This window comes from Agarivorans sp. Z349TD_8 (assembly GCF_050870825.2).
In the GTDB taxonomy this organism is placed as follows: Bacteria; Pseudomonadota; Gammaproteobacteria; order Enterobacterales; family Celerinatantimonadaceae; genus Agarivorans.
Map to the genome: position 1 here is coordinate 1,209,313 of NZ_CP194037.2, position 57,117 is coordinate 1,266,429.

55 protein-coding genes and 1 tRNA gene are annotated in these 57,117 nt (G+C 44.0%); 35 read left to right on the top strand and 21 right to left on the bottom strand.

Features of this window, described 5'->3' with window-relative positions; all coding sequences use genetic code 11:
- Positions 1-114: 114 nt before the first annotated feature.
- The 4 genes from ACRRS1_RS05405 to ACRRS1_RS05420 are packed head-to-tail and all read right to left on the bottom strand — an operon-like array spanning position 115 to position 3,807.
- Positions 115-1,470, bottom strand: a complete 1,356-nt coding sequence (locus ACRRS1_RS05405) for an AmpG family muropeptide MFS transporter (RefSeq protein ID WP_432454166.1) — start codon at positions 1,468-1,470, stop codon at positions 115-117.
- Between the two features lie 30 nt (positions 1,471-1,500).
- Positions 1,501-2,079 carry a peptidylprolyl isomerase gene (locus ACRRS1_RS05410; protein WP_432454165.1) on the bottom strand — a complete coding sequence of 193 codons (579 nt, stop codon included), beginning with the start codon at positions 2,077-2,079 and terminating at the stop codon, positions 1,501-1,503.
- Positions 2,076-2,645: a YajG family lipoprotein gene (locus ACRRS1_RS05415; protein ID WP_432454164.1), complete on the bottom strand. Its 570-nt coding sequence runs from the start codon at positions 2,643-2,645 to the stop codon at positions 2,076-2,078. The genes ACRRS1_RS05410 and ACRRS1_RS05415 overlap by 4 nt, the downstream gene beginning before the upstream one ends.
- A gap of 22 nt (positions 2,646-2,667) precedes the next feature.
- Positions 2,668-3,807, bottom strand: a complete 1,140-nt coding sequence (locus ACRRS1_RS05420) for a methyltransferase (RefSeq protein WP_432468237.1) — start codon at positions 3,805-3,807, stop codon at positions 2,668-2,670.
- A gap of 82 nt (positions 3,808-3,889) precedes the next feature.
- Here ACRRS1_RS05420 and ACRRS1_RS05425 point away from each other — a divergent pair, with 82 nt between their 5' ends.
- The 11 genes from ACRRS1_RS05425 (at position 3,890) to nqrM (ending at position 13,316) form a co-directional block, all read left to right on the top strand.
- Entirely contained in the window at positions 3,890-4,480 is a 591-nt protein-coding gene (locus ACRRS1_RS05425; RefSeq protein WP_432468236.1) for an alpha-ketoglutarate-dependent dioxygenase AlkB family protein, read from the top strand.
- A gap of 3 nt (positions 4,481-4,483) precedes the next feature.
- Positions 4,484-4,786: a BolA family protein gene (locus ACRRS1_RS05430; RefSeq protein ID WP_432468235.1), complete on the top strand. Its 303-nt coding sequence runs from the start codon at positions 4,484-4,486 to the stop codon at positions 4,784-4,786.
- A 55-nt stretch (positions 4,787-4,841) separates the two neighbouring features.
- Positions 4,842-5,912 carry a TRAP transporter substrate-binding protein gene (locus ACRRS1_RS05435; RefSeq protein WP_432454160.1) on the top strand — a complete coding sequence of 357 codons (1,071 nt, stop codon included), beginning with the start codon at positions 4,842-4,844 and terminating at the stop codon, positions 5,910-5,912.
- A gap of 296 nt (positions 5,913-6,208) precedes the next feature.
- Positions 6,209-7,549: a Na(+)-translocating NADH-quinone reductase subunit A gene (locus tag ACRRS1_RS05440; protein ID WP_432454159.1), complete on the top strand. Its 1,341-nt coding sequence runs from the start codon at positions 6,209-6,211 to the stop codon at positions 7,547-7,549.
- A gap of 2 nt (positions 7,550-7,551) precedes the next feature.
- Positions 7,552-8,763, top strand: a complete 1,212-nt coding sequence (locus ACRRS1_RS05445; RefSeq protein WP_432454158.1) for an NADH:ubiquinone reductase (Na(+)-transporting) subunit B — start codon at positions 7,552-7,554, stop codon at positions 8,761-8,763.
- Entirely contained in the window at positions 8,753-9,538 is a 786-nt protein-coding gene (locus ACRRS1_RS05450; protein WP_432454157.1) for a Na(+)-translocating NADH-quinone reductase subunit C, read from the top strand. The genes ACRRS1_RS05445 and ACRRS1_RS05450 overlap by 11 nt, the downstream gene beginning before the upstream one ends.
- Positions 9,531-10,163 carry an NADH:ubiquinone reductase (Na(+)-transporting) subunit D gene (locus ACRRS1_RS05455; protein ID WP_432454156.1) on the top strand — a complete coding sequence of 211 codons (633 nt, stop codon included), beginning with the start codon at positions 9,531-9,533 and terminating at the stop codon, positions 10,161-10,163. The genes ACRRS1_RS05450 and ACRRS1_RS05455 overlap by 8 nt, the downstream gene beginning before the upstream one ends.
- Positions 10,164-10,167: 4 nt before the next feature.
- Positions 10,168-10,776: an NADH:ubiquinone reductase (Na(+)-transporting) subunit E gene (nqrE, locus tag ACRRS1_RS05460; RefSeq protein ID WP_432454155.1), complete on the top strand. Its 609-nt coding sequence runs from the start codon at positions 10,168-10,170 to the stop codon at positions 10,774-10,776.
- 31 nt (positions 10,777-10,807) lie between these two features.
- Entirely contained in the window at positions 10,808-12,031 is a 1,224-nt protein-coding gene (gene nqrF, locus ACRRS1_RS05465; RefSeq protein WP_432454154.1) for an NADH:ubiquinone reductase (Na(+)-transporting) subunit F, read from the top strand.
- Positions 12,032-12,040: 9 nt separating this feature from the next.
- The gene (locus ACRRS1_RS05470) at positions 12,041-13,060 is read left to right on the top strand and encodes an FAD:protein FMN transferase (RefSeq protein WP_432468234.1); all 1,020 of its coding nucleotides are present in this window, start codon (positions 12,041-12,043) and stop codon (positions 13,058-13,060) included.
- Positions 13,061-13,079: 19 nt separating this feature from the next.
- Positions 13,080-13,316, top strand: coding sequence for a (Na+)-NQR maturation NqrM (gene nqrM / locus ACRRS1_RS05475; RefSeq protein WP_432454152.1), 237 nt, complete (start codon positions 13,080-13,082; stop codon positions 13,314-13,316).
- Between the two features lie 67 nt (positions 13,317-13,383).
- Here nqrM and ggt read toward each other — a convergent pair whose 3' ends face one another.
- From ggt to ACRRS1_RS05495, 4 genes are all read right to left on the bottom strand, one after another.
- On the bottom strand, positions 13,384-15,120 hold the full coding sequence (gene ggt, locus ACRRS1_RS05480; protein ID WP_432468232.1) for a gamma-glutamyltransferase: 1,737 nt from the start codon (positions 15,118-15,120) through the stop codon (positions 13,384-13,386).
- Between the two features lie 621 nt (positions 15,121-15,741).
- On the bottom strand, positions 15,742-16,536 hold the full coding sequence (locus ACRRS1_RS05485) for a DODA-type extradiol aromatic ring-opening family dioxygenase (protein WP_432458855.1): 795 nt from the start codon (positions 16,534-16,536) through the stop codon (positions 15,742-15,744).
- On the bottom strand, positions 16,533-17,483 hold the full coding sequence (locus ACRRS1_RS05490) for a glutathione S-transferase family protein (protein ID WP_432468231.1): 951 nt from the start codon (positions 17,481-17,483) through the stop codon (positions 16,533-16,535). The genes ACRRS1_RS05485 and ACRRS1_RS05490 overlap by 4 nt, the downstream gene beginning before the upstream one ends.
- A 32-nt stretch (positions 17,484-17,515) precedes the next feature.
- On the bottom strand, positions 17,516-17,968 hold the full coding sequence (locus ACRRS1_RS05495) for a DoxX family protein (protein WP_432454148.1): 453 nt from the start codon (positions 17,966-17,968) through the stop codon (positions 17,516-17,518).
- Between the two features lie 112 nt (positions 17,969-18,080).
- Here ACRRS1_RS05495 and ACRRS1_RS05500 point away from each other — a divergent pair, with 112 nt between their 5' ends.
- Both ACRRS1_RS05500 and yiaK read left to right on the top strand, forming a co-directional pair.
- Positions 18,081-18,983: a LysR substrate-binding domain-containing protein gene (locus ACRRS1_RS05500; protein ID WP_432468230.1), complete on the top strand. Its 903-nt coding sequence runs from the start codon at positions 18,081-18,083 to the stop codon at positions 18,981-18,983.
- 192 nt (positions 18,984-19,175) lie between these two features.
- A complete protein-coding gene (gene yiaK, locus ACRRS1_RS05505) occupies positions 19,176-20,177 on the top strand; it encodes a 3-dehydro-L-gulonate 2-dehydrogenase (RefSeq protein WP_432468229.1) in 1,002 nt (333 codons plus the stop codon).
- A gap of 184 nt (positions 20,178-20,361) precedes the next feature.
- Here yiaK and ACRRS1_RS05510 read toward each other — a convergent pair whose 3' ends face one another.
- The gene (locus tag ACRRS1_RS05510; RefSeq protein ID WP_432456200.1) at positions 20,362-21,237 is read right to left on the bottom strand and encodes a LysR substrate-binding domain-containing protein; all 876 of its coding nucleotides are present in this window, start codon (positions 21,235-21,237) and stop codon (positions 20,362-20,364) included.
- 194 nt (positions 21,238-21,431) lie between these two features.
- Between ACRRS1_RS05510 and ACRRS1_RS05515 the strand changes: the two genes are divergently transcribed.
- Together ACRRS1_RS05515 and fghA are read left to right on the top strand one after the other, a co-directional pair.
- On the top strand, positions 21,432-22,562 hold the full coding sequence (locus tag ACRRS1_RS05515; protein ID WP_432454145.1) for an S-(hydroxymethyl)glutathione dehydrogenase/class III alcohol dehydrogenase: 1,131 nt from the start codon (positions 21,432-21,434) through the stop codon (positions 22,560-22,562).
- Between the two features lie 94 nt (positions 22,563-22,656).
- Positions 22,657-23,496: an S-formylglutathione hydrolase gene (fghA, locus tag ACRRS1_RS05520; RefSeq protein WP_432454144.1), complete on the top strand. Its 840-nt coding sequence runs from the start codon at positions 22,657-22,659 to the stop codon at positions 23,494-23,496.
- A 143-nt stretch (positions 23,497-23,639) separates the two neighbouring features.
- On the opposite strand, the gene ACRRS1_RS05525 is transcribed toward fghA, so the two are convergent.
- Positions 23,640-25,094: an MFS transporter gene (locus ACRRS1_RS05525; RefSeq protein ID WP_432454143.1), complete on the bottom strand. Its 1,455-nt coding sequence runs from the start codon at positions 25,092-25,094 to the stop codon at positions 23,640-23,642.
- 109 nt (positions 25,095-25,203) lie between these two features.
- Between ACRRS1_RS05525 and ACRRS1_RS05530 the strand changes: the two genes are divergently transcribed.
- Positions 25,204-26,040, top strand: coding sequence for a helix-turn-helix domain-containing protein (locus ACRRS1_RS05530; protein ID WP_432454142.1), 837 nt, complete (start codon positions 25,204-25,206; stop codon positions 26,038-26,040).
- A gap of 26 nt (positions 26,041-26,066) precedes the next feature.
- Here ACRRS1_RS05530 and ACRRS1_RS05535 read toward each other — a convergent pair whose 3' ends face one another.
- Entirely contained in the window at positions 26,067-27,245 is a 1,179-nt protein-coding gene (locus ACRRS1_RS05535; protein WP_432454141.1) for an MFS transporter, read from the bottom strand.
- Positions 27,246-27,344: 99 nt separating this feature from the next.
- Here ACRRS1_RS05535 and ACRRS1_RS05540 point away from each other — a divergent pair, with 99 nt between their 5' ends.
- Both ACRRS1_RS05540 and ACRRS1_RS05545 read left to right on the top strand, forming a co-directional pair.
- Positions 27,345-28,262 (top strand): LysR family transcriptional regulator, encoded by a 918-nt coding sequence (locus ACRRS1_RS05540; RefSeq protein WP_432468228.1) that lies wholly within the window; start codon positions 27,345-27,347, stop codon positions 28,260-28,262.
- A gap of 709 nt (positions 28,263-28,971) precedes the next feature.
- Positions 28,972-29,991, top strand: a complete 1,020-nt coding sequence (locus ACRRS1_RS05545) for a lipase family protein (protein ID WP_432454139.1) — start codon at positions 28,972-28,974, stop codon at positions 29,989-29,991.
- A 26-nt stretch (positions 29,992-30,017) separates the two neighbouring features.
- On the opposite strand, the gene ACRRS1_RS05550 is transcribed toward ACRRS1_RS05545, so the two are convergent.
- The gene (locus ACRRS1_RS05550; RefSeq protein ID WP_432454138.1) at positions 30,018-31,508 is read right to left on the bottom strand and encodes a UxaA family hydrolase; all 1,491 of its coding nucleotides are present in this window, start codon (positions 31,506-31,508) and stop codon (positions 30,018-30,020) included.
- 308 nt (positions 31,509-31,816) lie between these two features.
- On the opposite strand from ACRRS1_RS05550, the gene ACRRS1_RS05555 reads away from it, so the two are divergent.
- From ACRRS1_RS05555 to ACRRS1_RS05575, 5 genes are all read left to right on the top strand, one after another.
- Complete coding sequence (locus ACRRS1_RS05555; RefSeq protein WP_432454137.1) at positions 31,817-33,253, top strand: tagaturonate reductase; 1,437 nt, start codon at positions 31,817-31,819, stop codon at positions 33,251-33,253.
- Between the two features lie 44 nt (positions 33,254-33,297).
- Entirely contained in the window at positions 33,298-34,290 is a 993-nt protein-coding gene (locus tag ACRRS1_RS05560; RefSeq protein WP_432454136.1) for a C4-dicarboxylate TRAP transporter substrate-binding protein, read from the top strand.
- Positions 34,291-34,341: 51 nt separating this feature from the next.
- Positions 34,342-34,872, top strand: a complete 531-nt coding sequence (locus ACRRS1_RS05565) for a TRAP transporter small permease (RefSeq protein WP_432468227.1) — start codon at positions 34,342-34,344, stop codon at positions 34,870-34,872.
- Positions 34,873-34,874: 2 nt separating this feature from the next.
- Complete coding sequence (locus ACRRS1_RS05570) at positions 34,875-36,161, top strand: TRAP transporter large permease (RefSeq protein WP_432454134.1); 1,287 nt, start codon at positions 34,875-34,877, stop codon at positions 36,159-36,161.
- A gap of 328 nt (positions 36,162-36,489) precedes the next feature.
- Entirely contained in the window at positions 36,490-37,122 is a 633-nt protein-coding gene (locus ACRRS1_RS05575; protein ID WP_432454133.1) for a bifunctional 4-hydroxy-2-oxoglutarate aldolase/2-dehydro-3-deoxy-phosphogluconate aldolase, read from the top strand.
- 84 nt (positions 37,123-37,206) lie between these two features.
- On the opposite strand, the gene ACRRS1_RS05580 is transcribed toward ACRRS1_RS05575, so the two are convergent.
- Positions 37,207-38,112: a GntR family transcriptional regulator gene (locus ACRRS1_RS05580; RefSeq protein WP_432458863.1), complete on the bottom strand. Its 906-nt coding sequence runs from the start codon at positions 38,110-38,112 to the stop codon at positions 37,207-37,209.
- Between the two features lie 133 nt (positions 38,113-38,245).
- Between ACRRS1_RS05580 and ACRRS1_RS05585 the strand changes: the two genes are divergently transcribed.
- Positions 38,246-39,265: a zinc-binding alcohol dehydrogenase family protein gene (locus ACRRS1_RS05585; RefSeq protein WP_432454131.1), complete on the top strand. Its 1,020-nt coding sequence runs from the start codon at positions 38,246-38,248 to the stop codon at positions 39,263-39,265.
- 134 nt (positions 39,266-39,399) lie between these two features.
- On the opposite strand, the gene ACRRS1_RS05590 is transcribed toward ACRRS1_RS05585, so the two are convergent.
- Positions 39,400-40,590 (bottom strand): class I SAM-dependent methyltransferase, encoded by a 1,191-nt coding sequence (locus ACRRS1_RS05590; protein WP_432454130.1) that lies wholly within the window; start codon positions 40,588-40,590, stop codon positions 39,400-39,402.
- 133 nt (positions 40,591-40,723) lie between these two features.
- Entirely contained in the window at positions 40,724-41,356 is a 633-nt protein-coding gene (locus ACRRS1_RS05595; protein ID WP_432454129.1) for a glutathione S-transferase family protein, read from the bottom strand.
- A 264-nt stretch (positions 41,357-41,620) separates the two neighbouring features.
- On the opposite strand from ACRRS1_RS05595, the gene ACRRS1_RS05600 reads away from it, so the two are divergent.
- Positions 41,621-42,559 carry a cation diffusion facilitator family transporter gene (locus tag ACRRS1_RS05600; protein ID WP_432454128.1) on the top strand — a complete coding sequence of 313 codons (939 nt, stop codon included), beginning with the start codon at positions 41,621-41,623 and terminating at the stop codon, positions 42,557-42,559.
- Between the two features lie 116 nt (positions 42,560-42,675).
- Here the strand turns inward: ACRRS1_RS05600 and ACRRS1_RS05605 are convergent, their stop codons facing one another.
- Both ACRRS1_RS05605 and ACRRS1_RS05610 read right to left on the bottom strand, forming a co-directional pair.
- Complete coding sequence (locus ACRRS1_RS05605) at positions 42,676-44,109, bottom strand: peptidoglycan DD-metalloendopeptidase family protein (protein ID WP_432454127.1); 1,434 nt, start codon at positions 44,107-44,109, stop codon at positions 42,676-42,678.
- Between the two features lie 81 nt (positions 44,110-44,190).
- The gene (locus ACRRS1_RS05610; protein ID WP_432454126.1) at positions 44,191-44,640 is read right to left on the bottom strand and encodes a Fur family transcriptional regulator; all 450 of its coding nucleotides are present in this window, start codon (positions 44,638-44,640) and stop codon (positions 44,191-44,193) included.
- A 361-nt stretch (positions 44,641-45,001) separates the two neighbouring features.
- On the opposite strand from ACRRS1_RS05610, the gene ACRRS1_RS05615 reads away from it, so the two are divergent.
- The 4 genes from ACRRS1_RS05615 (at position 45,002) to ACRRS1_RS05630 (ending at position 48,620) form a co-directional block, all read left to right on the top strand.
- On the top strand, positions 45,002-46,882 hold the full coding sequence (locus ACRRS1_RS05615; RefSeq protein ID WP_432454125.1) for a sensor domain-containing diguanylate cyclase: 1,881 nt from the start codon (positions 45,002-45,004) through the stop codon (positions 46,880-46,882).
- A 167-nt stretch (positions 46,883-47,049) separates the two neighbouring features.
- Entirely contained in the window at positions 47,050-47,586 is a 537-nt protein-coding gene (locus ACRRS1_RS05620) for a GrpB family protein (RefSeq protein WP_432458865.1), read from the top strand.
- A 93-nt stretch (positions 47,587-47,679) separates the two neighbouring features.
- Positions 47,680-48,288 (top strand): MarC family protein, encoded by a 609-nt coding sequence (locus ACRRS1_RS05625; RefSeq protein WP_432454123.1) that lies wholly within the window; start codon positions 47,680-47,682, stop codon positions 48,286-48,288.
- Positions 48,289-48,544: 256 nt separating this feature from the next.
- Positions 48,545-48,620, top strand: a tRNA-Phe gene (locus ACRRS1_RS05630).
- A 62-nt stretch (positions 48,621-48,682) separates the two neighbouring features.
- Here the strand turns inward: ACRRS1_RS05630 and ACRRS1_RS05635 are convergent.
- A complete protein-coding gene (locus ACRRS1_RS05635; RefSeq protein ID WP_432454122.1) occupies positions 48,683-49,246 on the bottom strand; it encodes a helix-turn-helix domain-containing protein in 564 nt (187 codons plus the stop codon).
- Between the two features lie 152 nt (positions 49,247-49,398).
- Between ACRRS1_RS05635 and ACRRS1_RS05640 the strand changes: the two genes are divergently transcribed.
- From ACRRS1_RS05640 to bfr (ACRRS1_RS05655), 4 genes are all read left to right on the top strand, one after another.
- The gene (locus ACRRS1_RS05640) at positions 49,399-50,586 is read left to right on the top strand and encodes a benzoate/H(+) symporter BenE family transporter (protein ID WP_432454121.1); all 1,188 of its coding nucleotides are present in this window, start codon (positions 49,399-49,401) and stop codon (positions 50,584-50,586) included.
- Positions 50,587-50,719: 133 nt separating this feature from the next.
- A complete protein-coding gene (mtgA, locus tag ACRRS1_RS05645) occupies positions 50,720-51,412 on the top strand; it encodes a monofunctional biosynthetic peptidoglycan transglycosylase (protein ID WP_432468226.1) in 693 nt (230 codons plus the stop codon).
- A 227-nt stretch (positions 51,413-51,639) separates the two neighbouring features.
- A complete protein-coding gene (bfr, locus tag ACRRS1_RS05650) occupies positions 51,640-52,119 on the top strand; it encodes a bacterioferritin (RefSeq protein ID WP_432454119.1) in 480 nt (159 codons plus the stop codon).
- Positions 52,119-52,586, top strand: a complete 468-nt coding sequence (gene bfr, locus ACRRS1_RS05655) for a bacterioferritin (protein WP_432454118.1) — start codon at positions 52,119-52,121, stop codon at positions 52,584-52,586. The genes bfr (ACRRS1_RS05650) and bfr (ACRRS1_RS05655) overlap by 1 nt, the downstream gene beginning before the upstream one ends.
- A 92-nt stretch (positions 52,587-52,678) precedes the next feature.
- Here bfr (ACRRS1_RS05655) and ACRRS1_RS05660 read toward each other — a convergent pair whose 3' ends face one another.
- Together ACRRS1_RS05660 and ACRRS1_RS05665 are read right to left on the bottom strand one after the other, a co-directional pair.
- Positions 52,679-53,380 (bottom strand): HAD family hydrolase, encoded by a 702-nt coding sequence (locus ACRRS1_RS05660; protein WP_432468224.1) that lies wholly within the window; start codon positions 53,378-53,380, stop codon positions 52,679-52,681.
- Positions 53,381-53,455: 75 nt separating this feature from the next.
- A complete protein-coding gene (locus tag ACRRS1_RS05665; RefSeq protein ID WP_432468223.1) occupies positions 53,456-54,823 on the bottom strand; it encodes a pullulanase-associated domain-containing protein in 1,368 nt (455 codons plus the stop codon).
- Between the two features lie 220 nt (positions 54,824-55,043).
- Between ACRRS1_RS05665 and ACRRS1_RS05670 the strand changes: the two genes are divergently transcribed.
- Complete coding sequence (locus tag ACRRS1_RS05670; RefSeq protein ID WP_432468222.1) at positions 55,044-56,087, top strand: NADP(H)-dependent aldo-keto reductase; 1,044 nt, start codon at positions 55,044-55,046, stop codon at positions 56,085-56,087.
- Between the two features lie 12 nt (positions 56,088-56,099).
- Positions 56,100-56,729: a uracil-DNA glycosylase family protein gene (locus ACRRS1_RS05675; protein ID WP_432454114.1), complete on the top strand. Its 630-nt coding sequence runs from the start codon at positions 56,100-56,102 to the stop codon at positions 56,727-56,729.
- On the opposite strand, the gene ACRRS1_RS05680 is transcribed toward ACRRS1_RS05675, so the two are convergent.
- Positions 56,722-57,030: a 4a-hydroxytetrahydrobiopterin dehydratase gene (locus tag ACRRS1_RS05680; protein WP_432454113.1), complete on the bottom strand. Its 309-nt coding sequence runs from the start codon at positions 57,028-57,030 to the stop codon at positions 56,722-56,724. The genes ACRRS1_RS05675 and ACRRS1_RS05680 overlap by 8 nt on opposite strands.
- Between the last annotated feature and the right edge of the window lie 87 nt (positions 57,031-57,117).

A 57,117-nucleotide genomic window follows, 5' to 3' on the forward strand; every position in this document is an offset into this window, starting at 1 on the left:
ACGAACTGTGTTATGTATCTTGTAATTAGAGCCACTAGTTACTGTTCTTCATACTTGGTTCTTGGCAGATTTATTCGGCGTAATAAGCTGATCATATTATTTATCAGATTGGTATTAGTGTTTGCTGTCGTGATTATCTTGCAATATCCGTCCAAAATAACCGCGTAGGCTAATCAGCATGATGAGGCTCGGCACGACCATTATAGCTGTGAGAACAAAGAACAGTGGCCAAGAGTTGAGCATATCGGCCAGCGAGCCACTGAAGGAGGCGAGGGTGGTTCGGCCTAGGTTACCTAAAGAGGCGAGCAGCGCATATTGAGTGGCTGAAAAAGCTTGGCCAGTTAATGTGGTTAAAAACGAGACAAAGGCGACGGTGGCAAAGGCACTGGTAAAGTTGTCGACGATGATGGTGGCCAAAAACAACTGCTCGTCTGGACCCGTAGAGGCTATCCAGGCAAACATTAAGTTGCTGCTTGCCATCGCAACGCCGCCTAACATGAGTCCTTTTATCACGCCAAAACGCACGTTGAAGGCACTACCGACTAAAGTAAATAATACCGTTGCCCCCCAACCAATGAGTTTAGAGTAATGACCAATTTGCTCATTACTAAAGCCAATTTCTCGATAGAAGGGGATCGACATGCGCCCTAAAAACGCTTCGCCAATTTTAAATAGAAAAACAAACATCAGTAGGGTGATCGCAACTCGCACGCCGTTGCGACGAAAGAAGTCGATAAACGGTTCGGCCACGGTCACCGTGAGCCACGCGACAATCGGTGAATGGGTACCAAGATACTGGGCGTGCCGTTGTTCCGCTTGTTGTTGCAGAGCATCCCGATCGGTGATGGGTTCTTTAACCAACAGGGTAAATAACATGAGCAACGCTACAATGCCACACATCCCTAAATAGACACCATTCCAACCAATAGCATCGGCGTTAATAAACGCTAAGTATCCGGGAAGTGAATATCCTGTCCACCAACCGATGACCGCCATGGCCGAGGCTTGGGGCAAGCGATGCGAATCGGCCTTGCTAAAACTATCGATGCGAAAGGCATCGATAGCGATGTCTTGGGTAGCAGAAGCCGTGGCGATACACAGGGCTAGCATCGATGTGACCATTAAACTATTGGCTGGGTTAAACTTTGCAATAGCAAAGGTGCATATCAAGACGATAGCTTGACAGCAAAAAATCCAACTTCGGCGTTGGCCAAGCCAGCGATGAAATAGTGGCAATTTAACTCGGTCGACTAAGGGCGCCCATAGAAAGTTAATGGCATAAACAATGAACACCGAGCCAAAGTAGCCGATGGCAGAACGGGTGAGTCCTGCATCAGTCAGCCAGCCAGACATGTTTGAGCCAATCAGGACCCAAGGAAAACCGCTGGCACAACCGAGCATAAATACCCATAGCAGTCGTTTATCTAAATAAGAACGAAAGGTCTGTGACCAAGTTGGCGATGAGTTCATTTACTGCTCAGTTGTGTTGTAACAGAATTATTAAGGTTGAGATGGGTCTATTAATACCACGTCTTCGATGATCACTTTCTGGACTGGTACGTTACGCATCCCTGGGACGGGACCAGTTTTTGTGGGTTGATTGACTATCTTATCGATGACATCCATGCCAGAAATGACTTCGGCAAATACCGCATAACCGAATTTTTTAGGGCTGCCATCGAGGTAGGGGTTATCAACAACATTGACAAAAAACTGGCGGGTTGCGCTATTTGGATCATTGGTTCGTGCCATCGCTACGGTGCCACGCTTGTTGTTTAAGCCATTTTTAGATTCATTTTCGATGGGTTTGTAGCTATCGACTTCTTCATAATTAATAGAGTAGCCGCCTGCTTGTACCATAAAGCCGGGAATGGTGCGGTGAAACAAAGTGCCTTTATAGCTACCGTCTTCGACATAACGTAAAAAGTTGGCCACGGTTTTTGGGGCTTGTTGTGGTTTGAGCTGTAATTGGAATTCACCGAGATTAGTCACAAACTTTACTGTTTGCGCCCAGCTGGCGACGCTGAAAAGTGCCAGACTTATGGTAAACAGGGTATTGCGGAAAAAACGCCAATTCATGGTTGATACTCCATTACTTCTATTAGTTGTGGGTCACTTGCGATTTCAGCTAATAACTCAGAAAGTTGTTGATTCATTGCCTCGGCTTGTTTATTTACATCCACTTTAAAGGCTCCTTCATTGGTATGAATTGAGCGAAATTCCTTATCTAAAGTTTTAGTCGGGGTGTCTACGGTCACTTTGATGCGTATGGTCGTGCTGGCACTGTATTTTACGCTCCCTTGCTCAACGCGAGAGGCGAGTTCGTTAATATCTACCCGGATTGTGTTGGGTGAGGCGGGGACAAAACCCAGGCCTTGTTGCTGCCAAGCTGCGCTAAGCTGCTGTTCAATGGACGAACGTAAATTGCTGCCACTGGCAATTAGTTCGGCTTGCTCTTGATCACCGTGATGAATGCTGATTAAAAATCGATTTGGGCGTAAATCTTGGGAATGAATCGCCGCAATAATGGAATGCTGGGTGACATCGCTCAGTTGTACCTGTGGATTTAACTGCACTTGTTGTGGTCGACTACTACAAGCACTTAAGCCGAATAGTAATATCACCAATGTAAATAGATTCTTCAAGTGGTTCACCTTTTCTGGTTAATTAACGTTTCGTGCAACCGAGGATAACAAATTTGTTATTGCTCGCCAGCAACTTATAGCCACCAAAGTAAGATTTTAATAGTGCTTGGTAGCTCAAATGGCGATTTGCGACGACGGCGAGCATGCCATTGCTACGTAAACAGCGTTTGGCGTCGCGAAACATTTGCCGAGCAATATGAGTAGAAATGGTGTTTTGTTGATGGAAGGGCGGATTACATAATACCAGATCCGCAGAGTTGTCGGCTTGATGTTCTAAAGCGTTATCATGAATAAACTCACATCGATTAAGCGCCTCAGGATGATTCAGTTGTACGTTATTTTTTGCTGAGGCCAAAGCCATCAGTGATTCGTCGGCAAAGGTGACCGAGGCCTCGGGGTAGAGCTCTAGGGCTCTTAAGCCGAGTAGACCATTTCCACAGCCTAAATCGACAACGCTGGCAAACTCACCTCGCGGCAAATGTTTTAGCATGAAGCGGGTACCAATGTCGAATTTGGCGAAACAAAATACGTTGGCGTGATCATTCAGTTGCCACTGGTATTCCTCTATCGTCCAAGCTTTGGGATAGCGAGAGGCCGAGCACTTACCTTGATAGTGGCTAAATAGGAGGCGGGCCTTCTTTTTCGCTAACGAGGTGTTCACTTCACCGAGATGTTTTTCAAACAGATTAAACACCGATTTGGGCAATCCTTTGAGCATCACGCCACAAACCAGTAAGCTTGCGTTATCCATGGCATTTTGTAGTGCAATGAGCTGGTGTTCCAGATAGTTTAAGCTCTTGGGTAAACGCATTAGGACTAAGTCAGCTTGAGGCATGACATCGATGCTACTAATTATATTTATGCTTTCCCCATTAAGCTGATTAGCTTGAATATTTTGCGCTAAAGCTTGCTGGGCGATAAAGGAGTCACTCAACCAAGTGATTTGGCAATGGCGTAAATTAGGGTGAGCCAAGAGTGCGCAGGCTAGGCCGCCAAATTCATCGTTGAGCAGCAAAATATGTTGAAGGTTTGTACTAAGCTCAAAGGCATACTCTAACAATAATTCGTCAGCCGCGTTCCAAGCGCGTAGCTCATCAGCAGACTGTTTTGGGTAACGAGCTAAGTTTAACTCTACGGGAGCGATGATGAGTTGTTGATGCATATTGGAATGGTAGCGTGCTGGCCTTGAATCGTGCCAGCAGTGTATCTAAGTTAATGGCTAAACGAAAGGCGCAGAAAAGGTCGTGAATCAGTTGTCAGATGAGATTATTCTTTATAAGCATTGGTTAAGTCCGGAAAATGTGGATAGATTGTTCCAATCTTTGCTTGCAGAATTGCCCTGGCAACAGCATCAAATTCGTTTATTTGGGAAGACTTGTTTGGAGCCCCGATTGTCGGTTTGGTTAGGTGATGTGGAGGCGGCGTATCGCTATTCTGGAGAATGGCGACAACCTTTGACTTGGCCTGAATTTTTAATACCAATAAAGGCTGCATTGCAGCAGCATACAGGGCAGCGTTTTAATAGTGCTTTGGTGAATTTATACCGTGACGGTCACGACTATATGGGCTGGCATAGTGATAATGAAGCCCAATTAGGTCTACGACCGATTATCGCGTCATTAAGCTTAGGCGCGTCCCGGCGTTTTGTTTTCCGTGACAAATCCACCAGATCTAAGCTGCAGTATCTGCTTGGATCTGGTGATTTATTATTGATGAATGGTTTGTCTCAACAGCAGTGGCAACATAGTTTGCCAAAAGCGCTTAAAGTAAAACAGCCGAGGATCAATTTAACCTTTCGTTATACAATGCCAACAATAGAATCTATGAAGGAATAGAAGATGCGGGTTGAAACACAAGTTAGCGAGAAATTAAAGCAGCATTTTTCACCTGAGTACTTAGCGGTGGTTAACGAGAGCCATATGCACAATGTGCCCGCAGGCTCTGAAAGTCATTTCAAAGTCACGATTGTTAGTGAACTATTTCAAGAAAAAACTCGTATTCAGTGTCACCGAGAGGTTAATAAAGTTCTTGCTGAGGAACTAAAGCAAGATATTCATGCTTTAGCAATCCACGTATTTACCCCCGAACGATGGGATAAACAACAGCAAGTGCCAGTATCACCAATCTGTCGTGGTGGTTAATCGTTCTGCACGAAGCGTTGCTTAAACACATGAGCATTAAAATAAGGATTGTTTTATGCGGGTGTATATTAAATGCCTATTTCTAGGTTTTTTGTTGAGTGCTTGTAATGGTGACCAGAGTGATAGTCAATCAGCGCAGCGAACTCAATATAAATGGACTTTGGTAACTTCATGGCCTAAAAATTTACCGGGACTTGGGGTGACCTCGGAACGTTTTGCTGAAGAAGTCTATGCAATGAGTGGTGGGCGAATGCAAATAAGTGTCTATGGTGCTGGGGAGCTTTATCCAGCCTTAGATGTATTTGATGTTGTTGCTCAAGGTAAGGTCGAGATGGGCCACAGTGCGGCCTATTATTGGCAAGACCGATTGCCAGCTGCTGTTTTTTTTAGCGCGCTGCCTTTTGGGATGGCAGCTAAAGATCTGAATGCTTGGTTGTACCTTGGCGGCGGGTTGGCGCTATGGCGAGAACTCTATGCGCCATATAATTTGCTGCCTTATCCCGGAGGAAACACCGATGCGCAGATGGGAGGCTGGTTTAATAAAAAAATAAACACGATGGATGATTTCAAGCAGTTGAAAATGCGTCTTCCCGGATTAGGGGCCAAGGTGCTGGAAATGGCTGGAGGTTTGCCCTTGGCTTTACCTGCGGATCAACTTTATCAAGCGCTGCGTGACGGCGATATTGATGCGGTGGAGTGGGTCGGCCCATATAATGACTTGGCGTTTGGCTTTCATAAAGTTGCCAAGTATTACTACTATCCGGGGTGGCATGAGCCAAGCACTACCCTTGAATTTATTATCAATAAGGAAGCCTTTGCTACACTACCCGATGATCTAAAAAGAATTATTGAGAATGCGACCAAGGTCGTAAATCAAGAAACTTTGAGTGAGTATGTGGTCTACAATGTGGAGGCATTAACCATATTGGCTAATGAGCATGGTGTGGATATTGTTCCGTTCCCACCACAAGTATTGGCGCAATTAAAAGACTATAGTTTGACGGTTATAGAACAACTTGCGAACAAAGACCCGTCTTTTGCAAAGGTGCTTAACAGTTACCGACGGTTTCAATTTGGCGTAAGTAAAAATAATCAATTAAAACTGGCTCCGACCAGTTTAGAATAAACGTAAGTTAAGCAAATTTAAGGTGCTTATCGCAAATTATTAAAAAGATTCTTGTTAAGTTATTAGCTAACCCATTGTTTAAGGTTGATAACAAGCTCGTAACACTTAAGTCGAATAGGTTATATTTTTGGGCTTTTTCTTTGGAGAATTGGGGTTGATTGGTGCTAGAATACAGTCGTTTTCTGTGGCTTGTTAGTTAATTGTCGAAGACTTGTTAGCTAATTACTTAAATTTAAGTGCAAAATTCACACAGGCGTTATTGCTCGTCTTCCGACCCAACACATGTGTAAGAGAGTATGATTACAATAAATAAAGGACTTGATCTGCCTATTAAAGGCGATCCCAAACAGCAAATAGTAGACGCGTCTATTGTTACCAGAGTGGCTGTACTCGGCGAAGATTATGTTGGCATGCGTCCAACAATGAAAGTACGAGTGGGTGATGTGGTAAGCCAAGGTCAGACGTTGTTCGAAGATAAGAAGAACCCCGGCGTTGTATTTACGGCTCCTTGCGCTGGAACCATTCAAGATATTAACCGCGGCGCGCAGCGGGTATTACAATCTGTCGTGATTGAGAAACAGGCAGGTGACAGTATTGATTTTGGTGCTTTAAGCGATGCCGAAATTGATAGCGTAGCGCGATCTGAACTTGTGGATAAACTCGTAAATTCTGGCCAATGGGTCGGTTTTAGAACGCGTCCATTTAGTAAAGTGCCAGCGATAGATTCAACACCTTCCGCAATTTTTGTGACCGCGATTGATACCAATCCTTTAGCCGCGGATCCGACGGTTGTGATTGCGCAGAACGAAAGTGCTTATCTTACCGGATTACGGGTGTTATCTCGTTTAACTGATGGAGAGATATTCGTTTGTAAGGCTAATGTTAGTTTGCCGAAGTCGGATGCTGCTCGGGTCGAAGAGCATGTATTTGCAGGCCCGCATCCAGCAGGTTTAGCGGGGACTCACATTCACATGCTAAAACCAGCAAGCGCACAACGCACCGTTTGGTCGGTCTCTTATCAAGACGTGATTGCGATAGGGCATTTGCTGCAAAGTGGTAAAATTTATAATCAGCGAGTGATTGCCTTAGCGGGTCCGGTGGTCAAAGAACCACGCTTGTTGCGCACCGAACTCGGTGCCGAGATTAGTCAATTGATTGATGGCGAACTAGTCGATGGTGAGCACCGAGTGATTTCTGGCAGTGTATTGCTGGGCAATCATGCGGTTGGTCCGCATTGTTTCCTAGGCCGTTACCATCAACAGGTTGTGGCTTTAGAAGAAGGTTATGAGAAAGAGTTTATGGGCTGGGCTGTACCCGGCACCAATAAGTTCTCCTTAGCGCGTATATTCGTCTCTGGTCTGAATAAAAGTAAGTTGTTCTCGTTCACCACGACTACTGGCGGTAGCGCCCGTGCCATGGTGCCGATTGGTCAATATGAGCGGGTGATGCCCTTAGATATTTTGCCAACATTGTTACTTCGAGACCTATTGTCAAATGATAGTGATAGTGCGCAACAACTTGGTTGCTTAGAGCTTGATGAAGAAGATTTAGCGCTATGTACCTTTGTATGTCCCGGCAAATACGAATACGGTAGCGTGTTACGTGATTGTTTGACCAAGATTGAGAAGGAAGGTTAAGCATGAGTCTTAAGCATTTTATTGAAAAAATCGAACCTCAGTTTCTACCTGGCGGTAAACATGAAAAGTGGTTCGCGCTTTATGAAGCCACCGCCACCTTTTTATATTCACCGGGTTTAGTGACCAACAAAAATACCCACGTTCGTGATGCAATTGATTTAAAACGGATCATGATTTTTGTGTGGGCGGCACTAATGCCCGCTATGTTTTTTGGTATGTATAATGCCGGAATGCAAGCGAATGAAGCCATTATTGCGGGTTACTCGGCTCCTGACGATTGGCATATTGCGTTACTTGGTTTGCTCGGCGTGCCGATGGGCGCAGATGCCGGTTGGATAGCATCGATGCTCTATGGCGCGGTATTCTTCCTACCGATTTACTTAACCGCATTTGTGGTGGGTGGATTCTGGGAAGTTTTATTTGCCTCGGTACGCGGCCATGAGGTTAACGAAGGTTTTTTTGTGACCTCTATTTTGTTTGCTTTAACTTTGCCAGTGACGATGCCTTTATGGCAGGTGGCACTGGGGGTTACTTTTGGCGTAGTTGTTGCGAAAGAAGTGTTTGGAGGCACCGGAAAGAACTTCCTTAATCCTGCTTTAGCGGGGCGTGCGTTCTTGTTCTTCGCATATCCAACCGCGATATCTGGAGATGCAGTTTGGACCGCTGTGGATGGTTATTCTGGCGCGACACCACTCAGTGTGGTTGCCGCTCAAGGTATCGACGGTTTAGCAGCGCAAGGCATTTCTTGGAGCGATGCATTTTTTGGCTTTATTCAAGGTTCTAGTGGTGAAACTTCAACTTTCTTACTGGCTTTGGGCGGATTGTTCCTCATTTTCACTCGTATCGCTTCGTGGCGAATTGTAGCGGGTGTATTGGCGGGAATGGTCGCAACCAGCTTGTTGTTGAATGTTATTGGTTCAGATAGCAATATGATGTTCCAATTACCCCCGCATTGGCATTTGGTACTTGGTGGTTTTGCCTTAGGTATGTTCTTTATGGCCACAGACCCAGTATCGGCATCGTTTACTAATAAAGGTAAGTGGTGGTATGGCGGGCTTATCGGCTTGATGGTGGTGCTTATTCGAGTCGTGAACCCAGCTTTCCCCGAAGGTATGATGTTAGCTATTTTGTTCGCCAATTTATTTGCTCCAATCTTCGACTACTTTGTAGTTCAAGCCAATATCAAACGGAGGCTTGCTCGCGATGGCCAGTAATGATTCCTTAGCCAAAACCATTAAGGTTGTTATTGGCGTTAGTTTAGTGTGTTCTATTGTGGTCTCGCTGGCAGCTGTAGGTTTGCGTGGCATGCAGCAGCAAAACGCATTGGAAGATAAGCAGAAGAATATTTTAGCGGTATCTGGGGTGGCCCTCGATGGTCGTAAGGTGGCAGACGTTTATGCTGAAGTCATTGAACCGCGCGTGATTGATTTAGATACCGGAAGCTTCGTCGCTAAAGATAAGGTCAATCCAAATACCTTTGAACAACGCAAGGCTGCTAAAGATCCGAGTACCAGTATTCGGATGCCGGGCGATGAAGACATTGCAGGTATTATACGTCGTTCTAATTTTGCCAGTGTTTACTTAGTAAAAACGTCTTCTGGAACCATTGACCGAGTGATTTTACCCTTGCATGGTCGTGGCTTGTGGTCAACGATGTATGCCTTCTTGGCGGTACAGCCAGACGGTAATACGGTCGATGCGCTGGTTTATTATGACCAGGGTGAGACACCGGGACTTGGTGGTGAGGTGGCTAATCCACGTTGGCAAGCCAAATTTGTTGGCAAGAAGCTATATGATGCTGGCGGTCAAGCAGCGATTACCGTGATTAAAGGGACTGCTCCTGCAGACTCACCCTCTGAGGTCGATGGTTTATCAGGTGCGACCCTTACGAGTAAGGGGGTCGATAACACCTTTAAATTTTGGTTAAGTGACAAAGGCTTCGGTAAGTTCCTGACCAAATTGCAACAAGGAGAGCTAATCAATGGCTGATGCTAAGGAAACCAAAAAAGTTTTATTTGGCCCAGTTATCGCCAATAACCCCATCGCATTGCAAGTGTTGGGTGTTTGTTCAGCGTTAGCAGTGACCAGCAAATTAGAAACGGCATTTGTAATGACCATTGCGGTTATGCTGGTAACAGCCTTTTCTAACCTGTTTATTTCGATGATTCGGAATCATATTCCAAGCAGTGTGCGGATTATCGTGCAAATGGCAATTATTGCCTCCTTGGTGATTGTGGTTGACCAAGTATTGAAAGCTGTGGTTTATGATATCTCCAAACAACTTTCGGTATTTGTTGGCTTGATTATTACCAACTGTATTGTGATGGGGCGTGCCGAAGCATTTGCCATGAAAGAGCCACCATTGAAGTCTTTTCTCGATGGTATTGGGAATGGCCTGGGTTACGGTGCGGTATTGATGTCGGTCGGTGTGATTCGAGAACTATTCGGTTCTGGTTCGTTATTTGGGATTGAAATCTTACCATTGATTAATAACGGCGGTTGGTATCAACCTAACGGCTTGTTATTACTGCCCGCATCAGCATTCTTTGTGATTGGTTTATTAATCTGGGGATTGCGTAGCATTTATCCAGAACAAGTAGAGCCGAAGGAGTAGGCGCGTGGAACATTATATTAGTTTGTTAGTGCGCTCTATTTTTATTGAAAATATGGCGCTGGCTTTCTTGTTAGGGATGTGTACTTTCCTAGCCGTTTCAAAGAAAGTTAAAACAGCCTTTGGTTTAGGGGTCGCGGTCACCGTGGTTCTGGGTATTTCGGTACCGGTAAACCAAATTATCTATTTCAATTTGTTAGCACCTGGCGCGCTGGATTGGGCTGGTTTACCCGATGCCGATCTAAGCTTCCTTGGCTTCATTACCTTTATTGGGGTAATTGCTGCGTTAGTACAAATTCTTGAGATGGTATTGGATAAATACTTTCCTGCACTGTATCAAGCCTTGGGTATTTTCCTACCACTGATTACTGTGAACTGTGCCATCTTTGGTGGTGTTTCATTCATGGTGCAACGTGAGTACAGCTTAGCTGAGTCCGCTGTGTATGGTATCGGTAGTGGTATTGGCTGGATGTTAGCGATTGTTGCTTTAGCGGGTATTCGTGAAAAAATGAAGTATTCAGATGTGCCTGATGGCTTACGTGGTTTAGGGATTACCTTTATTACCGCGGGTTTGATGGCGATGGCGTTTATGTCGTTCTCGGGCGTTCAGCTTTAAGACGGCCAATAACTACAAGGAAAATTAGTCGATGGAAATTATTCTCGGCGTAACTATGTTTACCTTGCTTGTCTTGGCTTTAGTGACAATCATTTTGTTTGCTAAGTCGAAGCTGGTAAGTTCTGGTGACATACAAATTCTTATTAATGATGATCCAGCCAAGGCAATTACTACTCAGGCGGGTAATAAATTGTTGGGTGTACTGGGTAATTCAGGCATTTTTGTATCATCGGCTTGTGGCGGTGGTGGCTCATGTGGCCAGTGTCATGTGCATATTCATGAAGGTGGTGGTGATATTTTACCCACCGAGCTTGATCATATTAGTAAGCGAGATGCGGCAGATGGCATGCGTTTGGCTTGTCAGGTGAACGTCAAGCAAGACATGAAGATCTCTTTACCCGAAGAAATTTTTGGGGTAAAAAAATGGGCTTGCGAAGTTATCTCTAATGACAACAAAGCTACTTTCATTAAAGAGTTGAAGTTGCAGATCCCTGATGGTGAGTCAGTTCCGTTTCGTGCGGGTGGTTATATTCAAATTGAAGCGCCGGCCCACCATGTAAAATATTCAGATTTTGATATTGAAGAGCAGTATCGTGGCGATTGGGAACACTTTGGCTTCTTTAATTTAGAATCAAAAGTAGATGACGAGACCATTCGAGCTTACTCAATGGCCAACTACCCAGAGGAAGAAGGTATTATTATGTTGAACGTGCGGATTGCAACGCCACCGCCAAACAACATGAGCCTACCTTGTGGTAAAATGTCGTCGTTTATCTTTAACTTAAAAGCGGGTGATAAAGTCACAATTTCTGGGCCATTTGGTGAGTTCTTTGCCAAAGATACCGAAGCAGAAATGGTGTTTATTGGCGGTGGTGCAGGTATGGCGCCAATGCGTTCGCATATCTTCGATCAGCTTAAGCGTCTTAGCTCTAAGCGTAAGATTAGCTTCTGGTACGGGGCTCGTTCTCGTCGAGAGATTTTCTATGAAGAAGATTTTGATATGTTAGCTCGCGAGAATGAAAACTTCGAGTGGCATGTAGCCTTGTCTGACCCACAACCGGGAGATGACTGGGAAGGTAAAACTGGCTTTATTCATAATGTCTTGTTTGAAAACTATCTACGAGACCACGATGCGCCTGAAGACTGCGAATACTATATGTGTGGTCCTCCGGTGATGAATGCTGCGGTGATTAACATGCTTAAAGAGCTCGGTGTTGAAGATGAAAACATTCTACTTGATGACTTTGGTGGTTAATTGGTGAGAATGATTAAGTTTTGGCTAGCCCTTATTGGGCTAGCTTTTTTCGTTAGTGGCTGTAGTGAGCAAAACAATTTGTATACCTTACAAATTGAGGGGCGCACTATGGGAACTTACTATCAAATTAAAGTGGTTGAACCTCGAGATCAGTTACCGAAAGGCGCAGCGTTACAGCAAAAAATTGATAAGTTGCTACGCCAAGTTAACCTAGAAATGTCAACCTATTTACCGAACTCTGAATTGTCTTTGTTTAATCAATTTCAAAGTGGAGAACCGAAACACATTTCGGCAAATTTAGCTAAAGTGATGGCCGCGTCATTACAGATCTCAGAACAGTCGGCTGGCGCTTTCGATGTCACGGTGGGTCCTTTGGTTAATTTATGGGGCTTTGGTCCAGAAGGTCGTCCCAACAAACGTCCCGATGAGCAAGCGCTGAAACAAGCCAGAGCGCGCATTGGTTATCATCACCTTACTTTAAACGGCCAATTACTGAGTAAAGATTTAGCGAGTTTATACGTCGACCTTTCCGCGATTGCTAAAGGCCATGGTGTTGACCGTGTTGCTGAATTGATCGAGAGTGAAGGCTTTCATAATTTCATGGTGGATATTGGTGGTGAGCTACGCTTAAAGGGTCATAATGACAAGGCTCTGAGCTGGCGGATCGCGGTAGAAAAACCAGTGGTAGAGCAACGCGCAGTACAAAAAATTATAGCGCCCGGAGATAACGGTGTTGCAACCTCGGGTGATTATCGTAATTACTTTGAGCAAGATGGTATTCGTTACTCGCATACCATTAATCCTAAAACGGGTCAGCCGATTGCCAATCATATTGTATCGGTCACAGTGATCGCTGCTACCAGTATGATGGCCGACGGCTACGCGACGGCGCTTACGGTTATGGGGGTGGATCAAGCCTTAGCTTTTGCCGAAAAGCATCAATTGGCGATTTATATTATCGATAAGCAAGGGGATGAGTTTGTTGAACACCTTAGTTCAGCTTTTATTCCCTTTATCATCCAACAATAAACGAAGGAGTACTGTCGGAATGGCTTATTTTCTTGTGACATTTGTGTTTTTTGTTGTGGTGATTACCGCGATGGCTGTGGGCTATATTTTTCAGAAGAAAACCATTAGCGGGAGTTGCGGTGGTATCGCATCGCTTGGAATTGAAAAGGTTTGTGATTGTCCTGAGCCTTGCGATAAACGAAAAGCCAAGATGGCTTTAGTCGAACAGAAACAAAAAGCGCGCCAAGCGATGTTAGATGAACATCGGATTATTTAAAGCGCGTGCTAGGCATGATGCGATATTTAAAACAGCGCTTTACAGCGCTGTTTTTGTTTATGTATTTTTAGTCCCCTTTTGCGATACCTTCACGGCGAGGATCGGCTGCGCCAACCAACCTATCAGGGTAAATCCTGATCCCTTGTAGACCCGAGGTCATGGCTTTTATTTTGGTTTGGTAACCTAAGGCTTCTAATGCCGCTTGTTTATCCACCGCAGCGCTATTTGCTTCCAATTCATATACGCCGAAACGGTTGTTGATGTGCGCTTGCTCAATGGCTTGCTGTAAGCTCATGCCCCAGTTTAAATGACTCACTAAGGTTTGAGCCACGTAACCAATAATACTGCTGCCGCCGGGCGAGCCGATAGCCACGATCGGCTGGTTGTTTTGCAGTACGATAGTTGGAGACATCGATGAACGCGGGCGTTTATTGGCTTCAACTCGATTGGCCACTGCTTGGCCATCTTTTTCGGCAATAAAAGAAAAGTCAGTGAGTTGGTTGTTTAATAGGAAGCCATTAACGAACAGCCGTGAGCCAAAGGCATTTTCGATGCTAGTGGTCATCGATAATACATTACCTTCACTATCGACGATACTGATATGGCTGGTGGAGGGAAGTTCGATACTGAAGTTTGATGCTTGGGCGGATAAAGCTGCCACATCTCCAGCAGACACGCTGCTAAGGGCCTTATCACCTTTTAATAATTGGGCGCGTTTCGCCAAATATTGGGGGGCGAGTAGGGCGGTACTTGGTACGCTTACAAAGTCACTATCGGCAAGGTATTTCGCTCTGTCGGCAAAGGCGAGTCTTGAAGCATCGCCGAGGATCCGCCAGCTTTGAATATTATCGGGGCCCCATTTATCAAGTGGGTAGTGAGCGGAAATTCCAAGGATTTGACCGACGGTGCTTGCGCCAGAACTTGGTGGCCCCATGCCGCAGACCGAATATTGTAGGTAAGGGCTACATAAAGCGGGGCGTTGTTTGACTTGATAAGCGGCTAAGTCGCTTTCACTGAGCAGCCCCGGATTAGCTGCTGCCTGTTGTACCGCTGCGACGATTGCTTTTGCGGTTGCACCTTGATAAAAGCCTTTCGCCCCTTGTTTGGCGATTAAATTTAAGGTCGAGGCATAGGCTGGATTTTTGAGTAGGTGGCCGACCGTTAAGGGTTTACCTTGGGCATCATAAAAGTAGTTTCGAGCACCGGGATAGCGGTCGAGTCGGTGAGTATCACCGGCAATCAGTGTGGCTAAGCGAGGACTAACTCTAAATCCCTGTTGTGCTAAGCCGATGGCGGGTGAAAATAATTGAGGCCACTCGGTTTTTCCATAGCGTTGATGCAGGGTTTCAAATAGCGCTACCACCCCCGGCACCCCAACGGATCGCCCCCCCACAACGGCATCATAAAATTTTAATGGCTTGCCACTGTCATCTAAAAATAAGGAAGGCGAAGCCTTGGCTGGAGCCTTCTCTCGAGCATCAAAACTGGTGATTTGTTGCTTTGTAGCATCGTAATACAGTACAAATGCTCCGCCACCAATACCAGAAGATTGGGGTTCGACCAAACCCAGAACGGTTTGGACTGCAATCATCGCATCTACGGCACTTCCACCCGCTTTTAGTATCTCATAGCCAGCCTCAGCGGCTAGCGGATTGGCGGCTGAGACCATAAATTTATGGGCGACAAACGCGGTTTTTTGGCTCGAACCGCTGGCAAGTTCGGGGGCGAAAGCATCGCTGCTTTGGCTCTGAGCCATACTATGAGTCGATATCAATAAAGCGAAGCTCAATAAACGACGAATCATCTGATTATCCTTTTTCAGTGAATATTTAAGGGTGTTGACCTATCCATGCTGTTGCCGTTGTTCAGTGATTCTTAAACAAAGCAGATCAAATGTTATGTCACCATCGGCATGAATCAGCGGTTAATGTGGGATCAATACTGCCTTAGAGTTCAATTAAATTTATGGTTGTTTATTTCTTATTGAGAAGGCTAAGCGAAGGGCTCGTTCTCAGGGTTGTTTAAATTGAGTAAGGGTATAAAGCTTCAACATTAAAACGCTTCTAGCCAGTTTAACAGTATCGAGTAAGCTTGCCATTGTCTAATCAAGCATTATTGATGAAGGTGTTAACTAGAATTTACATGTTTTAGTGCTTGGTGACAGATTGAGCGCTGTTTGTGAAGGGCGATTGGCTTGAATATTGGTGATGCTGATCAGTTATCAAACAAAGTTAAAAAGTTGCTATCGCTACAGGGAGGAAGCGATAGCAGAAGGCAAATCAGTTTAAGTAGGATGTTATTCCAACTCGATTAAGTTTGGCTCTATGTTTGCGGGTGAAAGTTATGAGCTGCAAATCAAGATCTTCGCTGCGCGAATACAAGAGCACTTATTTATTGTGATTGGTATTATTTTAAAGTTAGATGCTTAGCTAAAGGCGTAAGCATCCAAGGCCAAAATTTCAAGTTCGACGTCTTGATGGATCTGGTGAACTTTATCGCCTTCGTTCCAAGCCCCCAAAATCGAGAGTAGCGGGACAAAGTGTTCAACGCTTGGATGATTAAAGCGACTAAAAGGTGCCTGATTTTGATAATCCAACAAAGCTGGGATATCTTTCGCTAACAGTTTCTCTTTTACCCATTGAGTAAACGCCGTCACTTTTTCAACCCGCTGTGGATCAGGAATACTAGCAAACACTTCTCGCAGGTTGTGGCTAATCCCTCCAGAGCCAAGCAGTAAAATATTTTGCTCAGACAAGTAGCTTAAGGCTTGACCTAGCTGGTAGTTATGCTGACTACTTAAGCGACTGTTGATAGAGATTTGTAGCACTGGAATATCTGCTTGCGGGTAGATTAAACGCAGCGGGATCCATACGCCATGATCCCAGCCCTGCTGTTCGTCCAGTATTGGCTGATACCCCTGACTTTGTAAGCGCTCTGCGACTTGTTTTGCTAAGTCTGGCGCACCCGGCGCCGGATATTGCAGTTGATAAAGTTGCTCGGGAAAACCATAGAAATCGTGAATGGTTTTTGGTTTTGTTGCACTGTTAATGATGATATCTGCAGTAGCATCAAAATGAGCAGAAAAAACCACAATAGCATCCGGTTTGTGTAATTGCCGACCCAAGTTTTTGAGAAAAGCGCTAGTCGCGCTATTCTCAATGCCCATCATCGGTGAGCCATGGGAAATAAACAGAGCTGGCTGTTTGCTGACCTGATTCATGCAATATTCTCCGGACCCTTAGGCACGATACCTGCTGGGTTGAGTGCTTTTAGTGAATAATAGCCTTGTTTAATATGTTCAATATTAACTGTATTTCCAATGCCCTCAAGCGCCAAAATTCGCTGCACATATTTGGATAAATAGGGCATTTGGGCAATCAGATTTCGATTACATTTGAATAAACCATAATAGGCAGCATCAAAACGGATCAGGGTTACAAAGCTTCTGATGTCGGTTTCAGTGAGTTGTTCACCGAATAAAAATGAACGACCATCTGCTAATTTGGCTTCTAGTTTATCTAAAGTGTTAAACACGCCTTGGTAAGCTTCTTCGTAAGCAAACTGCGAGCTGGCGAAGCCCGCTTTATACACGCCATTATTGAGCAGGTGATAAATCTCTTCGTTCAGTGTATCAATCTGCTCGGCCAGCTCTGCAGGATATAAATCCATTTTTGAGCCGGTGAGGTGATCAAAGGCACTGTTTAACATGCGAATGATGTCTGCGGATTCATTGTTTACAATCACATTATTGTGTTTATCCCACAGTACCGGAACCGTCGCTCTGCCGGTGAATTTAGGATCGGCGTGAGTGTACAGCTGGTGAGCAAATTGATAGCCATTTAAATGGTCGGCAGTCGCATCGGCATAGCCATCAAATTGCCAGCCTTGATCGGTCATCACCGGATTGACGATGCTAATCGAAATATAGTCTTGAAGTTGTTTGAGTTCCCGAAGCATCAAGGTTCTAGAAGCCCAAGGACAGATATACGCAACATAGAGATGGTAACGACCTTTCTCTGCTTTAAAGCCGGCATTACCAGTGGGGCCAGCGGCGCCATCTTTGGTGATCCAATGCCTAAAGCTAGAGGTTTGGCGTACAAAGCGCCCTTGCTCATCTTTTGCCTGTACTGGTTGCCAGTTTTCTGTCCAAACGCCTTCGACTAACATAATCAAGTCCTCAATATGGGTTAAATTTAGGGTTATTTATTAGCACTAAGCAGCGCATGGATTTTATTGTCTAAAGCAAAGCGCCCTGCGCCTTGAACAGCTAAAAACAAGGTGACTGCTAACAAGGTTAATGCATACTCATAACCATTTGCGGCTAAAAACAGGCCATTACCAATATGTACTGTCATCGCCATTAGCATAGTAAATGCAAGCACTAGAGCGGCTGGGCGGGTTAGCAAGCCAAGTAGTAAAGCAATACCGCCAAAAAACTCGGCGCTGCCAGCCATTAAAGCCATGAGGTAGCCGGGTGCAAACCCCACGCTTTCCATCCATTGGCCGGTGCCTTCAAGACCATAACCACCAAACCAGCTAAACAGTTTTTGCGAGCCGTGGGCAACCAGTATCAAACCTAAAGGTAGACGTAGAATTAGGGGAGCAAAGCTGGCTTTGCTAGCAACAAGTTTGTTTAAGAGTTGAGTATTCATGGTATGTCCTTCACTGGGAATTTAATTAACTAAGTTGTGCTAACTATAATGCTTGGTATTTCATTGATAAATGCTATATTTGTTGAGTGATTATCAATGTATGGTTGTTAATATGGATAGACTACAAACTATGAGAGCCTTTGTGAGTGTGGTAAAGCAGGGCTCATTTGCGAAAGCGGCTGAATACTTAAGTTTGTCTCCTCAGTTGGTGAGTAAATATGTCTCCCATTTGGAAGACAATCTACAGTCGCGATTACTGAACCGAACTACGCGTAAATTGAGTTTGACCGAGGCCGGACGTTTTTATTTTGAACGTTGCACTCAGTTATTAATTGACCTTGAGGAGATGGACAATGCGCTTGCCCATGAGCAAGGACAGCCTTCAGGAAAACTTCGAATTACCGCACCGATGTCCTTTGGCATGCATCACTTACCGAAGTTAGTCGTTGATTATCAGCAGCGCTACCCGCAGGTGGATATCGACTTGCAACTCAGCGATAAAAAAATCGATATTGTTGAAGATGGCTACGATATCGCATTACGGATTGGTAAATTGCAGAGTTCTTCATTGATCGCTAAAAAAATCACCGATATTCGAATCGTGGTATGTGCCGCCCCCAAGTACCTGCAGCAATATAGTATCCCCAAAAATTCCCAACAATTAATGGATCATCGCTATCTGAGTTATAGCTATGCCGATAGCGCAAGTTTATTTGCTAAGTTTGAACAGGTACTGGGTTACAACAAGTTAAACTCGACCTTGATCTCTAATAATGGCGATTTATTGGTCAATGCGGCGATCCATGGCGGAGGAATTGCCATTCAGCCCTCATTTATCGCTGGTAAAGCTATCAGCCAGGGGGAGTTGCAGGAAATATTACCCGACTATGCTCCCGATCCACTGGGACTCTATGTGGTTTATGCCCATCGTAAGTTTTTAAGTAGTAAGGTTCGCAGTTTTGTTGATTTCATCAGCGAGTATTATGGAGAGTGTCCTTATTGGGATGACTATTAAAGGCAGGCCGTGGTTTAAGGCTTGGCGAGGAGCGATAGCGCTGGCTGAACAACATTGTGCTCGAGGTAGTGAGGGATTTTTTAGTAAAATCAACACCTAGTCAAATTTATGTCTTGTTCTTCCCAGTTTTTTCGAGACAAGTTTGGGATGATTGAGTGTTCTAACATGGTATTCGCGAAGAGGAAATAAGCGGTGGCCCTAGTAACAATTGAACAACTACACAATGAATATTTGCGCGTTTTATTAGCGCGAGATATGAATCCCGACCGGGCTGAGCAATTGGCGACCGGCTTTGTGGATATGGCCAATGAGGGGGTCTACTCGCATGGCATTAATCGCTTCCCGGTGTTTATCTCGCAAGTGGATAAGGGGCAAATCAAGCTTAATGCAGAGCCGGAATGTGTTGCCAGCATGGGCGCACTGGAGCAGTGGGATTGTCATCTCGGTCCTGGTGTATTGAATGGTCATATTTGTGCTGATCGTGCCATGGTTCTGGCCAAGCAGTTTGGGATTGGCATGGTGGGTATGCGCAATTCAAATCATTGGATGCGTGGTGGCGCTTACCCCTTGAAGATGGCTCGTCAGGGCTTTGCTGCAATTGCCGCGACCAACACCGTGGCGATTATGCCGCCTTGGGGAGGGAAAGACTGTCGCATCGGAAATAATCCATTGATCATGGCGATTGCAGGCGATCCGCCGGTTTTACTCGATTGTGCGATGAGCCAGTTTTCTTATGGTCAAATTCAAAATCATCATCTCGCCGATAAGCCCTTGCCGGTGGATGGCGGCTTCGATGACGAGGGCAATTTGACCAAAGATCCGCAAGTATTGATGAACAATAAACGGGTGTTGCCGATGGGGTTCTGGAAGGGGTCGTCGATGTCTATCGTATTAGATATGATGATCACCGCGATTAGTGGCGGCTTATCGGTACCAGCCTTAACGGAAGATCAAACTGAAGAGTATGGGGTATCGCAATTCTTGATCGCCATCGATCTGAGTAAAACCATGGAGAGTCATCGTTTTGCTCAAGAGATGCAGCGGATCCGCGATTATGTAATGAGTGCTGAGCCTGCCGAGGTCGGGCGGCTTAAGATCGGTGGTTCAGAGATTCAAGCCTATATTGATAAACACCAACAGCAGGGTGGCATCGAAATTCACTCGCAAATTTGGCAGAAAATTAAGGCCCTGTAAGGCCTTGCAGATTTGTGGTGTGACATCGAGATTTGTGGCGATACAGGTTTTGCTACGCCGTAAGATGGCCAGAGTCACGGCTAAGCTTGTTGAACCAAGGCTTAGCCATCATGATTCGCCATGGTAGCGACCAGCAATGAGTCAACAGCTCCCCGACGATTCATACTGGTCTCGCAAAGCCAGATTAAATCTCAGCCAAGCGTTGTTGTAGGTGAGATAACATTAAACTCACTTTATTGGATAGGTGTCGGTTTTGTGGGTATAAGGCCCAAATGCCTTCGGGGCCTTTTTGATAAGGTATTAATAGCTCAATCAGAGCTCCACTTTGTAAATGCTTTTTAACGTAACTGTCGGGCAATTGCACAATGCCCAAACCTTTTAGTGCGGCATCCAGCAAGGCATAACCATTGTTACACTGCAGCCGTCCGCTTATTTTAAGCGCCATCGCTTTCCCCCGTTCGACAAACCGCCAGTACTCGATAGTTCCTTGTAAACAGTTATGCTGAGCCAACTCACTCACCACATGCGGTGAGCCATGTTGCGCCAAGTAGGCTGGGGAAGCACAAACATGCAAGCTGCGCTGGGCGAGGCGCTTCGCCATCATACTCGAGTCGGGCAGTTCGCCCAGTCTAATCGCCAAATCTATGGCTTGATCGACTAAGTCAATTTTTTGGTTACTGAGTTGGAGTGATACCTCCAACTCCGGGTATTGCAGGCAAAAATCATTCACCGCTGGTGCAATATGTTGTTCACCAAAGGTCACCGGTGCGGTCATACGTAACTTACCTCGAGGCGTATTCTGTAAGTTGTTTAAGCTGCGCTCGGCGTCAAGCAAACCCTCGATCAATGGCCTACACTGTTGATAAAACAACAGGCCACTGTCGGTAGCCGATACTCGCCGAGTGGTGCGATAAAACAACTTAGTGGCTAAACGTATTTCCAGCTGAGAAATTTGACGACTCACCTGAGCGGTAGAAATACCTAAACGTTGTGCGGCAGCAGTGAAACTTTCGGTTTCAACGACCGAAACAAACTCGTTAATACCGTCCCACTGGAACATAGCGGCCAACCTCGTTGCAGATACTGATTGCTTAAACATTATCAGCCATCATCAAGCAATGATTTAGCCGATATTGTTACTACACAGTAAAAGTGAATTAATGAATTGCTAGATTATCACCAATTAAGAAACAAATATAATATTGTGATGAATACGCCTTTTAGGCGACAACGAATACATAGTGAGGAAGCGCGATGACTGCCAAAACCATTCAATCAAAAGCTGCCGTAGCATGGGCTGCTGGCCAACCATTAAAAATGGAAATTGTTGATGTAGCCCCCCCTAAAGCGGGTGAAGTGCGGGTAAAAATTATTGCCTCAGGTGTATGCCACACGGATGCATTTACCTTATCGGGCGATGATCCGGAAGGGATATTTCCGGCGATTCTGGGCCATGAAGGCGGCGGCATTGTCGAATCGATTGGTGAAGGGGTAAGCAGCGTTAAGGTGGGCGATCACGTGATCCCGCTTTATACACCAGAGTGTGGCGAATGTAAGTTTTGTAAATCGGGTAAAACCAACCTTTGTCAAAAGATCCGCGAAACTCAAGGCAAGGGGCTAATGCCCGACGGAACCACTCGCTTCTCTATCAACGGTCAGCCGATTTTTCATTACATGGGGTGCTCGACGTTTAGTGAATATACGGTATTACCGGAAATCTCACTCGCCAAAATCAACCAAGAGGCACCTCTCGAAGAAGTCTGTTTGTTAGGTTGCGGCGTGACCACTGGGATGGGTGCGGTTGCCAACACCGCCAACGTTCAAGCGGGCGATACGGTGGCAGTATTTGGTTTGGGTGGCATTGGTTTATCCGCCATTATTGGCGCTCAGATGGCCAAAGCTGGCCGCATTATTGCTATCGACATTAACGAATCGAAATTTGAATTAGCCCAAAAGCTTGGTGCGACCGATTGTGTTAATCCAAAAAATTTCGACAAGCCAATTCAAGAAGTGATTGTCGAGATGACCGATGGTGGTGTCGACTTCTCGTTTGAATGTGTGGGTAACGTTCACCTGATGCGTAGCGCTTTAGAATGTTGCCATAAAGGTTGGGGCGAGTCGGTGATTATTGGTGTTGCCGGTGCCGGCCAAGAAATATCAACTCGACCATTCCAGTTGGTCACTGGGCGTGTATGGAGAGGCTCGGCATTTGGTGGCGTAAAAGGTCGCTCCGAGTTACCTGAGTATGTAGAACGTTATATGGCTGGAGAGTTTAAGCTAGATGATTTTATTACCCACACTATGGCCTTAGATAAAGTTAACGAAGCTTTTGACTTGATGCACCAAGGGAAGAGTATTCGTAGTGTTATTCATTTCGATAAATAATGAATAAACCACATGCAAAACAGTGTGCTAATGCATTAAACCAAGCGTATTGGCACTGTTATTTTATTCACTTTGACCAATAAGGATAAGCTAAATGCACGACATTGAACTTATCAGTGCCAATAAAAGCTTTGGGGGCTGGCACAAACGCTACAGCCACCGCGCGAGCAGTTTAAATGGGCTCGCGCAGTTTGCGATTTTTTTGCCGCCACAGGCTAGCGCTAAGCAGCCAGTACCGGTCTTGTACTGGCTGTCAGGGCTAACTTGTAACGACGAAAACTTTATGCAGAAAGCTGGTGCACAGCGTATGGCTGCCGAGTTAGGCATTGCCATTGTTGCGCCCGATACCAGCCCTCGTGGTGACGAGGTGGCCGATGATGAAGCTTACGACCTAGGCCAGGGCGCGGGGTTTTACCTAAATGCCAGCCAAGCCCCATGGAAGCAGCATTACCACATGTACGACTACATTGTGAGTGAACTGCCTGCATTAATTGAGTCCTGTTTTCCGGTCAGTAGCAAGCGGGCAATTGCTGGACACTCGATGGGGGGACATGGCGCCTTAACCATTGCTTTGCGCAATCCGCAACGTTTTAGTTCGGTATCGGCATTTAGCCCTATTTGTAATCCTAGTGCGGTGCCGTGGGGTAAAAAAGCCTTTACCGCTTACTTAGGCAGTGATCCGCAACACTGGGCAGAATACGACGCTAGCCTGCTCATGAGTGAAGCGAAGCAGTTTGTTCCTGCGTTGGTTGATCAGGGAGAGGCAGACCAATTTTTAGCAGAGCAACTAAAACCAGAAGCATTAACGGCAGCGGCGAAGCAAAGCGCTTATCCCTTACGCCTCAATATGCATACTGGTTACGACCATAGCTATTTTTTTATCGCCAGCTTTATTGAGTCTCACCTGCTGTTTCACGCCAAACACTTCGCTTGAAGTTCGTGAAATACCATGGCAATCATAGCTTTATTGCCAAGTCATAAAAACCAGGCTGCGCCTGGTTTTTTACCAACAATCAAGACACCGCGGCTAACGAGCGGAAGGTTCGAATGGCTGTTTTGGTCTATTCGGTCTCATCATTAGGTATCCGATGGCATGAAACCAGTACCGACATCGGCCGTAATTTTAGTTGAACCATTTGACTGCACAGAGCTTAGTTTTGGACTTTGAAAAAATATGAGCGTGCCAATGATGAATAGCCATGTACAAAGCAATCCGGTTGTTGTTGCCATCGCGACCAGATAACCATGCGATAACATGACTGCGTAAATTGCGCCAAAAAAAGCGGTTCCGAGAGCAAAGCATGCTTGCTGTACGGTGATTAATGCACTACTTGCTTCACTAGCATGCTGTTTTCCAACATGAGAAAGGGCAATTCGAAAAGCGGAGGTAAGCATCAAGGCGTTCCCTATTCCGACTAAACCAGTTGCGCTAACAAGATGCCACACCTGTAGCGTACTCCCAAATAACCAGAACAAACCAAGCGTAAGTAAGAAACCGAGAAAAGATAAAACCACGCCAAGGACAAAGCTCCAATAGTGACCGATGCGCTGTGTTATCGGTCGACTGAGTAATGAGCCGACAAAGAACATGATTCCCAAGGCAATAAAGCTATTACCTGATTGAAGTGGCGTAAAATGAAGCTCTGTTTGCAAGCACAGCGCGGTTACAAACAGATACCCAGGATAGGTAAAGGTAACAGTTGCTTCCGCCATGAAACCGCTCATCACCATTGGCGTTTTAAATAATGAAGGAGGGAAGAGTGGTTGTTGACCGCGGATTTCTTTGCGTTTTTCTATGCCCCATAAGCCACAGCCGATAGGGAATAGACCAAGCAATAAGCACCATAGCGTTGGCCATCGTTCGCCCAACGTCACTGGTAGTAATAAACAGAGTAACAACAGTGCGAATAAGGTGATGCCAGCCAAATCCATTTCCGGTTTATGCGCTGCACGGGTTTCAGGAATAATGAAATAACCTACAGCTAAAATCAGCAGGCACACTGGAATATTAACAAAAAATGCAACCCGCCAGCTTAAGCCAAATAAATCAGCGGAAACAAGCCATCCTCCAAGCACTTGCCCAATCGCGACCGAAAGCCCAGCGACTGCCGTATAGAGCCCAACCGCACGACTATGACGCTCACCCGCTAAGGTTGCATGGATCGTAGCAAGAATTTGCGGCATCAATAAGGCGGCAAATACGCCCTGTAAAAGACGACCAGCCAACATCGTAATAATATTTGTCGCAAGCCCACATACTGCAGAAGCAACACAAAACCCAACGATACCAAGCATAAATAGACGCTTTCGACCATAACGCTCGCCTAGGCGTCCGCCCGTCGCAATCAGCGTTGCAAAACTAAGCGCATACACCGCAACAATTAACATTAGTCCTGTTTCATCCGTGACTAGGGTTTGCCCCATCACATCAAGTGAGACGTTCACAATAGAAAAATCGATCTGTGGTAAAAGTTGCCCCATGACCAATAGCAAAAGAGCAAATATTGAAAGCGATTGATGCTTAAGGTTCATAAAAGGTCCCTGAAACGTATCTCAAATCATAATGTCGCGCTATTATGAGTGGAATTTAGAGTCGTACAAGAAACTACTTAGACACGTATAACTGATATCAGGATAGAAGATGCTCGGTAATAACTTGCAAGTTATCGGCGATTTTTTACGTCGTAAACGAGAGAATTTAGCGCCAGAGATGATAGGGCTCCCCAAACCAGCTCGCACTCGAACGCCCGGGTTGAGACGCGAAGACGTGGCCGCTATCGCAGGGATAAGTACCGTGTGGTATAGCAAAATCGAACGAGGAAAGGCTGCAGGTATTTCTCCTGAAGTACTCGCAGCGCTCTGTCAGACACTGCGTTTAAGCTTATCAGAAGAACAATACCTCAAGACGCTTGCCTTATCTGGGCAAACCGAGGTCAAAGATCCGTGTATGTATATCACTCGAGAAACGCAGCGGCTTTTAACACAGTTGAATCCGCTTCCTGCCTTGCTGGTGAATGACTATTTCGACATTATTGAATGTAATCAATCATTTAATCGATTGTGTGGGTTTGATGTGAATGCTCTTCCGGAAGAAGAGCGAAATTATATCTATCTCACCATGACTCACAGCAAATGGCAGCAGTTTTTACAGATCGACGATAAGCATATTCTGGCAGAGCAACTGACCCGGATGGCAGGCTTTTTACGCAGTGCAAGCGCCTCACGTTCCAATGATCTGATCTTAAAAAAACGGGTCTGTCATTTTCAGAATACCTCAGCTATTTTTACTGAAGCATGGGCGCGCAATACCGTGCTACAGCCGGAACAGTTTCAGTTTGATTTTGTACATGCCGAACTAGGTTTGCTCTCGCTTAAAAAACAAATATGGTGGAGCTTTAGTGGCGATACGACTAGCGGTCGATTAAATATTTATCACCCTCAAAATGACGAAGATTACCAACGTTTAGCCAATATCTGATGGCATTCTGTGGTGATAAATAAGGGCTAGTAAGCGTCTGCTAAGCTAGATTTTTTTTGATGAAGACGCCCACGTCTGAAGTACAAAACCATAATCAAGCCAAGCACTGCGGTGCCAGAACCAGCTAAAGGAACCGAAGACAATCCTAGCTCCGCACTAATCACTGCCCCACCGAGCACTGCGCCAAGTGCATTACCAAGATTAAAGGCACCAATATTCATAGCAGATGCCAGATTGGGCGCTTCTTTGGCCTCCTGCACAACCAATGACTGCAATGGTGGAACCATAGCAAAGCTGGCAATGCCCCAGAGGAAGATCAAGGGTGCCGCGAGTATCTGAGATGATGTGCTTACTGAAAAAATCGCGAGTAAGACAATCACTGAAACCAAAGAGACGATCAGCGTTAAATCCAGCGAGCGATCCGCGTAGCGACCACCGAGAATATTTCCGATGGCGAGACCTAAGCCATACAACATCAACATCGCAGTGACAAAAGCCGTTGAGGCATGCGTTTCATCTTGCAAAATTGGCACAATATAAGTAAATACGGTGAACATTGAACTGGCGCTGACGACAGTTAATAGTAACGCCGCCAGTACGGGGCCTTTGGTTAATACCCGAAGTTCATCACGCATGTTCACTTTACGCTCATTAGCAAGTGGTGGTAATGAAATCCTCAAGGCGAACATGGTCACTAAGCCAATTGCAGCAATGGCGAAAAAAGCGGGACGCCAACCAATGGTTTCACCGATAAATGATGCCAAAGGAACGCCACCAATGGTTGCAAGGGTGAGTCCTGAAAACATCGCCGCCACGGCACCCGCACGCTTTTCTATTGGAACTATGCTGGTTGCGACGACAGCACCAACCCCAAAGAAAGCACCATGATTGAATGACGTGACGATTCGTCCAATCATTAATGTGGTATAGCTATCGGCCATCGCGGACACCAAATTACCTAAGGTAAAAATACCCATCGACAGCAGCAGTAAACGTCGGCGTGACATATTGGCAAACGCCAACGTCATGACTGGGGCCCCAATTAAAACCCCAAAGGCATATGCACTAATTAGCAACCCGGCTGTAGGAATCGAAACCGCTAAATCGTGGGCAATAACCGGTAACATCCCCATCGGGGAAAACTCGGTCACACCAATACCAAAAGCACCAATGGCAAGTGCGAACAAAGGAGCATTGAATTTCATATAAAATCTCGTTAATTTATGATGTAAAGGAATATAGCTAAATCGCTAGCCTATGAATATCCTGTTGAATGGTCACACAGCTTTGCATTGGAATCACAAATGAAACAGGGCAAAACAGATAGAACCGCAGAAATGGAAACCTTTCTGTCGGTAGCGTGTACTGGCAGCTTAAGTGGTGCAGCGAGAGAATTAGGGCTCAGCCCATCAGCAGTTAGCCGTATCATGACTCGAATTGAAAAACGACTCGGTATTCGTCTGATTGTGCGCAGTACACGCAGCCTTCATCTTACCAGTGAAGGTGAATCTTACGCACTTGCAGCCCGCAGGATCTTAAAAGATTTAGACGATACAGAATCAGCGCTCGCTAACCGTGGACGCCCCAGTGGGATCATCAAAGTCAGCACTGCGACGGCACATAGTCGGCTAAGCATCGTGCCTTTGTTTAAGGAATTTCTGCAACGCTATCCCAATATTGTGGTCGAGATGGATGTCAGCGATCAAATCAGTAATGTGAGTGCAGGCGATACCGATATTGCTATCCGTTTTGGTCCATTACCAGACAGTGGACTGCATGCCCGTCGCTTGGGAGAGACCGGCCGAACCGTGGTCGCTTCACCCGAGTATCTTGCTGATGCAGGTATTCCACAAACACCAGCGGACTTAAAATATCATAATTGTTTGGATTTTAGTTTTCGACGCTTAGAACCCGGCTGGCCGTTTCGAGAAAATGGTCAGGATTTTATGCTACCGGTAAGCGGTAATATCATCGCAAATAACGGTGAAACTCTCGTTGAACTCGCGCTACAAGGAATTGGAATTACTCGGGTAGGTAATTTTCATATTGAACAGCTTTTGGCCGATAGACAGTTAGTGCCTTTATTAGAAGATTTTAATCCCCAAGACCGAGAATCCATTCATGCTGTTTTCATCGGTGGTCAAAATATCCCTGCGAGGGTTCGTGTATTTGTCGACTACTTGGTTGAGAAAATGATGCAAAGCAGTGCTTCGCAATCATGAAAAGAACATCGTTGTCCAGCCATCATCCGTTAGTTTTTAGCTTGGTATATGCCAATGGCTAGTGATTCCCTTGCTGTAACAAGGCGCTGTTACTTTTCATAAGCAGTTCTCTTTACAAGGAATATGATGAATCAGTGTTTTCAATCTCGATACATTATTGGGCTACATTTCGAAGGAAGTACCGATCGATTAATACTAAATAATCGGGATTTATATCATGAAAAACACAAAAGAGTTTTAAGGGGCAATTCGGGCATGTAAAGCAGGAAGCATTTTGAAAAAAGCAGTGCTATTCAGATTGTCCATTTTGTTGGTATTTGCTTCTGGTTATGGGGGTTATCTGTCTAACTGGATTAGACACAAGAGATAGTCAGGTCAGCCACATTTATAGTCATTTAAACTGCTCTGTCTGGAGTGTTTTTTTTACGTCTAAGCAACGAATCAGTCATATCTGAATTGCTCTCCATTCAGAAATGAACCTCGTGAAATGGACAGTATTCGCTACGATGAGTCCTCTTTAATCCTTGATATGTGATGGTTTCGGTGTGCTTTGTCGTGATTTTAAAAGGGATATTGCTTATTTATTGCTGCGGCTTTCGCGGTGTTGATATTAAACTCGAATGAGTTGATGGGCTTACTTTAAAGTTGGCCGTTGAAAGCGCTATAATTTGGCTTTGATTCATCATGAGTTGCGACATTGATAAAACCGTTGCCCGACCCAAAAACCTACCCGATTGTACCGCCAGATATGGATTACTGTTACTTTGATGAGGCAGAGACATCTCCATTTGAGGCACATAATCAAAGCTTTTCTTTAGTGAATGCAAGTTGGTTAGCCGACTGTGCCTTATTAGTTTACGCCCATCCCGGTTTTGCGCGTTTGGCGTTTAAGTTGGCAGGCTTTGAACATTTTCATTTTTTTAAAGGAACTGGCACCGAATGCATGGCCGCTTGGAATGAGTGTTGTTTGCTGATTAGTTTTCGCGGCACCGAGCTTAAATCGCTCTCTATGCTGTATGAGATGAGTACTAATCTTCAGGCTATTCCAAGCTCATTTTCGCAAGGTGGCAAAGTGCATACTGGGTTTTCTAAAGCCTTAGATGAAATATGGGGGGGCTCCGAAGGATTACATAGGTTTATTCAACAGCGTATTGCTGAAAATCCAGATCGTGCTATTTGGATGACGGGTCATAGCTTGGGGGGCGCTCTGGCTAGCTTGTGTTTTGCTAAAGTGAAACAAGCCACTGGCTTATATATTTTTGGTGCGCCGCGGGTTGGCAATCAAGCTTTTACGGATTTGCTTAAAGGTAGGCCTGTATGGCGTGTGGAGCATGCGAAAGATCCCATCCCGATGCTGCCGCCCAATCTACCTGCGTTGCATTTTTGTTATCATGATTTAGGTGAGTTGATTTATATTCAAGCAGATCAACAGTTGCGTTTTCAACGACCAGAAAAAACCGCTGAAGAATACAAGCAACTGATTTGGGATACCATTAAAACTCAGGAAAGTCGGCGCAAAGCCTTAAGCATGAAGCTTCCTGACATAAATCAGCATGTGCGTGAATCGGTGCAGCAATGGTTAGACAACATTAAGCAATTGCAAGGGGATAAGGCGATCAGTATTCGCGATCACATGCCGATATTTTACTGCGTGAAATTATGGAATTTGCGAGCGGCTCAAACCGAAGGTGTAGTCGACCTAACCGAGAATGAACGGCTAGGTCAATGAGTTGGTGGGGTTTATCGGCGTTCGCGTTACAGAGTGACCCCCGATTTAAAAATAGCCAGTTCACGAATGCCGTTCACTTCATTTTTAGTTGGCGCTCCATTGGCAATATCACAGACTAAATCAATAAAACCTTCTAATAGCTGTTCCATTGTTTGGCCGTCAATTAAGGCCCCGGCGTTAAAATCGATCCAATGTGGTTTTTTATTGGCAAGCTCTGAATTTGTTGCAAGTTTTAAGGTGGGAACAAAGCCGCCGTAAGGTGTTCCTCGACCGGTAGAAAATAATACGATATGGCAGCCACTGGCGGCCAATGCCGAGGTTGCTACGGCATCATTACCTGGAGCACTCAGTAAATTAAGCCCCGGAATCGTGAGCCTGTCGGTGTATTTTAATACGCCCATGACCGCGCTAGAGCCAGCTTTTTGAGTGCAGCCCATCGATTTATCTTCAAGGGTTGAAATACCACCTTTTTTATTACCGGGAGATGGATTTTCGTAAATCGGCTGCTTGTGGTCGATAAAATATTGCTTGAAGCTATTAATCATTTCTACGGCAGCGCTGAAAGTGGGTTCGTCGATACAACGTTCAAATAGTAGATGTTCTGCGCCAAACATTTCAGGTACTTCGGTTAAAACTGAAGTGCCACCAAGGCTGATGAGGTAATCAGAGAATCGGCCAAGTAAGGGATTAGCAGTAATACCGGATAGACCATCGGAGCCCCCGCATTCGAGACCTACTTTAAGTTTGCCGATACTCATTGGGGTGCGTCGATCCTGTTTCACCACCGCATAAATTTTCTCTAGTTGCGCAACCGCCGCAGTGATTTCATTGTTTTCTCGCTGCGCTTCCATGTACTTCACGCGTTCGTGGTCAACGTCTCCGACTAATTGTTTAAAGGCATCCACTTGATTATTTTCACAGCCTAGCCCCATCACTAAAACTCCGCCTGCATTTGGGTGTTTCACCATATTGGCTAATATTTGGCGGGTATTCTCGTGATCATCACCGAGCTGGGAGCAGCCATAATTATGGGGGAATAAATAAACACCATCGCAGTCTAAGTCTGGGTATTTGCTTCGGAATAGAGTGATCGCTTGTTGAGCGATGCCGTTTACGCAGCCAACCGTTGGGATCACCCATATTTCATTGCGAATAGCAACATCACCATTAGGGCGTTGATAACCGTTAAAGGAGCGTTCAGCCTGTTTTATATCCGCCGGCGGACAAGTGATGGGTTGATAGTGATATTGATGGGTATCGGCAAGATTGGTTTTAATGTTATGGGTATGTACCCATTCACCTTGGCGGATATCGACACTGGCATGACCGATCGCCGAACCATACTTAATAATGTTACAACCTGCGGCAATGTCGCTGAGTGCAACTTTACTGCCTCGATCCAGATCGCTGCTGAGTTCGATGGTTTTATTGCCAATGACTAATTGTTGCTGTTTGTTTAAAGGCTCTAAACAAACTAGAACATTATCTTGAGGATGGAGTTGAATATACTGTTTCATGGGCACCTTTATGCAAGTTACCCTGTCCGACGTAATCAGTTTATTCCCATCGCTGTATTTAAATCAATAAAAAACCGATAAAAATTCCTTAATGCTTAGTTTCTGGGAGATATAGGTAAATTGAATGCCTTATTTGCTCATTCGCTAGCTATTAAAATCATAAAGAACAGATAAAAAACAGATAACAATGATCGATGACACGTTTGCTTACTTTGTTTAATAAAAGCTTATTTTTAACAAATACACTTCAAACACATTCGATAACACCTGTCCGACAAACAGCTTCCCTATCGCATAGGAATAAAGTAATGGAACAACGATTAACCAGAGATAGCGCAGTTTTTCCGACCCGGCCTGAGAAAATAATTCAGTTTGGCGAAGGTAACTTCTTACGCGCATTTATAGATTGGCAATTTGATCTATTGAACGAACATACCGATTTTAATGCAGGTATTACCATTGTTCGGCCAATTGATGCCGGACACCCTAAGTTAGACCAGCAAGGCGGTTTGTACACGGCATTGATTCGAGGAATTAATGAAGTCGGCGAAAGTATCTCTCAGCCTAGAGTGATTAGCTCTGTCAATCGAGAACTGTTGGCATATGGTGAGTTTGACCAGGTGATGGCTATTGCACAGAACCCAGAGCTTGAATGGGTAGTCTCAAATACCACTGAAGCTGGGATTAGCTTCAATGAAAATGACCAACTGACTGATTACCCACCGACATCTTTTCCCGCGAAGGTGACAAAATTTTTGCATCATCGCTTCGTTCATTTTAACGGCAGCGAAGATAAAGGTTTGATTTTTTTACCCTGTGAACTAATTGATTATAATGGGGAAAAGCTACAAGAGTTCGTGATAAAATACGCCCAGCAATGGCAGTTATCAGAAGCGTTTATTGCTTGGGTTAATACGGCCAATACTTTTTGTTCTACGCTGGTAGATAGGATTGTGACTGGCTTTCCAAAAGATGAAATTAATCAACTCGACATTGAACTTGGTTATCATGATGATTTTCTAGTCGCTGCGGAACATTTTTATTTATTTGTGATTCAAGGGCCAAGTTGGCTGAATGAAAAACTTCGTTTAGAGCAGTGCCCACTGAATATAAAGATTGTTTCAGATATTAAGCCTTATAAAGAAAGAAAAGTCGGTATCTTAAATGGTGCACATACGGCGATGGTACCAGTTGCTTATCTTGCTGGTTTAGATACGGTGAGCGAGTCGGTAAATGATCCTCAAATTGCCGAGTTCCTAGAGTGCTTACTTGATGACGAAATTATTCCTGTTCTTAACATGGATAAACAAGAGCTTGATGAGTTTAAAGTAAGTGTTATTAGCCGATTCAAAAACCCATTTATCAAACACTACTTAACTTCGATTGCACTTAACTCTTTAACTAAATTTAAGACTCGCTTATTGCCTCAGCTTATTAGCTATGTTCAGCAAAATGGCTCTGCGCCTAAACATCTTTGTTTTAGTTTGGCTGCATTGTATTGCTTTTATTTAGGGAAAAGAAATGATGAAGATATTCCACTTTCCGATAATCAAGACTTATTAGATAAATTTAGTGTTTGGCGTAAAAAATCAGATAACCATGCTTCAAATATAGAAGGGTTTTTATCGATGGCAGAACACTGGGGTGTTGACCTCACTCGTTTAGCCAATGTGCAATCACTGGTTACCGAATCCTTTAGCAATATAAAAACATTGGGCGTTAAAGAAGCACTATCGCAACTTTAATACTTATTCACGTGAAGTAATAGATAACTACATAAGGGACGTATATGAACATCATAAAAAGAAACTTAAAAAAAGTCGCTGCCGTGATTGGCGTAAGCTTGGCGATGAGTGTTTGCGCGCATGCTACTACTAAAGTAATGATTGCTTATGGTAACCAACCGGGTGAACCGATTGATAAAGCGATGCACTATTGGGCTGAGCAAGTCGCCAAAAAATCAAATGGTGATATCGAGTTCAAATTATTTCCATCAAGTCAGTTGGGCGGTGAAACTGAGCTTTTAGAGCAAGCTAAATTTGGTGCAAATATTATTTCAATCAGCTCTTATGGTTATTTAATGGATACGGTGCCAGATCTGGGGATTATCAATGCGCCCTATCTTTCACAGTCCTTTGAGAAAAAATCAAAATTACTTCATAGTGAGTGGTTTGAGGGCTTAAGTAATCAACTGAGTGAAAAAGGGCTAAAAATTGTCGTTCCCGATGTGGTGTATGGGACTCGCCATTTGTTGTCTAGAAAAGCGGTTTTCTCTCCTGCTGACCTCAAAGGCGAAAAAGTTCGCGTTCAACACTCTAGATTATTTGTGGCAACCGTGAAAGCAATGGGTGGGGTACCCGCACCGATGTCTCTTTCTGATGTTTATCCTGGTCTATCTCAAGGTGTGATTGATGGTGTCGAAAACCCAGCGGTTGTTTTGTTGGGCGGTAAATTTTATGAAGTCGTGAAGAATCTTAATTTAACGGCGCACACCAAGCATATGTCACCATTTGTTGCCGGTACTGATTTCTGGAATAGCTTAAGCAAAACTCAACAGAAAATCATTCTGGATACCAGCCGAGATATGGTTCGTTACGACGCTGAGCTGATCAACAAGGCCGAAAAAGAAGCTATTGATCAGTTGAAAGCTGAGGGTGTTACTGTAAATGAAGTAGACATCAAGGCATTTGAAGCGTCTGCTCGTAAGGTGGTACAAAGCGAATTCCCTGAATGGTCTCCAAACCTTTATCAAGATGTACAAGCTAAGTTAGCTGAGATGTAATTGATTGAGGGGCCACTCTTGGCCCCTCAATATGTGAAACCGGAGAGTGTCATGCACACACAACTTTCTTTAAGTAATTCAAAGGCTTTTAGCAGTATGAAAATAGCTAAAATAATCGACAAAATTAGTCGTGTCGATACTGTAGTGGCCGCTGTTTTTCTTGCGATTATCGTTTTACTTATGGGTTATGGAGTGATTACCCGATATGTATTTAATGCACCTAGTTCATGGGTGGAAGAAGTTTGCCTCAGCCTTTTTGTTTGGATGACGTTTATGGGAGCCAGTGCATTGATGAGAAGCGATGAATTGGTTCGAATCGACTTTCTAGTTCGAAAATGTCCTCAGCCAGTGGCTTATTTTATCGACAATATATTTAGGCCGATCCTGATGATCATTGCTATCGGCTTTATGATTTACTGGGGTTTTAAGTTATTACCTTTTTCACAAGTGCGTTTTACCCCAGCCTTGAAGATCCCGTACATTTATATTTATGCAGCTGTCCCCGTTAGTGCTTGTCTCATGCTTTATCACCAACTTTGTCAGCTCTATTCGTCTTTAATTTCTCACAATAGGGAAGACTAGTTATGTCTGTCATATTGCCTATTTCTGCATTGTTATTGCTATTTGCCATTGGTATTCCAGTCGCTTTTTGTATATTTATTGCAACCTTATCTTACTTTTTACTGAACGATCATTTACCGATGATGATGCTGGTACAGCGTTTAGCTGGCGGTCTTGAATCGGTGACGCTGTTGGCAATTCCATTTTTTGTGATGGCCGGTGTGTTTATGAATCATTCGGGCATTAGTAATCGCTTACTCAAATTTGCAGAAGTATTGACTGGCCATTTGAATGGCGGTCTTGCTCAGGTCAATGTGGTATTAAGCACTTTAATGGGGGGCTTGTCCGGCTCTAATATTGCTGATGCTGCGATGGGCTCGAAGTTACTGGTTCCACAAATGGTTGCCCGTGGCTATAGCGCCTCGTTTTCTTCTGCGGTAACTGCCGCGTCTTCATTAATCACCCCGATTATTCCACCGGGTATTGCTTTGATTATCTATGGTTATGTGAATAACGTTTCCATTGGTAAGTTATTTTTGGCAGGTTTAATGCCTGGCTTATTACTGTGTTTGATGATGATGGCATTGGTGTCGGCGATTTCCCATAAACGAAATTACGCGCCAATCAGAGAAAAACGAGCCTCAACTAAAGAGATCGCTGTATCAGCAAAAGATGCCTTCTTAGCTTTATTGCTTCCGGTCGTGATTATCGGGGGGATTCGTTTTGGTGTGTTTACGCCAACCGAAGCAGGGGCTGCGGCAGTGTTGTACGCATTGGTACTTGGTATGTTTATTTATAAGGAAATGAATACCAAGTTGTTGTGGGAGGCTACCAAAGAATCCGTTTTATCTGCGGCTAACGTATTACTGATTATATGCGTTGCGGTTGGTTTTTCTAAGTTCCTCACTTGGGAGCAAATTCCCCAAAGTTTAGCCGCTTGGTTAACGAGCTCGGTTGAAAGTCCTTTTACCTTCTTGTTGTTAGTGAATGTGTTCTTACTGATAGTGGGGATGTTTTTGGAAGGTAATGCAGTGATGATCGTACTGGCTCCCCTGTTGGCACCGGTGGCAAAAAGTTATGGCATCGACCCGGTTCATTTTGGCATCATTTTTATCTTCAATAGTGCAATTGGTACCATTACGCCGCCTTTAGGTACGGTGATGTTTACTACCTGTTCCATCACCAAGGTGGCTATCGAAGACTTTGTGAAAGAAGTCTTACCGTTCTGGCTGTTATTACTCGTTGCTTTGGTATTTATTACATATATCCCAATGATTTCTATCGCTTTACCTAATTTGGTGTTTGGTTAAGCATTGGCTGATGGGTCTGCAATAGTTGCTACGTTTAACTTGAACTGTAGCTGCTATTGCATTCGTTGAGGAGACCCGATCACGATATGTAAATAACGAAATAACGAAATAACGAAATAACGAAATAACGAAGTGATGAAGAAGCTTGCGGCTTGTGTTGGTGTGGTTGAACGCTGTCATTATTGGATATTTATAGTGTATAGATTCAGCCTAAAATCCACTCGTAAAGCAGCTGAAAAATAGTTTTGAAGTAAACTTCACCTATCTTAAGATCTTGTTTTATTTAAGATCTTTAGCAAAATTACCATCTTAATGAATAGGATTAACGATGAGTCCGATGATTCAACGGCTCAAGGCTTTAAAAATTATTCCTGTGATTGCGATTGAGAATGCACAGCAGGTCATTCCTTTTGCCAAGATGCTGATTGAACATGGCTTTGTTGCCACCGAAATTGATGGTTGTTGTGAGCTATCGATTGATGCAATTAAGTTATTAAGAGAGCGCCTACCCGAGATGTTGATCGGTGTCGGCGGCTTGTCGACGCTGCAGCAAGTGTTATCCATAAAACAAGCGGGAGCCCATTTCATTGTTAGCACCGCGCCTAATCCACAACTGGTAAAATTTTGTCAAACTGCAGCGCTCCCTCTGGTGATTTCGCTTAATCAGCCAAGTATGATTGAAGTCAGTCGTGAAAAGGGCTTAACCACGCTAGAATATTATCCAGCCGAAGGGATTGAAAATGGTATTTCGCAAGCGCTGCTATTTGCTCCAGATGTTAGTGTTACGCAGCAACAGACTGATGAGGCACCAGATATTCTGCAGATCCCAAGAGTGATATGTCACTTCGATGATTGTGAGGTCGAAAGATTAATCGAGGCTAGGGGGCTGGGTGACAAAATGCTACAGCTGATTAATCAGTCGAATTCAACAACTGAACACTCTCGCTATTTTCTATGGTAGTGAGCGCATCAATATAATTAGAAAATGGATATTGAATTGTTTATTTGACTACGTCATAAAATATAGCTTGGGATTTTAACTGCCTTATAGATTATCCATAATTAAACTATTCTCCATGGACTTTTTAGCTGAATCTAAATGATGACGTAACTCTCCGACTGCACCAATATCATCGCCACTGAGAATTTTAGTTAGTATTGCCATATGTTCTGAAATAGCGATCATATTTCTTTTCCGTAAATCACTATTGTCCCATTGATAGTGGTAGTGAAAAATGACGGAAATAATGTCACAGAACTGGTCCATAAAAGGATTGTTTGCAGCCGATAGGATTAAAGTATGAAACTTATGATCCAAATCGGAAAAGGCTTGATATTCATCAACCACAACATCTCGAAGCTCTCGATGTGAATGCAATAAATATTGTGCTTCTTGCCAGCGCGGATCACTGCGAGGCAGATTCATAAACCGACTTAAGGCATGACATTCCAACATCTCTCTCAGTTCAAATAAACTTGCTGCATAGCTTTTTTCAAATTTCACCATTCGCCAACGACCTCGCTCAATATTTTCAATTAAGCTAAATCGAGAAAAATGAATTAAAAATTCACGTACAATCGTGGTGGAACACTTCGACTGTTTCGAGAGTTCTAACTCGGTAAATTCTTGTCCTGGGAGAATGTATCTTTTTTGGATAGCATTACTAAAGAAATTTTCAAATTCAATCGATTGTAAATCTTTAGACGACAGAAAACGTAGAAAGCTATCTTCTTCCATCGGCGCTCGAGCAATTAAATACTCACCAGATTCAAACTCTAATACACCTTTGTCACAAAGATCTTGCAGCACATAACGTACCGTTGTGCGACTCACACTAAAAAGTTCTGAGAGTGAAGATTGTGAAGGCAAAGGCGATTCGATATGTCCCAAACTGATCGCGTCCAGTAATTGGTTTGCGGTGCCTTCCCTCAAATTCTTATTTCTAGCCATTTTTTACCTCCGAAGCCATTAAATACCATTTAAAAGCAGATTAAATGGCGCTGCGTCACAAACTTTGTTGCGATAAAAATAATAAAAAGCAAGACTAATAAAATAGAGGGAAATCATCAATTAGAGAAAGCTTATGAAGTCATTAATTTGTGAAAAGCCCTACGAATTACAATATGTTGAGCTAGACATCCCCTCAGTGAAGCCAGATGAGGTATTAATAAAAATATCTTCAGTAGGGATATGTGGCACCGATATACATGCCTATACTGGTAATCAACCTTTCTTTAGTTATCCCAGAGTATTAGGTCACGAATTGTGTGGCGATATTTGCCAACTCGGAAGTGAGGTGGGGACTGAGTTTGAAGTTGGCGACAAGGTCGCATTGATCCCTTATGTAGCCTGTTATCAATGTGCCTCTTGTCGCAGCGGAAAAACCAACTGTTGTGAAAATATTTCGGTTATTGGCGTTCACCGAGATGGTGGTTTTAGCGAATATCTTGCGGCGCCTAAAACCAATATTTTGAAAGTGAACGGGGTGGATAATAATACTGCGGCATTGATCGAACCTTTTGCCATTAGTGCCCATGCGGTGCGTCGTGCGCAGCTCGAGCCTGGTGAAGCGGTATTAGTCGTTGGCGCAGGACCGATTGGTTTAGGCGCTGCGGCGATAGCTGCTGCCGATGGTGCGCATGTGATTGTGGCAGATACCCAATTGGAAAGACGGCAACATGTCGCAAAAGAGCTTAACTTAGCAACGCTTGACCCCTTAGACGAAGGCTTTCAGGCGGCATTGACAGAAGCTTTTGACGGTTCACTGGCGCAAACCATTATTGATGCGACAGGTAATCGACATGCGATGAATGGCGCGGTGAATAACATCCGTCACGGTGGTAAGATTGTCTTTGTTGGCTTGTTTAAAGGAAATCTTGAGATAAGTGATCCTGATTTCCATAAAAAAGAAACCAGCTTATTTGCCAGTCGTAATGCTACTCAAGAAGATTTTGCCAAGGTACAGGGACTCATGAAGGCAGGTAAACTTACCGCTAACATGATGCTTACCCACCGTTTCAATTTTGATCAACTTGGCGAAAACTATCAGCAAAATGTGGTCGACAACAGAGACTTGATTAAAGGCGTGATTGAGTTCAATTAATTTGAACAATGAGATCCACCAGAGGCGAGATTACTATCTTAGAATGAGTTAAAAAAGGGCGTCAACGGAGTTCTTCAGTGACGCTCTTTTTAGCTTTTTGTTAAATAAATGTCTTTAGTTGATACCTTCCGCTGTTATTTGACTCGGCATAAGAAGCCTTTGAGGTAATGGCCTTCGGGGTAGGGGCCACCCACAGGATGGTCTTCAGCCTGTTCCAGACTCTTTAAAAACTGCAGCTCACGTTTGGCATCAATGGCTGCATCGGCAACAATCTTTTGAAAGAGACTGCTTGGCATGAGTCCTGAGCAGGAATAAGTGAGTAACAGGCCGCCTGGGCGAAGCATTTGCATGGCCAGCATATTAATATCTTTATAACCTCTACTGGCGCGGTTTAAACTCGCCTTGCTGTCGACAAATTTTGGTGGATCAAGCACGATCATATCAAATTGTTCATTGCAATCTCGGTATACCCGTAACTGCTTGAAAACGTCAGCGTTGAGTTGGGTGATTTTGCTCGGGTCTAGATTGTTTAACTGGACATTTTGGGCGGCTATTTCAAGGGCTGCGTCGGAGACATCGACGTTGATGACCTTTTTGGCGCCGCCAGCTAGGGCGTAGGTGCCAAAGCCACCTGTGTAACAGAAGCAATTTAGCATTTTCTTATCTTTGGCCAGTTGACCCACTAACTTGCGATTATTGCGTTGGTCGAGGTAGTAACCGGTTTTATGGCCAGTTTCGATATTAATCAGTAGGCGTAAACCATTCTCTTCAATCTCCATCGGCTGAGCGGGAAGCTCGCCATGGAGTAAACCTTGTACCGGTTCTAAACCTTCTTTTTTACGCACATCGACATCTGAGCGCTCGTATATTGCATCGTTGGGAAAGCATTGCTTGAGTGCTTCAATTAAGTTAGCTCGTTGAAATTCGGCACCAGCGCTTAATAGCTGAATCACTAATACATTGGCGTAGCGGTCGATAGTAATGCCGGGAAGGCCATCATTTTCGCCAGCCACTAAACGATAAGCATTGGTGGCGCTAAATTGGCTCAGAATGTCTCGAGCCGCTGCGGCATCTTGCAAGCGCTTAACAAAGAAAGCTTTATCGATGAGCTGAGTTTGCTGGAAACTCCATACTCGGGCGCGGATCTGGGATTCAGGAGAATAAGCGGCAGTGGCTAAATATTTTCCCTCAGCGCTGTAAATTTCCACGGTTTCACCGGATAAAGGCTTACCTGAAACTTTATGAATACCGTTGGAAAAAATCCAAGGGTGGCGACGTAACAAAGCCTTGTCACGTTTTGCTTTAAGAGTAATGATACCGCTCATGATGTATATCCTAGTCTGTAATGCCGCGCATTATAGTCGTCATCTTAGGCATCACCAAGTAGAGTCTGGCTTTATTCGTTAAGCAAGCGGCGAGATGGTCAATTGTCGGTACTGCCGCAAGCAATTCTGCAGCTTAAAGGTGACTCATCGCTTTGCCATTGATTTCTTTTTCCAAACCTCGGTTTAAGGCGGGTCGTTGGCTGACTCGCTTGCGGTAGGCCATTAATTTAGTCGGTAAGGTTTGTTGGAAGCTCATTGCCCAGTTGAGCGTATGACAAAGTAGAATATCAGCCACACTAAATTGCTCCCCTAATAGATAGTCTTGTTCGGGAAGCCATTGCTCGGCAATGGCGGCGGCTTTTGCAAACTCCCAAGTTGCCACTTCTACCATTTCTGGAATACGTTGCGCTTCTGGCAGGGCAAAGCGATGTTTACCAATGCTCCATAGGCCTTGCTCTAATTCACTGATAATGAAACTTAGCCAGCGATGGTGGAGAGCGGCGGCGGCAGTCGCTGGTTGTGGCAACAGCTGCGGACCATATTTTTCAGCAAGATAGAGGCATATTGCTGCCGATTCACTGATGACAAGCTGATCGTCTTTTAGGGCGGGTACTTTGCCACAGGGATTAATTGCGAGATACTCTTCGCCATGATGCTCGCCCGCTTGAAAATCAATGTAGTGGTAGTGCCATTCGAGGTTTAATTCTTCGAGCAGCCAAGACACACGTAGTGAGCGAGAGCGTGGGGTTCCATATAAGGTGATCATCAAGCTATCCTTTTTACAAGTAATCTGTTGGTCGCTATAGCATAGGGGGTAGTGACAGCAAGCGCTATGCTTAAACGGTTTTATTGTTGCTTAAAACAAATACTTAGTCAGCACGATGTGATGAACGATCGACTTGAATCCTTAAAAGGTAAATACGAATTATTTTCAATAACTTAGCTGTGTTTTTATCGCCAGCTTCGACTCGTTTTTATCGATTGAACTGGGTACAATAACGCCTTACTCTTGGTCATTATCGGATAGGTTATGCAACAGCAAGTGCTGAACACGGTTCGCAAAGCAACATGGATAGGCTCAATTGCTAACGTATTTTTAGCGGTATTGAAAATTGGTGTGGGTAAGTTAACTGGTAGCCAAGCCTTGGTGGCTGATGGTGTGCACAGTTTTTCTGATTTGGTCACTGATGCTGCTATTTTACTCGGCTCGCGGTATTGGGCGGCACCAGCCGACAAAGAACACCCCTATGGCCATGGTCGTTTCGAAACGCTCACCAATATTTTTATTGGTGGCTTGTTGGTGGTTGTGGGCTTAGGGATCGCTTGGGATTCAATTAACTCCTTTAATGCTGAGGCGAATCCCAATCCTGGGGTGTTAGCTTTGTGGGCTGCTATCTTGTCAATCGTGGTGAAAGAAGCGTTGTATCGTTGGACTGTGATTCAGGCAAAGAAAGTTAATAGCCGGGCTTTACATGCCAATGCTTGGCATCATCGTAGTGATGCCCTGAGCTCGATGCCTGTTGCAGTCGCTGTGGTGGCGAACTATTTCTTCCCCTATCTCTCCTATTTGGATCAAATAGCGGCTTTGTTGGTGACGGCTATGATTTTAAAAGCTGCTTGGGAAATTGTCTGGCCAGCGATTCAAGAGATCAGTGAAAAACAAGCCGATGAAGATTTAGAACAACGGATTCAACATCACGCCAGCTTAAATGTAGATATTCAAGAAGTGCATGAAATTCGCAACCGTCGAGTGGGAAGCGCTATTCTAGTGGATTTTCACTTGTTGGTTGATCCGCTGATGAGCGTCGAAAAGGCGCATGATATTAGTGAAGAGTTTAAAGAACACTTGATGAAAGAGTTAGATGAGGTGGTTGATGTTATTGTTCATATCGAGCCTTACAACTGTGCGGAGCGGATCATCAATCCTTGTTGTGATGAATGCGCGAGTGACAACTTGGTTTCATCTTAGGCTTCGCCGCTGAGCCATCATGTCGAGTCAGCGTGTATTTTTCAAGCTGACTCGATGTTCTTCGCCGATAAAAAAACGGACTATCTCGTCCGTTTTTTTATCGGGTATATCGTGCATTACCCTGCTTGGATCAGTTGGTTCATTTGATTGACTAACTGTTTAAAGGCTGGACGCTCTTGTTTGTCGATGGATGAAGCCAATGGAATTTTTGCGGTCATTGGATTGACTGCTCGACCGTTTATATGGAATTCATAGTGTAGGTGAGGACCCGTTGTGCGTCCGGTATTTCCGGACTCGGCAATCACTTGACCTCGGGTCACCCGTTGGCCTTTTTTCACCTTAAATTTGTTGAGGTGCAAATAGCGTGAACGATACTTACCGCCGTGTTGGATGACGATGTATTTTCCCGCATAGGGGTGATTTTCGACTCGCATCACCACGCCATCCCCAGCGGCCAGCACAGGGGTGCCAATGGCCACCGAAAAGTCGGTCCCATTATGAGGCGAAATTCTGCCGGTTACTGGATGTTTGCGGCGTGGATTAAATGGCGAACTAACGCGTTGATTATGTTTGAGTGGCACCCGCATAAAAGCCCGAGCAAGGCTTTCGCCTGCTTGGTCGTAATAGTTACCATTGTTAAATAAATAAGCACTATATTGTTTTCCACGATTAAAGATCCGTACCGCACTAATTTCACTTTGGCCAGTGAGAGCATCATCGATAAACTGGCGATTTCTTACCACTTGAAACACATCCCCGGCTCTAAAGTCTCTTTCAAAGCGGATCTTATCTTGAAACATCTGTGCAACTTGCTCGATTTCGCTAGGCGTTAGTCCTACTTTGCGAGCTGATAAATAAAAGCTACCTTGAATCGTGCCTGTAATTGCCTGTTTTTGCCATTGACCATCAATACTAATCGTTTGGTACTCAAAGTTAGTCGCATCGACTCGGGTAAATATAATTTGTTGTGCTGGGTTAAAGGCTAAACGCAAGGACTGTAGCTGTTGGGTGTCATGGTCGATGGTAAAGGTGAGTTTATGCCCTGGGCTTAAGGTATCCAATGCCAGTACCGAAACATCAGCTTCAAGCACTTGGTACATAGTCGTTTGATCTATTTTGAAACGGTTAAAGATCTTGCCTAAGGTATCACCTTCTTTAATGGTATAGCTGTAACTCTGAATGCCGCCAACTTCGGCTGATTTAGTCTGTTGCTGGGGTGCTTTACCTTCCGAGAGTGAGCTCGTTTGGGTATCGGTTGTTGTATCTGTTGGCTTAAATTGTTCGGCGCTGGGTTCTGAACGGGCATCTTGTTTTAGTAAACTAATCGCATCACGCGAGTTGTGAGATAAGGTAAATACAGGACCCTGATGCTCACTGCTAAACTCATTTTCTGGCAACTCAATGAGTTGGCGAGATTGGCTGGTGAGTGGTTGAGTATTTGGCCAAATGCTGGCGATGGTTATCACCGCGCCACAAGCAAGGATAAGCTGCCAGTGTTTACTGGGCAGTCTGCTTGGTCGACGAAAAATGGGGGCTTTGTTGTTAAACATGAAATCTATTACCTGTTACATGCTGTTTTGATACAGCTGTTGTTATTATTCGAGTCAAGTGAGTGGATGTGAGCAAAGCAATCATAAGGTTGCCTTTTGTTGGCAGTGAAGACATAAACCATGAAATTCGTAGCTTTGTGGATGCAAGTGAAAGCCTTGCTGGTCGGCAAAGTGCTGGAGTTCACTTCTTAGAGAGCTCGATAAACTCGGTTGAGCTACTTGCTGGCAATTACTACAAATTAATAATGGTTTGGGACTAAATGGTGCGAGTTGTTGGCTCACCAGATAGCGGCTGCTTGACTCGATATGCTGGATAAAGTGATGTTGAAGCAAAAACTCGAGTGCTCGATAAACCGTGGGCGGTTTAGCTTTGGGTTGTAGCTGTTGTAGCTCAGCCAAAATATCGTAGGCACTGAGTGGATTTTTACTGCGATGTAATATCGCCAATACGACAGAACGGTTGGGGGTGAAGTTAAGCTTAAGCTGTTTACAGTAGTCACTGACATGTTGTAAATAATTTGCTGTAGACATCACTGAACCATTCAAGGGAAAGTATCAGTTGTACCCAAGTCGGGGCTAACTGTAAAAATTGAACGTTACATTATAACAATGAGGCTTTTTTGGCAAGCCATCAGGCGCTTTCAAAAGCAGTCGCCTGATTTTTTATTCGATATGTTATTTATTTGGGTGCGGGTTGTTAGTCTATTGAGTGTTTTGGCTAAAATGAATTGAACTTAAGTTCATGAGCTTCTTTCCGGTAAGCTTGATGGGTTCAAGTTTACGGCTAAAAGCTAAATTGATAAATACCACAAATAAATCACCTATAAATGTTAGCTGAGTGTTTTTAAGGTATACAATTAGTATCTGGTAAGGGAATTTAAGGCGCTCGTCGATGCTCTTGAAAAAAACCAGCTTAAAATTTGGTATCATGCGACTGATGAGCCGGAAAATTTATCTATTTTTTACGTTTTGCTTTTTATTTTTCGGTATTTTGGTTGCGTTATTTACGTCCTTAGTTAATTACCGTATGCAAGTGGTCAATATTGATAATGCACTTGCGCTTGGCTTTAAAAATGAGAAAGCTTCTAAAACTCATGTGTTAGAAGAGTTCTTAGCAGGGTTTGATGCGAGTTTGTCATCGATTGCTTCCAATCCTATCACCCAAAGATATATGGTTGAGCAAAGTGTGGTAAATATGACTGCACTTGAAGAATTTCTCCTGGGGATTATCGCTTCCAAACCAATATTCATGCAGCTCCGCTTGCTTGATCATAATGGGGTGGAAGTCGTTCGCCTCAATCAAGATGACCTTGGCAAGATCTCTTTCACTCCTCATTCTCAATTACAAAACAAATCACAGCGATACTATTTTCAAGAAGTCAGCAAGCTTAGCCAGAATCAACACTGGCATTCTAGAGTGGACTTAAACATGGAAAATGAGCAAGTTGAATTACCCTATCGTCCAACGATACGAGCAGCGACACCGCTCTATCAAGAAGGGGAGTTTTTTGGAATGCTTATTATCAATGTTGATTTTTCTGAGGTATTACAAACGTTGACAAATTCTAGTGAGTTTACAATTTTTGTTGTAGACAAAGAGGGGGAAATTCTCTATCACCCAAATGCAGCGCTTGCTTGGAGTGCCTATATTCCAGGGCGAAAGTCATTTGATGAACTTTATTCAACATTTAATAACGGCATATATGAAATGAATATTGAAGCCATTATTAATAATAATGAAGGCTTAAAACTCGTTATGCTTCCTCAACAATCCTTACTCGATGCGATGCATAGTAACAATCGATATACGGCTTTAGTCATCGCAGGGATTGTGTTGCTTATTTCTTTTCCGCTGTCTTGGCTGGTGGCTCTATTTCCTGCTCGTTTACAAAAACGCTTGTCTCAAACATTGGAAGCCTTGTTGCGTTCTGATCAGCTGTTGGATAAGCATGTGATTACCAGCCACACCGATGTGGAAGGCATCATTACAAAGGTGAGTGAACGGATGTGTTGTATCTCTGAGTACAGTAAGGAGGAATTGCTTGGGAAGACTCACAGTATGTTGAAGCATCCCGCGGTGAGTTCTCAAGTACATACAGAGTTATGGGGAACGATAACCAAAGGTGAGGAGTGGCATGGCGAGCTTCGTGATTGTAAAAAAACTGGTGAAGAATATTGGCTGAATAGTAAGATTATGCCTGAGTACGATGAGGACCAGAAATTAATTGGTTATGCCCAAGTCGCCCAAGATATTACGTCTGAAAAAGTACTGGAGCGTTTATCGGTCACTGACCCACTGACTCAGCTTTTTAATCGACACAAATTGAATCAAGTGTTAGTTAAGGAGCTGGAGCGTTTTTATCGATACGACGAAGTATTTTCGGTGGTAATCATTGACCTCGACCATTTTAAGTCGATCAATGATACCTGGGGACATCAGGCAGGAGATGAAACTTTGGTGAAAGTGTCACAAAGGCTGAAAATGGTGACTAGAAAGGTTGATTATGTTGGTCGATGGGGGGGAGAAGAATTTTTAGTCATTAGCCCTTCGACCAAGCTTGATGGTGCTAAAATATTGGCTGAGAAGTTAAGAGTTGCTATTGAGGAACTTGATTTTTCTCATCAATACAAAGTGACTGCAAGCATGGGGGTTGCGGCATCACAAGAAAGCCAATCTGCAGAACAATTGGTGGCGAGCGCAGATAAGGCGCTTTATCAAGCAAAATCCTCTGGGCGAAATCGAGTGATAGTTGCTTCTATAGAAAATAGTTAGCGCTAAACCTGTCACCCGATAACTATTGTTGTCGCGAGGCTTGATGGCTCAATTTAGTTCTTAGACTGTATCTGTAAAGTATTGGCGAATACACTTCTGTTGTGGCTTCTGTGCACTCTTGTTTTGAATCAGGAACTTGTGCATAGTGGTGCATTTGACTTCCCAATATGTTTGATAAGTTCACCGCGATGAATATTTTAAAGTATGAAAAAATTAAAGCTGAATTTAAGCCTTGGACAGAAACTTACTTATTGATTGCCGAGTCACTGATTAGTTTGATACGCACTGAGCAGTTAGACGTAATACATATTGGTTCTACATCAGCGAAGGTCGGTGGAAAAGGAATCATCGATCTTTCCGTTCTTTATCCGGTTGGCAAATTAAGCATTGCTGTTGAACACCTGAAATTACTCGGTTTTCAAGACCAGGTCAGTGCTAAGCCATTTCCAGTTGAGCGTCCTCGGAAGGATGGGGCCGTAGTCTATAAAGGCCACAAATACTTTGTTCATGTACATGTAATTGAAGATGGCTCAGAGGAGCATCACAAGCAGCTAAAATACAAACAATATATGCTTGCTAATCCATTAGCGCGATATGAGTATGAACAGTCAAAACAGGCGATTATTGCTACCGGAATCTCTGAACAAGAGGCTTATGGTAAATTGAAATCACCGTTTGTGAAGTCGGTTTTACAGCATTTATAAGTTTTTACCAATCGATGGACTGGCCCACGATTCAAATTCCCTGATTTAGCAACTGTTCACCACCCAAGAGCCATCTGCTTAGGAGAAAGGATTATGCAAGAGTTTATCGCGACGTTTATTTTCTTTTTTGCTGTAATCGACCCGATCGGGACCGTACCGGTTTTTATTTCGGTGACCAGCCCTTATGCAGAACAAGATAAACGAAAAATCGCTATAAGGGCCATTTTTATCTCTGCACTGATTTTGCTGTTTTTTGTGGTTGCGGGGGAAATCATTCTCACGGCGATTGAAATTCCTCTACCTGCGTTTCAAGTTGCTGGTGGGATTGTGCTTTTCTTATTCGCGCTTTCAATGATATTTGGAGAGAGTAAACCAGAAGAAGAACTTAAACTGGTTAATAAAATTACTGAAACTGCAGTTTTTCCTCTCGCGGTCCCTTCAATCGCAAGCCCTGGAGCAATGCTCGCTGCTGTATTGTTAACCGAAAACAGCCGCTATAATTTCTTTGAACAAGTTCAAACAGCGACCAGTATGTTGTGTGTATTACTGGTCGCTTTGTTATTGATGCTTGCGGCAAGCCCGATCCATCGTTTGATTGGAAATAGTGGCGCGAGCATTGTTAGTCGTGTAATGGGCCTCATATTAGCATCTGTTGCGGTCACCAATATTTTGTCTGGAATTAAGCTCTATTTCTCATTATAAATAACTCGAGGGTTAAGTGAGTCGGGGCCGTTAGCAAGCGACTATTGCGAGAGTAAAGCACTACGTGTAAATCTTTGGCAGTATGATTTGGTCATTAGATATCAGCTTCCTTGGTAGAACTGACGCAAACCTGTTTCATCTCGCTGGGGAAAATTGCTGATTTTTTGCTAGCTTTGTTCGCTTTGTAGGCACTCAGCACCAATTTGAGAAAAAGCGGTTGACTTGTTTATGCTAAAAACGTTTAATAGCCGCCGTTGCCCGGATAGCTCAGTCGGTAGAGCAGAGGATTGAAAATCCTCGTGTCGGTGGTTCGATTCCGCCTCCGGGCACCACCTTTTAAAAAGCCTGCTTTTAGCAGGCTTTTTTCGTTTGAGAGCCTCGCTTTAAAGTAGTCTTAGCTCTGCGAGTAATGGATTAAATTGTGGAATACCGCTGGCTGTGGATTCAAATTGCGATAGCCGTGTTCTTTATCACCAGCAAAGCGCAGCGCTTGTCCCTCTGGTAGGGTTATCCATTGTCCCTCGACTAACACATCCATTTCCCCACGAATTACGATCAAATGCTCGCTGACGCCTGCTTCATGTGGCTCAGAAACTCGTTGATAACCAGGCAATAGTGTGAGTTCAAACATTTCAAAACCAAACCGTTGTTCAAAAGGAAATAAGGTCGCGACCAGCATATCGTCGGTTGCAGGTTGTTGGCGGAGTTGTTCTGCAATTCTTACGATAGTGCCCTGAGCTTCGTTTAAGTTGGGTTCTAAGAAGCTGGAGAGTGAGGTAGAAAATCCACTGGCGATTTTCCAGAGAGTCGCAACCGTAGGGCTAGACTCGCCCCGCTCAATCTGACCCAGCATCGCTTTACTGACGCCGGTTTTTTGAGCTGCCTGAGTTAAACTCCAATTTTTCTGTTGACGCTTGTGCTTGAGTACTTCCGCTAAATACTGATTGACGGCTTGCAAATTAGTCCCTTCATTAACGCAAATTTATTATTGTATGTTATAGCGCACAAATGTTAGGCTTGTCTATATTGTGCGTTATAACGCACAAATGTTAGGTTCGTCTATGTTGTATGTTATAACGCACAAAACTCATGTTTAGGGAGTGATATGAGATGAATGAAGTATTTAAGGTATCACGGATTTCTGCGGGATTTATCGCGGTGTTAGTTGGATATACCAGTTCGGCGGTGATTATTTTTCAAGCTGCTGCTGCGGTGGGGGCGAGTGAGCAGCAAATTAGTTCTTGGTTATGGGCTCTTGGCTTGGGGATGGGCTTAAGTAGCATTGGTTTATCTTTCTATTATAAGCAACCGATCCTTACTGCTTGGTCTACTCCGGGAGCCGCCTTACTGGTGACTAGTTTGTCTGGTTTGTCGATGCAACAAGCCGTTGGTGCATTCTTGTTTAGCTCTTTGTTGATTAGCCTATGTGGTATCAGTGGCTTGATTGATAAACTCATCCGTTGGATCCCTCAGTCTTTAGCTGCGGCCATGTTAGCCGGTGTCTTACTACCTTTTTGTTTACGATTATTCAGCGCTTTGCAAAGCCAAAACTTGTTGGTCGCAAGTATGCTTGTTTGTTATCTCATCGGTCGTCACTTGGTGGCTCGTTATGTGATGTTATTGACCTTAACAGCGGGTTGCCTGAGCGCTTATAGCCTAGGCTTACTTGAACTGGGTTCGGTGAGTTTTCAATTGGCAAGTCCACAATGGGTGACGCCCGAATTTTCAATGCAGGCACTTGTTGGTGTGGGGCTTCCTTTATTTATTGTCACTATGGCGTCGCAAAATATGCCGGGGATCGCAGCGCTGCATGGCAATGGTTATCGGCCTCCAGTTTCACCGTTGATTAGCTGGACGGGTTTCACTGGGTTATTGTTGGCACCTTTTGGCGGATTTGCCTTTAATCTAGCGGCGATTACGGCAGCTATTTGTATGGGAAAGGAAGCTGATGTTGATCCGAGTAAACGTTATTGGGCTTCTATATGGGCGGGTTGTTTTTATATTTTGATTGGTCTGATGGGCGCGACTGTGGTGAGTCTATTTTCGGCCTTTCCTCAAGCTTTAGTCGCTGCGATTGCTGGGCTCGCCTTATTAAGTACGGTGGCAAATAGTTTGCTTGCCGCGCTAGTGGATGTGCGTGGTCGAGAGGCCGCGATGATGACTTTTTTAGTCACTACTTCGGGGATTAATTTGTTGGGGATTGGCAGTGCGTTTTGGGGTTTAAGCCTTGGTTTATTGGTTCATTATTTAACCGAGTACTGGTCTAAAAGACAGCAAAGACCTAAACACAGCCACTAAATAAGGTGAAGGCATATAAGGGCTTTGCATAGATCCACTGCAGGGAGTGATATCTTGTCTAATGAATGAGTCCTTCATTTTGCGAGTAAATTTATCTAAAGTAGTTGTTTTAAGCTGATCGCTAAGGAATGTGATGCTAGGTCGCATTGGTGCAAAGCTCTTGGGCTTATTGTTGGTTCTAACAATGATGGTGGAGCTGATGGTTCTCGGTTTACGCTGGATTGATCCGCCGATATGGGCATGGCGGATCCATCGTAGTATTTATCCCCCCGTGAGTTACCCACAGAAAGTTGCTCATCAGTGGTCACCGATCAATCGTATCTCTCCTTATATGAGCTTAGCGGTGGTCGCAGCGGAAGATCAGCGTTTCCCGTTGCATTGGGGTTTAGACTTTGCCGCGATCTGGCAAGCTTATCAAGATAATCATCGGGGGCAGAGTCTACGTGGGGCGAGCACAATTACCCAGCAAACGGCTAAGAATTTATATTTATGGCCGACTCAGAGTTATTGGCGCAAGGCTATAGAAGCGGGACTGAGTCTATTACTGGAGGCCAATTTAAGTAAGACCAGGATCCTGGAGATTTATTTGAATATTGCTGAATTCGGCCCAGGGATCTATGGTGTCGAAGCCGCGAGTCAACAGTACTTTAAACGCTCTGCAGCCGATTTAACCGTGGAACAGTCGGCTAGCTTAGCGGCGCTTTTACCCAGCCCTTATCGTTATCACCTATGGCCAAGAACCGCTTATATAAACCAGCGAGTGAAGTGGATTAGTCAACAAATGCGGCAACTTGGCAGCCATTATCTACAGTTATCTTCAAATTGATGTCATTCCAGACTTTGGGTGCGAGGCCTTTGCGTTTTACCTCCAGTGCATGAAACGTTTTGGCCGTTTCACGGTGAACAAATATTGAACTATACGAATGCAATTACAAACAGCAATCATTCTTATTAATCGGCTGTAAGTTAATGAAATGTAAAAAATAATGTGCGAATTCTTGGTTCAAGGTATATACTCAATGGCTAATGAATATCTAAGTATGGAAGGCCTTTATGAAGTCAGATCCTAAGATAATTGCCTTGTTAAACAAGGTGCTAGTTTCGGAGCTAACCTCGATTAATCAGTATTTTTTGCATGCTCGAATGTACCGGAACTGGGGCTTCGAGTTGCTCAATCAGCGCAATTATAAGAAGTCTATTAAAGACATGAAGCAGGCGGATAAGTTGATGGAACGAATTTTGTTTCTCGAAGGCTTACCGCATGCACATATGTTGGGTAGCTTACGCATTGGCGAAGCCGTTGAAGAAATGCTGCAATGCGATATAGATTTTCAGCTGGAGCAGTTGCCGATCCTTAAAGATGCGATTAGCCAATGTGAGCTGGCGAAAGACTACGTAAGCCGTGATTTATTGGAAGAGATTTTGAATTTCGAAGAAGATCATATTGATTGGATCGAAACGCAACAATATCAAATTGAAAAGATGGGCCTCGAGAATTATTTGGCGGCGCAAATTAGCGAAGGAGACGACTAATGAAGGGTGATAGTGACGTAATTGATGCTCTAAATCGTTTATTAATGAATGAGCTGACTGCGATGGACCAATATTTTATTCATTCTAGGATGTATGAAGATTGGGGAATTAATAAACTGTTCGAACGCATTGACCACGAATATGATGATGAAAAAGGACATGCTTCTTTATTGATTCAACGTATTTTGTTTCTAGAGGGGACGCCTGATTTAAGTCAACGCGAACCATTACGAGTAGGGAAAGATGTCCCAAGCATGCTAGAAAACGACCTTAAAGTGGAATATGAAGTCGATGCGATGCTCAAAGAAACCATGGCCTTATGTGAGCTTAAAAAAGACTATGTGACGCGTAATATGCTACAAGCCCTGATCGATGATACCGAAATGGATCATGCTTATTGGTTGGAACAACAATTGGGTCTTATTAAGAAAATTGGCCTTGAAAATTATATTCAGAGTCAACTTTAAAAGCCCGCATCAGAACAAAAACGAAAGCCTAGCTTTCGTTTTTAACTTAAACTCAGAATCTCGAAAGCACGAAAATTTATCCTTCATTCGTTTTATTGATGGCTGATTTGCCAGTTGATTTCCGGCCAGCCTTTACTTTTGGCTACGGCCTGAAGCTTAGGACAAGGATTGACTACATAAGGCTTATCTACGTACTCTAATAAGGCTTGATCGTTGATTGAGTCGGAGTAGAAGTGTAGCGTTCGATATTTTTCGGTTCGGGTTTGTAGCCACTGTTCTAAACGTGTTATTTTCCCTTCTCGGAAGCTGGCGACTCCTTTTATGCTTGGAGTATAACACTGGTTGACTTGTTCAAGATCGACACCGAGATGATATTTGATGTGTAGTTGTTGTGCTATTTCTTTCACGATAAAGCTTAATGTGGCAGAGATGAGTAATATCGTTTGTTGGTGATGGCTTAAGTCACTAATCAGTCGTTTGGCTTCGGGGTAAATAATTTGTGGAATGTACTGTTTCACGAATATTTTGACTAATGTTTCGACATCTTGGTGATGGAGTCTCTGGATAGGCTTTAGACTAAAGGCAATATACTGTTCAAGTTTTAATTCCCCTTTGGCATATAGCTGCATCATCGCGATATCTTTGCTTAAGAAGTCCTTGTCTGTGACGATTTCTGCATTGACTAAAAATTGATGCCATAACATGCCACTATCGCCTGCAATCAAAGTTTCATCTAGATCGAATATATGCAGTTCCATTCCACTCTCATGATGTAAGGGTTGAGAGCTAATCATAGAGCCTGTGCTTCGCTTGTTCCAAGTCTTTCTACTATTGGGTGAAGAAAAGGCCAGCAAGCTGGCCTAAATGTTTTAAGCGGTATCTTTTCTTAAGTTGTGAGGTAAGCCGTCGGGCAGAGGGGCCCAAGTTTGTTGTTTCGCTTCGGCGTGCAGCACTTTGCGTAGTTTTTCGTTGGCTGCTGCTGCGTAGATTTTTTCGGTTTTAATTTCGTCTTCTTTAAGCTTTAAGCGTTCTTCCATTTTTAATTGTTGCTCTTTGTAACGTTTGCTCATACTGAGGAAAATAAAGGTGATGGTAATGATTAAGGTGGCAACGATGGCTGCAAATAACCACCAAGTGCTTTCATTGGCCTGATTTGGTATTGGGCTATCTGAATTTTGAATTAATTCTACAATATGAGAGCTGAGCTTCGCGTTTTGTTGTTGTAATTCATCTCGTTCGCTTTGTAACTGAGGGAGTTGTTGCTGTAAATTTTGCAGCAGTTGAGCATCGCTATTATTTTGATTGAGATCGTTTTGTAATCCTAGTAATTGCTTATTTAACTCGCTTAATTGTTGTTCCAATTGTTGATTACGTTTAATTAGTTGCTGCTCTGCTGAGTTGTTTTCGCGAGTTTTCGTTTGTCGAAGTAAGCCTTGATTAGAAGCGGTTAATATTCTGTTTTCATTGCTTATTTTGTCATTGAGTTGCAGTAGTTTTTGATAATCTAGAAGTTTTTGATTGAGATTATTTTGCAAACGCTGATTGATATTTTGGCTGCTATTGAGAGCCGATTGTAATTTGCTAATGGTTTTGTTTTTCTTATTAATATTGTCTTTTAATATCGTTAAAGAATGCTGAATATCGGATTTTTCTGAGGCATTTTCAGCGGTCGCTGTTGTGACGATGTTTTTGGCGACTGTGGTTTTGTTGGTCTTCACTTCCGCAGAATTAACCATCGCTTGGGGGACGGGAAGCATCAGCTGAGGGCTTGCGGCCACCGATTTTACTTTTCTACTGGGGCTAACAGTCGCGACATTATCATATTGCTCCGGTAGGGAACGATAAACTTTAGGATCGTTTTCGACCAACCATATGTTGAATCCCTGTTTGTTTTTAATCCACTTCCATTCTGTAATCCCCATATGATGGGATTTACCATTGGTGACAGTATAGGAGAACTGTTTGGCATCGCTTTTAACTGGGATCGTAAATACGACACCAAAATTGTCGAATTTATCCGGCATGAGTGGCTGGTTTGGCGAGGTTCCTTGGCGTAGTCGAAAATCGGTTTTGGCTGGTACAATTTTGCCATTAACCATTTCTTTACCAGCCCAGATATGCAGGCCCCATCCGTCGTAATTATTGCTGATACTCTTATAATGTATGGTTACATTGGCTGCGCTGGCTGCGGCACTTATACTCCACAATAGTGCAATGAGTAGGGATCCTTTCTTCACAATTACTCCATGAACTTGTTTTAAGTCGTACCGTTTCATAATAACTAAAAAATTAATATGGAAGTATCCGATAGATCACCAATATGATCTTAATATTTATAGAAAAATAGATTTAGCTCAACAAATGATTCACAACTATTGATTAATCAGTCATATTTTACTCTTCGCTGGGATTGGCGTTAACATGGTATTTTGAGGTGACGGGTTTGAGGATATAAATATGAGATATCGGCGTTTGGGTAGTTCCCATTTAGAGGTGAGTGAAATTTGTTTAGGAACGATGACTTGGGGCGAACAAAATACTCAGGCCGAAGCCTTTGCTCAGTTGGACTATGCGCTTGGTAAGGGCGTTAATTTTATCGATACCGCCGAGATGTATCCAGTACCTCCTCGAGAAAATAGCCAGGGAGATACCGAAACCATCATCGGAAACTATCTGAAATTGCATGATAATCGTGATGAGGTGGTGTTAGCCTCGAAAGTGGCTGCGCCCTCTAAGTCTGATCGCGGGGGGTATATTCGCTCGGATATGTCCTTGAACTGGAATAGTATTCATCAGGCGGTTGAGGATTCGTTAAGTCGTTTGCAAACTGATTATTTGGATCTGTACCAAGTACATTGGCCGGATAGAGCAAGTAACTTCTTTGGTCAGCTTAATTACCAACATCAAGAAGGAATGCCACAAACGCCGATTATTGAAACGCTTGAGGCATTGGCCGATTTAGTCAAATCAGGAAAAGTTCGTTATATCGGCATCTCTAATGAAACGCCTTGGGGGATGATGCGTTATTTGCAATTGGCCGAGAAACACAACTTACCAAAGATTATATCAATCCAAAATCCTTACAATTTATTAAATCGAAGCTATGAAGTGGGCTTGGCCGAGATCTCTCATCGGGAAAATGTCCCTTTATTGGCGTACTCGCCTTTGGCCTTTGGGGCCTTGTCAGGCAAGTATCTAAACAATCAATGGCCGGAAGGCGCTCGTTTAACCTTATATAAACGTTTTGCTCGTTATGGTTCCGAAGTTGCGCATAAGGCGATTCAAGCTTATGTTGATTTGGCGCAAGAGTTTGGACTTAGCCCTGTGCAGCTTGCGCTAGCCTTTGTGAATCAGCGGAGTTTTGTTGGCTCGAATATTATTGGGGCTACCTCACTGGAGCAACTTAAAGAGAACTTAATGAGTGTTGAACTGGTGATCTCCGAAGAACTTGAGGCGCGCTTGCAGTATTTAGGGGATGAATATCGGCTCCCTTGTCCTTAGGTGCTCAGATCAATGACTGCTGATCATCAGACTCAATCTCTAACAAAATTGTTAAGTGATATTCGTGCATGCCGTTTGTGCCAAGCTCAATTGGTACCTCGGCCAGTGATCCAAGCGAGTGTAGATGCGCGGTTGCTGATCATTGGTCAAGCACCGGGGAGCAAAGTCCATCAAACTGGGGTTCCTTGGGATGATGCGAGTGGCAAGCGATTGCGGCAGTGGCTGGGTATTAGTGAGCAAATATTTTATGATCCGCATTGCGTTGCAATTGTACCTTGTGCGTTTTGTTATCCCGGTAAAGGAACACAAGGCGACTTGCCACCGCCAGTGGTTTGTTATGAACAATGGCATACCGCCATCATGGCGAGCTTAACTAAAGTTGAAATGACCTTGTTGGTGGGGCGCTATGCCCAGGCTCGCTATTTAGTCAGACCAACCCAATCAAATTTAACCGAGAATGTGGCGAACTATTCTGAGCATAGCATGAAGGGTTATTGGCCTTTACCTCATCCTTCTCCGCGTAATCGGCATTGGTTGCGCAACAACCCATGGTTTGAACAGCGTTTGCTCCCAGAGCTTCAACAAGCGGTTCGCAGGATATTTAGCGATGATGGAATATCATCCTCAAACAACCTCACTTGACTGAATAATACTGGGTGAATAGTTGTTCAATGAGTTTGGCTAACTTGAAATCACGATCACTGACCCCTTTACATTCGTGGGTTGTGAGGCGAATATTGACTCGGTTGTAGGTATTGCTCCAGTTGGGATGATGCTGTTGTTGTTCTGCGTAATTGGCCACTCGGCTCATAAACTCAAATGCTTCAATAAAATTTTTAAATTGATAGTCTTTGCTAATAAAACCTTCTTTATATTGCCAATTGGGCAGGTTTTTTAATCCCACTATGATTGCTGGTTTACTTAAGGGTTTGACGGTATTCATTTTGCTTCTCACAAACAGCAGAACCTAATTTAGCTTAGCTCAGCTGAGCCGAGGCGGTAAGTCAGCTTGACCAATCGTGGCAATAAA

Coding starts and splice junctions, on each gene's coding strand:
- ACRRS1_RS05405 (WP_432454166.1), bottom strand. CDS start 1,470: ATGAACTCATCGCCAACTTGGTCACAGACCTTTCGTTCTTATTTAGAT.
- ACRRS1_RS05410 (WP_432454165.1), bottom strand. CDS start 2,079: ATGAATTGGCGTTTTTTCCGCAATACCCTGTTTACCATAAGTCTGGCA.
- ACRRS1_RS05420 (WP_432468237.1), bottom strand. CDS start 3,807: ATGCATCAACAACTCATCATCGCTCCCGTAGAGTTAAACTTAGCTCGT.
- ACRRS1_RS05430 (WP_432468235.1), top strand. CDS start 4,484: ATGCGGGTTGAAACACAAGTTAGCGAGAAATTAAAGCAGCATTTTTCA.
- ACRRS1_RS05435 (WP_432454160.1), top strand. CDS start 4,842: ATGCGGGTGTATATTAAATGCCTATTTCTAGGTTTTTTGTTGAGTGCT.
- ACRRS1_RS05440 (WP_432454159.1), top strand. CDS start 6,209: ATGATTACAATAAATAAAGGACTTGATCTGCCTATTAAAGGCGATCCC.
- ACRRS1_RS05445 (WP_432454158.1), top strand. CDS start 7,552: ATGAGTCTTAAGCATTTTATTGAAAAAATCGAACCTCAGTTTCTACCT.
- ACRRS1_RS05450 (WP_432454157.1), top strand. CDS start 8,753: ATGGCCAGTAATGATTCCTTAGCCAAAACCATTAAGGTTGTTATTGGC.
- ACRRS1_RS05455 (WP_432454156.1), top strand. CDS start 9,531: ATGGCTGATGCTAAGGAAACCAAAAAAGTTTTATTTGGCCCAGTTATC.
- nqrF (WP_432454154.1), top strand. CDS start 10,808: ATGGAAATTATTCTCGGCGTAACTATGTTTACCTTGCTTGTCTTGGCT.
- ACRRS1_RS05470 (WP_432468234.1), top strand. CDS start 12,041: ATGATTAAGTTTTGGCTAGCCCTTATTGGGCTAGCTTTTTTCGTTAGT.
- nqrM (WP_432454152.1), top strand. CDS start 13,080: ATGGCTTATTTTCTTGTGACATTTGTGTTTTTTGTTGTGGTGATTACC.
- ggt (WP_432468232.1), bottom strand. CDS start 15,120: ATGATTCGTCGTTTATTGAGCTTCGCTTTATTGATATCGACTCATAGT.
- ACRRS1_RS05485 (WP_432458855.1), bottom strand. CDS start 16,536: ATGAATCAGGTCAGCAAACAGCCAGCTCTGTTTATTTCCCATGGCTCA.
- ACRRS1_RS05490 (WP_432468231.1), bottom strand. CDS start 17,483: ATGTTAGTCGAAGGCGTTTGGACAGAAAACTGGCAACCAGTACAGGCA.
- ACRRS1_RS05495 (WP_432454148.1), bottom strand. CDS start 17,968: ATGAATACTCAACTCTTAAACAAACTTGTTGCTAGCAAAGCCAGCTTT.
- ACRRS1_RS05500 (WP_432468230.1), top strand. CDS start 18,081: ATGGATAGACTACAAACTATGAGAGCCTTTGTGAGTGTGGTAAAGCAG.
- ACRRS1_RS05510 (WP_432456200.1), bottom strand. CDS start 21,237: ATGTTCCAGTGGGACGGTATTAACGAGTTTGTTTCGGTCGTTGAAACC.
- ACRRS1_RS05515 (WP_432454145.1), top strand. CDS start 21,432: ATGACTGCCAAAACCATTCAATCAAAAGCTGCCGTAGCATGGGCTGCT.
- fghA (WP_432454144.1), top strand. CDS start 22,657: ATGCACGACATTGAACTTATCAGTGCCAATAAAAGCTTTGGGGGCTGG.
- ACRRS1_RS05525 (WP_432454143.1), bottom strand. CDS start 25,094: ATGAACCTTAAGCATCAATCGCTTTCAATATTTGCTCTTTTGCTATTG.
- ACRRS1_RS05530 (WP_432454142.1), top strand. CDS start 25,204: ATGCTCGGTAATAACTTGCAAGTTATCGGCGATTTTTTACGTCGTAAA.
- ACRRS1_RS05535 (WP_432454141.1), bottom strand. CDS start 27,245: ATGAAATTCAATGCTCCTTTGTTCGCACTTGCCATTGGTGCTTTTGGT.
- ACRRS1_RS05540 (WP_432468228.1), top strand. CDS start 27,345: ATGAAACAGGGCAAAACAGATAGAACCGCAGAAATGGAAACCTTTCTG.
- ACRRS1_RS05550 (WP_432454138.1), bottom strand. CDS start 31,508: ATGAAACAGTATATTCAACTCCATCCTCAAGATAATGTTCTAGTTTGT.
- ACRRS1_RS05555 (WP_432454137.1), top strand. CDS start 31,817: ATGGAACAACGATTAACCAGAGATAGCGCAGTTTTTCCGACCCGGCCT.
- ACRRS1_RS05560 (WP_432454136.1), top strand. CDS start 33,298: ATGAACATCATAAAAAGAAACTTAAAAAAAGTCGCTGCCGTGATTGGC.
- ACRRS1_RS05565 (WP_432468227.1), top strand. CDS start 34,342: ATGCACACACAACTTTCTTTAAGTAATTCAAAGGCTTTTAGCAGTATG.
- ACRRS1_RS05570 (WP_432454134.1), top strand. CDS start 34,875: ATGTCTGTCATATTGCCTATTTCTGCATTGTTATTGCTATTTGCCATT.
- ACRRS1_RS05575 (WP_432454133.1), top strand. CDS start 36,490: ATGAGTCCGATGATTCAACGGCTCAAGGCTTTAAAAATTATTCCTGTG.
- ACRRS1_RS05580 (WP_432458863.1), bottom strand. CDS start 38,112: ATGGCTAGAAATAAGAATTTGAGGGAAGGCACCGCAAACCAATTACTG.
- ACRRS1_RS05585 (WP_432454131.1), top strand. CDS start 38,246: ATGAAGTCATTAATTTGTGAAAAGCCCTACGAATTACAATATGTTGAG.
- ACRRS1_RS05590 (WP_432454130.1), bottom strand. CDS start 40,590: ATGAGCGGTATCATTACTCTTAAAGCAAAACGTGACAAGGCTTTGTTA.
- ACRRS1_RS05595 (WP_432454129.1), bottom strand. CDS start 41,356: ATGATCACCTTATATGGAACCCCACGCTCTCGCTCACTACGTGTGTCT.
- ACRRS1_RS05600 (WP_432454128.1), top strand. CDS start 41,621: ATGCAACAGCAAGTGCTGAACACGGTTCGCAAAGCAACATGGATAGGC.
- ACRRS1_RS05605 (WP_432454127.1), bottom strand. CDS start 44,109: ATGTTTAACAACAAAGCCCCCATTTTTCGTCGACCAAGCAGACTGCCC.
- ACRRS1_RS05610 (WP_432454126.1), bottom strand. CDS start 44,640: ATGTCTACAGCAAATTATTTACAACATGTCAGTGACTACTGTAAACAG.
- ACRRS1_RS05615 (WP_432454125.1), top strand. CDS start 45,002: ATGCTCTTGAAAAAAACCAGCTTAAAATTTGGTATCATGCGACTGATG.
- ACRRS1_RS05620 (WP_432458865.1), top strand. CDS start 47,050: ATGTTTGATAAGTTCACCGCGATGAATATTTTAAAGTATGAAAAAATT.
- ACRRS1_RS05625 (WP_432454123.1), top strand. CDS start 47,680: ATGCAAGAGTTTATCGCGACGTTTATTTTCTTTTTTGCTGTAATCGAC.
- ACRRS1_RS05640 (WP_432454121.1), top strand. CDS start 49,399: ATGAATGAAGTATTTAAGGTATCACGGATTTCTGCGGGATTTATCGCG.
- mtgA (WP_432468226.1), top strand. CDS start 50,720: ATGCTAGGTCGCATTGGTGCAAAGCTCTTGGGCTTATTGTTGGTTCTA.
- bfr (WP_432454119.1), top strand. CDS start 51,640: ATGAAGTCAGATCCTAAGATAATTGCCTTGTTAAACAAGGTGCTAGTT.
- bfr (WP_432454118.1), top strand. CDS start 52,119: ATGAAGGGTGATAGTGACGTAATTGATGCTCTAAATCGTTTATTAATG.
- ACRRS1_RS05660 (WP_432468224.1), bottom strand. CDS start 53,380: ATGATTAGCTCTCAACCCTTACATCATGAGAGTGGAATGGAACTGCAT.
- ACRRS1_RS05670 (WP_432468222.1), top strand. CDS start 55,044: ATGAGATATCGGCGTTTGGGTAGTTCCCATTTAGAGGTGAGTGAAATT.
- ACRRS1_RS05675 (WP_432454114.1), top strand. CDS start 56,100: ATGACTGCTGATCATCAGACTCAATCTCTAACAAAATTGTTAAGTGAT.
- ACRRS1_RS05680 (WP_432454113.1), bottom strand. CDS start 57,030: ATGAATACCGTCAAACCCTTAAGTAAACCAGCAATCATAGTGGGATTA.